Origin of the sequence: Thioalkalivibrio sp. ALJ4 (assembly GCF_000377225.1) — a bacterium.
Lineage (GTDB): Bacteria > Pseudomonadota > Gammaproteobacteria > Ectothiorhodospirales > Ectothiorhodospiraceae > Thioalkalivibrio.
This window is the reverse complement of sequence record NZ_KB897917.1, coordinates 448,391-506,061: the sequence shown is the minus strand read 5'-3', so window position 1 is coordinate 506,061 and position 57,671 is coordinate 448,391. Positions and strand designations below refer to the sequence as shown.

The following is a 57,671-nucleotide window of genomic DNA, read 5'->3' as shown; positions in this document are numbered from 1 at the left end:
GCGATCGCGGCGGCGGCGCTCTACCCCGAACGCCAGGTGATCGCGGTCACCGGAGACGCCGGCTTCCTGATGAATGTGCAGGAACTGGAAACGGCGGTGCGCCTGAACCAGAGCTTTGTCGTGCTGATCTGGAACGATAATGCGTACGGCCTGATCGAGTGGAAGCAGGTGCGCGAGTACGGGCGCAAGGCCTTCGTCGATTTCGGCAACCCGGATTTTGTCCAGCTGGCGCACTCGTTCGGCGCCAGCGGTGTGCGCATCGGCCCGGGCGACAGCCTGGAGGCCGCCCTGCGCGAGGCCCTCGCCACCCCCGGTGTCACCATCATCGACTGCCCGGTCGACTACAGCGAAAACCTGAAGCTGACGGAACGTTTGGGCGAGTTGGTCTGTCCATTCTAGGTAGTATCCGGGCGGACCTTCCGCCGTTCTCTGGGGAACAAAGCAGTATGACGGCCACGGCCAGCGGCAAGCATGCCGAACCCGTTCGCGCACAACCGGCCTCGCCGGAGGTACGCGGACTGACCTATCAGCACGACCAGGGCGCGCAGCGCCTGCGCCTGTTGAGTTTCAATGCCCAGGTGGGCATCCCCTCGTCGCGCCTGCACCACTATCTGACCAACTCCTGGAAGCACGTCCTTCCCTATAAGGGGCGGATCGGCAACCTGGATCGCGTGGCGCGTTTCATCTCCGACTTCGACATCGTCGGCGTCCAGGAGCTGGACGGTGGCAGCCTGCGCTCGAACTTCGTGGACCTGGCCTCCTATCTGTCGGAAAAGGCCCGCTTCCCGCATACCTACAATCGCATCAACCGCAATCTCGGCCAGTTCGCCAAACACTCGCTGGCCTTGTTTTCGCGGCTGGAGCCGGAACGGGTCGAGATGCACCGCCTGCCCGGGCCGCTGCCGGGGCGCGGGGCCATCGAGGCCCGTTACGCAATGGAAAATGGCGAGGAGCTGGTGCTGTTTCTGCTGCACCTGGCACTCGGCCGGCGCGCACGCCAGGCCCAGCTGGACTACGTCGCCGAACGGATCCAGTCGGAACGCCACGCCGTGGTGATGGGGGATCTCAACTGCCAGCAGGACAGCCTGGAGATCCGGCGTCTGGTCGCCCGTACCGGGCTGCTGGAGCCGATCAGCTGCCCGGCCACCTACCCCTCCTGGGATCCGCGCCTCGTGTTCGACCACATCCTGCTGACCCCGGACCTGCATGTCAGCGACATGCGCGTGTACAACGTGGCCCTGTCCGACCACCTCCCGGTCGGTATCGAGATCGAGCTGCCAGCCGCCCAGTCGCTGCACGGAACCCGCCACACCGCCTGAGTCCCATCGCTGGCGTCCGCGTCGCGGACGCGGTTAAATGATCCCGGCACGTCCAGACCCCACAGCCCTTTCGGGAGCCCCATGTCCGCCAGCGAGATGCGCAGGACCATCATCGACCTCGAGCGCCGCCTGGAGCGCGAGCAGGTCCAGCAGGATGCACTGAGGCGGGTGGCCCTGAGGGCACTGGCGGTGGTCAGCGCCCGCGTGCCGGCACTGGATGGCGCGGTTCAGGACCTGTCCCGCGCGGTGGAGTCCAGCCCGCCCGACTCTGCCTGGATGGATCGGCTGGGTGCACAGCTGGCCGACGCGGTCCGCAGCTCCGATCACCACGAGGACCTGGCCAGCGCTGTGCTCGAGGTCGTGCGCCGCGGACTGAACGGGTTCGATTTCCTGGACCCCGGCCTGGATGACCTGCATCGCGCGACCGAACGGCGCGACCGCTCGGAGATCGAACGAACGCTTTCTCAGCTCTTCCGGGTACTGCACGACAAGTGCGAGCGCGCCATGCACGAGCGCGACGAGCTGTCGGACGTCGTGGGCGAGATCTGGCATCGCCTGGAAGACGTCGACTCGGCCCTGTCGGAAGACGAGAAACGCAGCGAACGTACACGCGCCTCGGTTGCCACCCTGCACGATGGCATCTCGGACAATGTCCGGGCCATGAAGGGCCGCATGGACGACCTGGAGGACATCGCCACCCTGCGCCAGGAGATCAGCCGGGGTCTGGATCGCGTGGTCGAACATGTGGCGGCTTTTCGCAATCAGCAGGAGAACGATCTGCTCGAGGCCCTGGAGCGCAACCGCCTGCTGCGAGCGAAGGGCCGTACGCTGGAGTCGCAGGTCAGTGCCCTGCGCAAGCGGCTGGATCAGGCGCGGGCGGAGGCCTACCGCGACAGCCTGACCGGGCTGCCCAATCGCACGGCTTTCGAGCGCTACCTCGATGGCCTGCGGGAGGACCTGGGGGCGGAACAACCGGCCTGCCTGCTGGTCTGGGACATCGACCGCTTCAAGGCGATCAACGACGAATACGGCCACAGTGCCGGCGACAAGGTGCTGAAGGCCGTCGCAGAGATCCTGGCCGAGGGCGTGCGCAGCGAGGACTTCGTTGCGCGCTACGGGGGCGAGGAATTCGTGATGATCCTCACCTCCGACCCGGACACCTGCCAGCGCCGTGCCGATTCGATCCGCGAGGCCGTGGATCGCCTGATCGTACGGGCCGGCAAGACGCGGCTGCGCGTGACCATTTCGGCGGGCATGTGCCCGATCGCGGCCGGACAGTCCACCGCGGCCATCTTCGACGCCGCGGATCACGCCCTGCTACAGGCGAAGAAGCTCGGGCGCGATCGCGTGGAGCGGGCCGACCGCGAGCCACACCCTTCCTGATCCCCCGGGAGAATTTCCCTGATAGGAGGCCGTTGTGATTGCCGAGCCATCCCCCCAGCTGATCTTTGGCGAGGTCCTGTTCGATGTCTTTCCCGATGGACAGCGCGTCCTGGGCGGAGCGCCGTTCAATGTCGCCTGGAACCTGCATCAGCTCGGGGAGCCGGTCTGTTTCGTCGGCGGCATAGGCAACGACCCAGCGGGCGCCGCGGTGCAGGCCCGCATGGATGCGATCGGCATGGACGCCCGCGGGCTGTATCGGCACCCCGAAGCCCCGACCGGCGAAGTCCGGGTCGAACTCGCCCGCGGCGAGCCCAGCTACACCATCGTGCCGGACCAGGCCTACGACGACGTACCCGCAGCCTGGGCCGATGCGCTGCCCGCCTCCACGCCACTGCTCTACCACGGCACACTGGCCCTGCGCCGGGGGAATCACGACCTGCTGGCACGCCTGCGCGAACGCGCCGGGCACCGCTTCGTGGACGTGAACCTGCGCGACCCCTGGTATACGCGAGACACGACGCTGGACCTGATACGGGACGCCGACGTGGTGAAGCTGAACCAGGACGAGCTGGCCACCCTGGTCCCCGGGGCTGCGGACGACGAGGCGGAGACCGCCCTGCTCGAGCAGGCGGGCATCCGTCAGGCCCTGGTCGTCACCGCCGGGGCCGGCGGGGCGATCATTCGTACCGTCAACGGCGAGCGCTTTGCGGCCCCGGCCCCGCCGGTACCCGAGCTGCGCGATGCGGTCGGGGCCGGCGATGCCTTTGCCAGTGTCGTCCTGCTCGGCATGCGACAGGACTGGGGTTGGCCGACCACCCTCGAACGCGCGCTGGCGTTCGCGGCGGCGGTCTGCACCCTGCAGGGCGCCACCAGCGACGACCCCGGCTTTTACCAGGACGCCCGCAGCCGCTGGGATTGAGCGCGGACAAGGCCTGGCAACCTCTTTCGAGGTGGCCGTTGGCTGAACCGCCAGCCCATATCGACGGTTGCCGGGAATGCAAGTGACGGGGCTTGAGCCCTCCCACGCCTCGCGTAGCCGGGCACATATAAAATGGCCTTTCAGCCAGCAAAGAAAAGGGCCAGCACGATGGCTGGCCCGAAATAAAGACCCGTGTGAGGGGGTCTGGCTTCCCTGCGAGGAGGTTTGTTCAGTCGCGCGCGCTGGGTACGGCGACCTCGTAGCCGTTGCTGAGTGCGTTCAGGAAGACCTCGATGTCGTTGTAGGCGTCGGCCCCCAGCTCCAGGGGCTGCGTTCCCGAATTGCGATTGCACTCGGTGAAACGCACCTGAAGGGATTGCAGTTCATCCTTGGTGCGGTAGGTGGGCCAGTGGGAGGCATCACCGTAGTGGGTGGTCAGCGCCTGCCCGCGTAGACGCTCACCGGCTGTTGTCGTATGGCAGCTTGCACACGCCATGTTCATCCGTCCGGTGCGTAGATGAAAGCGCTCCTGACCTCGCTCGTAGGCCTCCTTGAGCTCGCCTTCGCTGACGTCGATACGAATGGGCATGTCGTTGCTGTAGGTCGAGACATAAACCGAGATCGCGGAATTGTCGTAGCTGCCATGCTTGAGCGTCTTGCCCTGCTCGGCGGCGCAGTGCTCGATCATCATCTCGAGGTTCATGATCCGGTCCAGTTCTTCGTTGAACTGCGGGTAATGGTTGGCCCGCAGGCCGGTGAGGTCGCCGTCCTCTGCTCCGAGACAGGCTGCGAAGTCGCCGTTGCCGTTGAGTTCCGCGAACAGGTCGGCACCACGGTCTTCGGCCAGATGCCCTCCGTGGAAGGACTGGTCAAACGGCGGATCCATGAATTTCCAGTTGGTCTTCCACTGCTCGCTTTCGGACGAGACCATGTCGGGATCAACTGCCCCGCGGTCCTTCCAGTACGTGTAGGTCCCGGTGTGATCGTCCGACACATGCGGCTCATCGCCATAGTCCAGCATGGGCTGGTATTCGCGGTATACGGTTTCGTCGGCGATAGCCTGAACGATCCATGCCCCGGAGAGGGCGAGGGTCAGCGCCGCTGCACTAACGACCGCAATCTGTTTTTGTTTCATTCTGAGTTCCTCCGATGCCGGATTACTTGAGGGTGGCCATAAACGCCATCACGTCATGGATTTCCTGTTCGGTGAGGTTCTTGAAGGCACCGAACGGCGGCATCAGCGTTCCCTCGAAGAAAACGCGCGCGTCGTAGAGCATCTGGTAGGTATACTCGTCAGGCAGGCCGCGGGCGGCGTAATCCGCCAATGACGGTCCGACCGACCCGGTCTGAGCGACGCCTTCAACGTGATGGCAGGCTACGCAGTTGCCCTCGGCGGTCGTCTTGAAGATCTCCTCGCCACGCTCCGAATCTCCGTCCACCGGGCCCTCGAACTCGACCTCGGTCGGCTCCGGCACACCGCGGTGATCGTCATAGCTGAGGGTCAGCCACTGGCGCAGATCACGCCCGTGCTCCCGCAGTTCATAGGTCCCGGCGTTTTCGGTCGGGTAGGGCCAGGCCGTTTTTACGTCAAAGCCCTCATCGATCAGTGCATTGCCCGGAAGTCCCGCAATCGAGTCTGGCGAATCGGCTACGGCGAATGGCACGGCCAGCATTGTCAGACTGCCGGCCAGAAACAGCGCGCTCCTCATCATGGTGGGTTTCTCCTGTTGTTTTTGGTTTCGTCTGGGCCCGCATGACGCACGGACGCGGCGCCCGGCCCAGCGTCCCCATTGCAGGGCGCGTGCCAATCAACGAAATCCAGTGAGAATGCGGTCGGAAGAGGAAAGCGCGGACGGCATTCGGGGCGTTTAGCCCGTGCCCATGGTGGGCGCCTGGGGCAAAATGCCCCATAGGCGGGGCGCCATCCGTACGGTGGCCCACCCATCACATACGCAAGAGATTCCAGACCCGAAAGCCCGGGTCCGCACAATCTCAGAGCGGTGGTTCGAACGGGTCCTTCGGGGAAACGCCACGCCGATCGTCCTTCCACGCGGCGAGCTTGCGCAGCAGGGTCTTGTAGTCGATGCCCAGCACCCGGGCGGCTTGGGCCTTGTTGTTGCCGGTCTCGCGGAGCACCGCCTCGATGTAGCGGCGCTCGACGGCGGCCAGCGTTGCACCCGTATCGCCGGGGTCGGGCAGACCGGGCTCCGCGCCGGCCCGCCAGCCCCCGCCGCCAATGGCATCGGGAAACACGCCCAGCGGCAGGCTGGTCAGCCCGTCGGGGCACAGGATCACGGCCTGTTCGATGAAGTTCTCCAGTTCCCGGACATTGCCCGGCCACTCATAGCCGAGCAGGGCGCTGATGGCCTCCGGGGCAAGGCGCCGCACTACCGGTCGTCCGTGGGTGCGGGCATAGCGCTGCACGAAGCTCTCGGCCAGCTCGGGGATGTCTTCCGTGCGATCCCGCAGTGGCGGCAGCTGCACGCCGAGGACATTGATCCGGTGGAACAGGTCGCGCCGGAAGGTGCCCTCCTCGACCGCCTGTTCCAGCGGCTGGTTGGTGGCGGTAACCAGCCGGAAATCCAGTGGGCGATCCTCGGTGCAGCCGAGCGCACGCACGCTGCGGTTCTGGAGGGTCCGTAACAGCTTGGCCTGAAGGCCCAGGGGCATGGCGTTGATTTCGTCGAGGAACAGTACGCCGCCGGAGGCCTCGACCAGCAACCCCGGATGATCGCGGTCGGCCCCGGTGAATGCGCCGCGTCGATAGCCAAACAACTCTGCCTCGGCCAGGTCCTGGGGAATCGCGGCCACATTAATCGCGACGAAGGGCCCGCGACCTGCATGTAACGCCTGCGCCACGAGTTCCTTGCCGGTCCCGCTCTCGCCTTCAATCACGACATTGGCCTGGGTGTCGCGGACTTTGAGGATCCATTCGCGCAAGCGCTGCATGATCGGGCTGGAACCGCGCAACGCACTCAGGCAGGGGTCGCAGGACTGGGCCGAGCGGGTGGCGCGGTCAGCACGCAGTCGCAAGTCATGGGTGCGCTGCACCTTTGCCAGCATCAGCTCGATGTTCTCGGGCCGAAACGGTTTCGGGAGAAAGTCGAAGGCACCCATGCGCACGGCTTCGACCGCGTTTTCCAGGCTGGCATAGGCACTGATAACGACCACCGGGAGGTCGGGGTCGCGCTCCTTGACGGTCTGGATCACGTCGAAGCCATCGCGACCCGGCATCATGAGATCGGTCAGGACCAGATCCGGCTCCACCTCCGCCAGCGAGTCCTCGAGATCAGACGCATCGCTGTTCAGCGTCACCTCGTAGCGCCCGCTGTCCTTGATCGCCCAGCTCAGCATGCGGGCTACATCGGGCTCGTCCTCGAGTACCAGCACCCGGATCGGCCTGTCCGTATCCCCATGATGGATGGGCGCTGCGGACGTTGATTCCTTGAAAAGATTGGGCGGGGATTCAGGCATCGGGGTTCCGGGTTGGGTTGGACGTGCGACTGGGAAACGGTGTAGAACAAAAGTCCAAGCTTGAAAAGAGTCTATGCATGAATCGTCGCGTGTTCATCCGCAATGCGGCTGCCGTAGCCGTACTCGGGCCGCTGCTGGGACATGGCATCGCGCGCGCGCTGAGTCCCGAAACCGCCGACTGGCAGGCCGGACTGGCTCAGGGCGGATGCAATTGCGCCGGCTCGCAGGGCGCGCCCCAGCCTGTCGATCATCGCACGGATCGCGAGCTGGTCTACCAGGGTACCCATCTCCTGACCTACGGCGCGTTCCGCGAACTGGCCGAGCACTATCGCGACGACACCGGTCGTCCGTTCGTGGTCTACGGCGGCGGATGCGATGATGGCATCGGGGCGGTTCAGCACCGTACGGCCCACCTGGGCGGGCTCTGCTGCCCGGTGGAAGAGACAAGGGCTCGCGATTTCTTCCACTTGCTGGTCGCCCGGGACCTGAAGGTCGTGGTAACGCACCCCAAAGTCGGGATCGACGGGCTATCGATGGATGACTTGAAGGCGATCATGGGGGGCCGCATTCGACGCTGGTCGGAAGTGGGCGGGCCGGACCGCCCAATCGCGGTTCTCTACCGCGATCACTGTCCGGACTACCGCGAGCCGGTTCGTGACGTTCTGTTCGATAACGCACAGCAGTGGTCCCCCCGTGGCATGAGTATCGACACCGACGAGCACCTGACCGACACCCTGGCGCGCTTCGAGTCCTCGATCGCGGTGGTGAGCTGGGTGTTCGCGGCCGATCGCGTCGAGCGCGGGGAACTCCGCAGCCTGAAAATCGATGGTGTGGACCCGTCCGCGGCCGCAGTTCAGGCTGGCGACTACCCCCTGTATGGGCCGCTGGCGGTAGTGTCGGATCGGTGGCAGGAAGCGGTGATGCGCCCGTTCTTCGACTACCTGTACAGCCCTGCCGGGCAGTCCGTCGTCGCCCGCAGGCTGATTCCGGTATCCGCACAAGAGGCTGGGTATCGCCTTCCGCAACCGATCTGACTCCATGAGTCAAGCTTGCGTCAGTGAGCGAGCCGCCTGGTGACGCAATACGAGATTCAGACAACGCAGGGCCTGCCCGGCAAGCACCCGGGCGGTGAGGACTGACTATGGCGGAAGGCGTCATTCGCGGCCGATGGTCGATGATCACTGGCGGCAAAGGCGGCCGGCCCACACGCCGGCGATCGCTGCTGATCCGCGTGATCCTGGGGGTCATTACGGTCACCGCGATCATCCACAGCGCCCTGTTCCTGGGCATTGATCAGGTCGTGAGCCGCCAGTTTGATGACCTGCACCAGGAACGGCTTGACCGACTGGCGGATCAAGTCGATGGACGCATCCAGGAAGAACTCCGGCGCCTATCCAGCCTGACCGGACTGTTGGCCCGAGACGCCGACCTGATCAACAGCACCTACTATCACCTCTATCTGGAAGGTGAACGGCATCACCCGGCGGCAGCAGTAAGCCGGCAGGCCGATGCATTCGAGCTCAAGCGCGTAGCCCTCTGGGCGGCGAGCGACAAGCGCGAGATCGCGTCCAGCCGCCCCTCCGACTCCACGGCCTTCGTTCCACATGCCGACGGCGCGGGTGCCTCCGTGGTGTTCGAGGAAGGCGCATTCTGGCTCGTCGCCCAGGCCCCGATCGAACACAATAACGTGGATATCGCCTGGCTGGTAACGGCCACCCCGCTTGAGGAACTGGTGACCTCCCTGCGCGAAACGCACTCGGCACGCATCGATCGTGCCGCTGGTACTTCGGTGGGGTCCGATACCCGGCGGATCGAACTGACCGGCGATCCGGATCCCTCGCAAGCAGCCCTGGACGTCCGGGCGCCGGATACGGTTGCGCGCGCGCTCGACGAGGTCAAGACCCTGCTCACGATCACCCTGGCGATAGCTGCCGTCCTGCTGGCCTTTGCGCTGGTGGTGGTACTGCGTATCCAGCTGCGCCCGGTCGGGGCACTTGTCGAGCATCTGGGGCGCATCGCCCGCGGGGAGTTTGGCTATCAGGCACCGTTGCCACGGCGCTCCGGCGAGTTCTCCCGCCTGGTGCAAGCCTTCAACGAGATGTCTCAGGACCTGGCTCGTCTGCGCGACGTTGAGCGCCGCATGCAGCATCAGGAGCAGCTTTCCGCGATCGGACGAGTGGCCGCCCGGGTGGCGCACGACATCAACAACCCACTGACCGTGATCAGCAGTGTAACGGCGACCCTGCAGCGCGACGGTACGCTGAGCGAGCAACAGCGCGAAATGGTCGACATGATTGACCATCACACCGAACGCTGCTCGCGCACGGTCCAGGAACTGCTGGAATACGGGCGGCCCGTCACCCCCCGGCTCCAGCAGGTCGACCTGCATGCCCTGGTCGCAGGGATCGTGACGCGCCAGGCCCGACGCTGGCAGATCCCCATTGACCTCGAGCCCGAGGCGGTTGGTGCCCAGACAACCGTGGAACTGGATCCGGTCTTGACCGAGCAAATGCTGGACAACCTCATTGACAACGCCGCCCAGGCGTCGCCGGAAGGCTCCATTCGCGTGCGGATCGCAGAAACGCCCGACGATTGCCGGATCGAGGTCCTAGACGACGGCCCCGGGTTCGCCAGTAACGAACGCGAGCAGGTGTTCGAGCCGTTCTTCACCACGAAGCAGGGTGGAACGGGCCTGGGGCTGGCCAGCGTGCTGCGGGTGGTCCGCGCGCACAATGGGGATATCGAGCTGGGTCCGGGGCCTGGGGGACAGGTGAGGATTCGGCTGCCTCTGCGCCAGGAACGGGGTACGCAACAGGGGCCACACCCGATGATCGACGCCTGAGCCACGTTCAGCGATTCCTCGGCGGCCGAAGACGCGGGAAAAGAAGGGGTGCCGGAAAGGCCTTTCCGGCACCCCATTCTTGCGCAGGCTGCGGGAGCCGGGCGCTACCGAGGCAGCTCCTCGAAGACGTTAGTCCAGACATTCAGGACCTGGCCGCCACCCGAGCGACCCCCCGTCTCGATCTCGCGGACCACTTCAAAGGTCTCCATATCGACCTTGTGAAGATTGCCGTCCCCCGCGTTGGAGACATAGCCGTAGCGACCGTCTTCGGTGAAGGCGACATGTCCCATGCGCCCTTCCCCAATGGTCAGGTCCGCCACCGTGCGCATCTCCTCGAGGTCAATGACGGTGATCACATTGTTGCCGTAGTTGGTCACAACAACGTGACGGCCATCGGGGCTATTGTAGGAATGTCCCACGCCATTGCTCGCGGTGGTCACCCGGTGGACGAGCTCCTTGCTTTCCGCGTCGAAGAACGCCACCTCGCGCCCCCTGGCGTCCCCGCCCGGGCCGCGGTTCAGGACCATGAACAGGCTGCCGTCCTGGGTGAAGTTGCCGTGGTGCGCCTCCTCGACTTCCTCGCCTGTCAGCGGCATTGACAGCCGGGTAAGCTCCGGATAACCGTCCTGGGTGAGATCGAAGATCACGACACCGGGCCCGTGCTCGTCATCGCCCTCGTGAACGAGCCAGAGTTCCTCCCCGTTCGGGCTCGGGACCGGATAATGCGGTGCGCTGGGCGAGTCCACCTTGTCGGTGCTCCAGTCCTGCGTGTCCACGATCACCATCCGGTTGTCGACACGGTCCACCGTGAAGAAGTAGCGGCTGCCTGCACTCCACGCGTTATGCATGGAGGTCACGCCATCGGGTTCACCCTGAACCTCGATGTCCAGCTTCTTCTTGATCTCGTCACTTTCCGTATCCAGGAAGGTGATGCGCAGCTTGCCATCGCTCAGCGCCCAGTGGTCGACGCCAACCATGCGGCCATCCGGACTGACCAGACCATGCTTGGGACGATTCCCGGTCGCGATGCGACCGCTGACCTCAAGCTCGTTCAGGTCGATGACCACTACATCGGTTTCGCCTTCACCGGCACAGCTGACATAGACCTTGCTGGCATCCGGCGTGGTGCTGCCCAGAGTGCCGCCGGGACAGGTCTCCAGCTTCGCCGCAACACGGTCGGTCTCGATGTCGACGATATTGGCCTCGCCGTCCCCGTGGAGGTGAATCATCACATCCGGCCAGACGGGGTCGGCCTGTGCAGTCGAAAAGGGCGCTATGGCCAGAGCGATGGCTCCGACCAGCATCCCGGGAAAGAGCGGTTTGCAGGATTGGTTGCTCATAGTATGCGTACCTCCATCGGTACTTGGACAATCGAAGCCTTTCGCTTCGTCCAGACCGATGCAGAATCCACACCAACCAGATGGACTTAATATAAATCAACAAGTTACTGATAGGAAAGGGGCGTTTTGCCACACCCCAATCAATCCCGATGGGGCATATTGCCCCATCGGGCTCGCCTGTGCTGCTGATGGGCAGGGTCGCTGATACACACCCAGAGCACGATGGCGGAACCCGGGGAACCGGGCCCGGCCTCATGATCTTCTGAGAAGAGGGAGCCCGGTCTGGTGCCTGACCATACGGGACTGGTTGCGCCCCGATCTCCGCTGGGCCCTCACAGGGAGAGGGCCTGCACACGGACGGCTGCGCGCTGGTGGTCGAACCGTCAGCTTACGGCCGCCAGCCGAACTCGTCGGCCTTCTGGCGAGCCAGCGCCGGGATGTCAGTGGCGACGAACTTCTCGTGCAGGACCTGCACCCCGATCATGTGGTTGATCACCGCGTCCAGCTGGACCTGGGTGGCCGCCGGGGTGGTCTCGTCCTCGTGGATCTCGAACACGCGGCGCACGCCTTCCGGGTCCAGCAGACCCGCCTCGGCCACCTTCTCCGGCGACAGGTAGCGGTCGGCCAGGGCCTTCATCGCTGCCCACTTGACCGGGTCGGTGTGCGCCGGCGGGGCCATGAACGCGAACTTCTCGCGCTCGTAGAGCACCTTCGGGAGCAGGCCCTTCATCGATTCGCGCAGCACGTACTTCTCGGTGCGGCCCTTGATGCGCAGGGTCGGCGGCAGGTGGGCGCAGAACTCGGCCAGGTGGTGGTCGAGAAACGGCGGGCGCGCCTCCATGGAGTTGGCCATGTCCATGCGGTCGCCACCCCAGGTCAGGATCTGGCCCTCCAGCATGGTCTTGATCCAGACGTACTGGGCCTTGTCCAGCGGATGCCGGCCATCCAGCATGTCGTCGTCCAGGGCGTTGGCGATCGCCTTGCCGGGCTGGTAGTCCTGCATGCGTTCGCGGCGCTCCGGCGCCAGCAGGCCGGGCACGTGCTCGGCTGCCGCCAGCCAGGGCTGCAGACAGGACGGCGTAAAGCCCATCATCTTCGTGAACTCGGGGTCGTCGACCTCGTCCTCGGCCAGCATCGCGCCGGAGAACAGCTCGTTGGACTCGTTCAGCATCTGCTGCCAGGCGGCGCGGTCAGCCTCCGGCAGGGTGTCCAGGCCGTGCAGGAACATGTCGCGGCGGAAGGCCGGGTAGCCACCGAACAGCTCGTCCGAGCCCTCGCCGGTCACCACCACCTTGTAGCCCGCCTCGTTCACGTGCCGGCTCATCAACAGCTTGGCCACCCCCAGCGTGTTGTAGATGGTGCGCTCGGCGTGCCACAGGGCCTCTTCGAAGTTGTCGTAGAGGTGGTCCGCATTCAGCTTCAGGATGTCCTGGTCGGCGCCGACGCTCTCGGCCATCTCGCGGGCAATCGCCGTTTCGTCGTAGTCGTCGTTGTCGAAGCCGATGGTGAAGGCCTTGACCGGCGACTGCTGGCTGGCCGAGGCCAGGCCCAGCGTGATGCAGGAGTCGATCCCGCCGGAGAGGTAGCAGGCGACCGGCACGTCGGCCTCCAGGCGCAGCTGGACGGCCTCCATCAACTGTTCCCGCACGCCCTCGATCCAGTAGTTCTCGTCGGCATCCTCCTCCGGCGGGCGCTCGGAGGCCAGCGGGAAGTCCATGTCCCAGTACTTCTCCTGGCGCACCTTCAGCTTGCCGTGGGCCCGTTCGACGATGACCATGTGGCCGGGCTTCACTTGGTGGATGCCCTCGAACGCAGTGGTGCCCGGGACCATGGTCTGCATCAGCTGGTGGTACAGGCCGTCATCGGCAAACTGGCGCGGGACGTCGGGATTGGCGAACAGCACCTTCAGCTCGGAGCCGAACACGAAGCTGCCATTGGCCTCGGTGAAATACAGCGGCTTGATGCCGAAGCGGTCGCGGATCAGCACCAGGCGATCATGCTCGCGGTCATACAGCGAGATCGCGAACTCGCCGCGGAAGTGCTTGATCGCATCCTCCAGCCCCTCGCGCCGGTACAGGTGCATGACCATCTCGGAGTCGCTCTTGGTGCGGAACTGCACGCCGCGCGAGGTCAGGTCGGTACGGATGCGCTTGTAGTCGTACAGCTCGCCGTTGACCGCGGTCATGATCGATCCGTCGGTCATACAGAACGGCTGGCGGCCGCGGTTTTCGTCCAGGTCGATGATCGACAGGCGGGCATGGGAGAAGCCCACGCCGCGGTCGTCCAGCGTCTTGTAGCCGAAGCCGTCGGGGCCGCGGTGATACTGGATCGCGGCCATGTTGACCAGGGTCTGCGGGTCCACCTTGCGGTTGGGGTCGGCGTGAAAGATTCCGGCGATGCCACACATGGCATGTCTCCTTGGTTCGATTCCGTGGGTGCGAGCGGGGCGCGGTTTACGGCGCGCCACGCCGCTCGCGGTTCAGGTTCGACTTTGGCTCAGTCTTCCGGGGTATCCATGACCGCGCTGATCCGGCGGACCACCGTGGTCAGCAGCGCCATGCGCACGAACACGGCCCCGCGGGCCTGGGCGAAGTACCAGTTGTGCGGGGTGTCGTCGAGGTCCGTGGACAGCTCGTCACCGCGTGCCAGCGGGTGCAGGATGACCGCGCCCTTCTTGAGCGGGGAGTTGCGATCCAGCTTCAGGCCCTCGCCCATGGACTCGAACGTATCCCCCACCCAGGCAATGGCGTTGATGTAGACGACGTCCAGCTCCGGCAGCAGCGGGTCCAGTTCGTGCACCACGCGCAGCTTCAGGCCGGCCTCTTCCAACTCCTCGCGCTGACCCGGGTCAAAGTTCTCGTCCTCGCGCGAGATGATCACGACCTCTTCGATTGCCTCCGGGAACAGGCTTAGCAGGCGCAGCAGCGAACGCACCGTGCGCATGCGCGAGGGCACCCCGATGATACCGACCTTGATGCGGTCCTCCGGCGCCACCGGGCCGGTGAACAGCTCCGGTCGCCACTTGGCCAGGGTGTAGACGTCCGCCAGCGCCTGGGTCGGATGCTCGTCGATCCCGTTGCCCGCGTTGACCAGCGGGATGCGCAGGTTCTCCAGCATGTTGTGCGCCGCCTCGCCATCCGAGGAGCGCAGCACCAGCACGTCGCCGTAGTTGTTGAACATCTCGGCGATGTCCGCCAGCGACTCGCCCTTGGCGATGCCGGTGCTCTTGGGGTCGGTGATCGACATCACCGCCCCGCCAAGCCGGTGCCAGGCGCTCTCGAAGGACAGCCGCGTGCGCGTGGACGGCTCGTAGAACGCACTGATCAGGATCTTGCCGGCCAGCGGCAGGTGCATCAGCGCCGGAGTGGTCTCGTACTGCGCCGCCAGACGGAACAGCTGCAGCAGTTCATCGCGCGAGAACTGCTGACTGGAAACCACATGCGCGGCCGCCAGCTTCAGGAGCGGGTCCGGGTCTTCCTCCACGGCCTCAAGGAGCGCCTTCGGGCGGTCGGTGCCGGCGGCGCCGTCTTTCGGGTGGAGCACGTGCAGGGGATCTTCGGTGTAGTTCACCAGAGGCATCCTTTTTTCCAGTCGCGAATGAACAGGGCCAGCAGCAGGATCGGGGTCAGGGTGGCGACCAGCGTGGCAACCACAACGATCACGGACAAGGCAGTCGACGAGATCATCATGCGGTCCGGACCTCCTCGGCCGCGGCGTCGCGGGACAGGCGACCCCAGTCGAACGGCCGCGGCGCCAGCCAGGTACTCAGCACCATCACGGCCAGGGAGACGGCCGCGCCCACCAGTGCCGCGACATAGAAGCCGATCAGGAAATAGCTGGCCAGCCCAATGCCCGACCCCAGTATCATCGACCAGGCCGCGCCCTGAGGGTTCGCCCGCCGCCAGTACAGCCCGGCGACGATCGGCCAGATCGCCGAGGCCACGAAGGCCCCCGTAAAGTACAGCAGTTCGGCCAGCGAGCCGATGATCGGCAGCGAGCCGCGATAGCTCGCGGCCAGCCAGGTCAGCAGACCGAGCAGCACCACGATCACCTTGGTCGCGCGGAACTGGCTCTGCTCGCTGGCCTGCGGGCGGATATGGCCGCGGTAGATATCGCGGGTGACCAGGTCCGAGGTGGCCGCCAGCAGCGAGTCGAGGCTCGAGGCCAGTGCGGCGAAGACGACGATGAAGACCACGATCGCGCCGGTCAGTCCGAGCACCTCGGCCGCGACCAGCGGCCCGACCATGTCGGCGGCGGGCACGTTGATCCCCAGTGCCGGCGTGGCCAGGGCGATGAAGCCGGCCACGATCGGGATCGGCAGCCACAGCAGCCCGCCCAGCAGGTAGGCGCGGAAGCCGACGTTGCGGCCGAACGCGAAGGCGCGCGACCACCAGACGTTGGAGTGGAAGATCTCGCCCACCCCGAACAGCAGGTTGTTGAACAGGAACATGATCGCGGCCGGGAACAACAGGCTCAGCAGTTCCGGGCGCTCTTCCATCAGGTTGAAGTGGATCGCCTCGAAACCGACCTTGTCGATGGTCAGCCAGGCGATGAACGCCGCGCCGGCGATGATGATGATGGTCTGGATGAAGTCCGTACCGATAACCGCGCGCAGACCGCCCAGCAGGGTGTAGATCACGCAGACCGTGAGGATCACGGTCATGCCCACGCGATAGTCGATGCCGGCCAGGGCATTGATCAGCACCCCGCCGGCCATCGCCATCGAGACCAGCCAGCCGAAGGCGTAGATCAGCGAGACCACCAGGAATACGCGCCAGGTGAAGGTGCCGAAGCGCAGGCGGATGAAGTCGCCGGACGTAAACCCGCGCGGCATCAGCTCGCGGATACGACGAGCCAGCGGCGCGAACAGGATCAGCCCCAGCGCCCCCAGCGAATACCCGAGCATGCCCCAGACGCCCAGCTGCAGCGCCAGCTGCGGGGCGGTCATCGTGGTGTTGGCCGTCACCCAGGTGGCCATCGCGGTCGCGGTGGCCAGCGCCAGCCCGACGTTGCGCCCGGCCAGCATGTGGTCTTCGGCGGTCTTGTTGTGACGACCCAGCCACCAGCCGAGCGCCACCCAGAGGATGCTGAATGCGATCAGCAGCCCCCAGGCGATCGAACTCGGGAGGATCGGGTCGTCGAGGCCGGTCACGAGGCCTCCTTCACCTTCTTGATCTCGCGGATCGCCTCGTCGGTGGTCATCACGCGGGCGTAGCGATCCTTGATGGTGGTGATCGTCGCCTTCTGCATCTCCGGGGTCACCGTGGCGGTGGCGTCGTCCATCAGCGTGACATAGAAACCCAGGTCACAGGCATCGCGCACGGCCGTGGATACGCACTCGTTCGAGTACACACCCACGATGAACAGTGCCGAGATGTTCAGGTTGCGCAGGATGTAGTGCAGGTTGGTCGAATTGAAGACGCCGCTGGCGGTCTTGTCCAGCACGATCTCGTCGCCCACCGGTGCGACCTGCTCGACGAACTCCGCATCCTTGGAGCCGGGCGCGGCATGCAGGTTCAGGCGCTTGTGGCCCGGGCTGCGGTCGCGCCCGTCGTGGGTCAGCGAACGGATACGCGTGTGGATGACCTCCAGCCCCTGCTCGCGGAATGCATCCTGCAGCCGGCGCACGTTCGGCAGCACCGTCTGCTCCAGGCGGTTGAAGTAGTACTCCTGCGCCTCGGGCGGCACGCCGGACTGCACCGAGTCGGCGAACACCCCATGACCGCGCGCGGCATCCAGGTACTGCAGGTCAATGCACAGCAGGGCGACGTGGTGCTCGCGCAGTTCCTGACGCAGCACCGGGGTCGTGATCAGGCTCTCCTGGTACTGCTCGCGCAGCGGGTCCAGGGAGTCGTAGTCAGTGAGCTGGGAGACGTTGTCGTTATTGGCCATGCCGGGCGGTCCTTGGGTCGCGGTGATCGGGGATGCTCACGAACGGGCGGCCAGGGCCAGGGCGCTTTGCAGCGTCAGGTTGGCGCCGGTCTCGATGTCCTCCCAGTTTGTCCATTCCGCCGCGGAATGGCTACGCCCCTGCAGGCTCGGTACGAAGATCATGCCGGTACGCGTGATTGCACTCATGCTCTGGGTGTCGTGCGCAGCGCCGCTGGGCATGGTCAGGTACTCCAGCCCCATGCGTTCGGCGGTCGCCTCGATGGTCTGCACGATGCCCGTGTCGCAGCGCACCGGATCGATCTCCGAGAGCACGTCGAACTCGAACATCAGGTCACGCCGGCGCGCGAGGCTGGACAGCGTGCGGCGGGCCGCGTGGGCCAGCGCGGTCAATACCTTCTCGTCGGTATCGCGCACCTCGAAGGAGAAGGTCGCCATGCCCGGCACGGTGTTCGCCGCGCCCGGCGAGAGCTCTACGCGGCCGATAGTCGCGCGCGAGTTCGGGCTGCCGTGCTCCTCCAGCAGACGATTGATCTCGCCGCCGAACTCCGCCAGCCCCTGGAAGGCGTCGATGCGCATGTCCATCGGCGTGGTGCCCGCATGGTTCGGCTGGCCCTTCAGGCGCACCTCCCACTTGAACAGGCCGGTAATGGCCTCGACCACACCCACACTCAGGCCGCGGCGATCCAGCACCGGACCCTGCTCGATATGGGTCTCGATGAAGGCGTGCAGGGTGTGCGGGTCGCGCCGCGCGCTCAGGGCGTCGTCGGCATTCAGGCCCCAGTTGGCCATCGCCTCGACCAGGGTGATGCCCTCGAGGTCACGGGCATGGCTGATGCTCTCCGGGGTCAGCTTTCCGGCCATCGCCTGGGAGCCGAACATGCCGCCGAAGCGGCCCTCCTCGTCAGTGAAGTCGATGACCTCCAGCGGGTACTGCAAGTCGACCTCGTGTTCCTTGGCCGTGCGCAGCACCTCCAGCCCGATCAGCACCCCCAGGGCACCATCGAGCGGGCCACCACCGGGGACGGTATCGAGATGCGAGCCCATGGCGACCACCGGGCGCTTGCCGTCGTAGTCCAGGCGACCGTGCAGGTTGGCGGCGCCATCCTGCCAGACGTCGAGGCCCGCGGCCTCCAGGCGGCCGCGAAACCACTCGCGCCCCGCGCGGTCGCCCTCGCTGAACGCCCGGCGGTGCAAGCCACGGTCGGCATCGCGTCCAATCTGCCCCAGCTCGGTAATGTCCTGCTGCAGGCGCTGCATGTTGATCTTGAGTTCGTGCATCGTGTTCTCCGATAGGGCCGCCGGCCCCGGTCGCGGTACACGCGGATCGACGGGGCGGGGCAGGTGAATTCAGTCGCGCGGGCGACCGCGCAGGATGGCCACGATCAGGACCAGAAAGACGACGCCTCCCAGCGCGAAGAAGCCGAACGCGCGGGCCAGGCTGTGGTGCGCCACATCGATCCGGGCCTCGTCGGCCCAGTCGTCCGCGCCATCGGCCCGCAGGCGAAAGCGATATTCGCCGTCCGGGAGGCCGCTGATTACGCTGCTGGTGTCGCCACCGCGATAGATCACGCGGGCGTCGTCGAAGTCCGGACCGCTCGCCTGTTCGAGTTCGACGGGCCCCTCGGCGTTCCATTCGAGGGTTAGACCGCCATCACGCGAGTCCGTGGGCGGGTCGTCGAATCGGGGCTCGGCCAGTACAACCAGCGGCAGCAGCAGAAGCAGCAGGCTGGCGGGCAGGAGGGAGCGCATGGCGCGTTACCTGGCGGCCACGCCGCTCAGGTTTTCACCTCGAACGGCTGCAGACCGGCACGAGGCTCGGTGGTGTTCATCGCCTCGACCAGGAGGGTAAGCCCTTCGTCCAGATCCGCCAGCCGCTCGGGCGGGAGAGCGTGCAACGCGCGGTTCAACTCGCCCTGGGGGGCTGCCGGGGCGTCGGACAGGAGCGCCTCCCCCTTGGGCGTGACATACAGCCGCACGATGCGCTGGTCCTTCTCCGGGCGGCGGCGCTCGACGAGCCCGCTGTATTCCAGCTTGTCCAGCAGGTTCGAGGTGGTCGAGGCATGCACCGACAGCCGGCGCGAAAGGTCGCTGACATTCAGCCCGGGCGTGCGCTGCAGCTCCCACAGGGCCCACAACTGCGAGGCACTGATCCCGCAGGCACGCTCCACTGCCCGCGAATGCCCCTGCAGGGCGCGGATGATCACGCGCAGCTGACGGATCACGGAACGCGACAGATCCGGTTCCCCTTCCGTCGCGGGGCGATGAGGTTCGTTCTGGGCAGAAACAGCTGACATCACAGTCGGACTCAGTATGGCAAATGCCATATAGTTTTGTACAAAAATAATGGAGTTGCAACTTGTCCTTTGCTGGCGAAAGCGGCGAGCGCGTTCTATTAATGGGGTTTCCGGCTAGCCGAGGTCACCAGGATCCGGTCTCTGGGCAACAAAACGGGCCTCTCGTTAGCCATACGCGACAGAAACGGTTGTGGCGGTTCCTCGGGAGCTCGCCATCGGTCCCCCGGGGGTACAGGGGCCTGTTTCTCTTTCGGATTCCAGGATCGAACTGCCAAAAGGAACGAATAATGAAAAACAACATTTCGTGGAATCTCACTCCACTGGCCGGGGCCGTTGCCACGGCGCTTCTTCTGGCGCCAGCGGTCAGCCCCGCAGAACAGGAGGGTGCAGGGGGCGTCGAGTTCGATTTCTACGGGTCACTGAGACTGCAGTACGAAACGGCGGACCCGGATGGCGAGGACAGCTATGACGGCTTCCGGGATGCCTATTCACGCATCGGCTTCAACGCCAACTATGAGATCAATGAAAGCCTGAACGCGTTTGCGCAGCTGGAAATCCCGCTCGACCTGGCCAACGGCCGAGTACAGGACCCCTTCAGTGGCGAAGACGAGGACGTCCGCATCGGCAAGGTCGGGCTCGACGGCGCATTCGGTACCGTGGCGTATGGCCGCGATTGGCTGCCGTATTACAACGCGATCGCCTTCCCGGTGGACATGTTCTACTCCTACCAGAGCGGCTTCGCGACCTATACGACCTTCCGTGAGAGCAACAGCCTCATGTACTACTCTCCGGACTTCAACGGCTTCTCGTTCGCGGCCTCCTACAGCGCGAACGGCGGCTACGACGATGCATCGGGCTCTCCAGATGATCGCTACCAGGTGACCGGTTCGTACGCCTTCGGCGACACGACTCTTTCCGTCGGGGTCGATGATGCCAATGGCGAGCAGAACACTCGGATCTGGGGGGTGTCCGCGATGCACAGCATGGGCCCATGGTCGATGGGTGCCAAGGTCGAATACATTGAAAGCGACCAGGACGCCGGGGCCTTCGGGGACGACGGCGACGTCGCCGCGAACATCTACGCCGCCTACGCCGTGGGGCAACATATATTCCACGGAACCTACGCCAACGTCGACAACTACGGCGGAGACGTCTTCCACCTGGGCTACGCGTTCAACTGGATGGACGGGCTGTCCCTGTTTGCCGAGTACTACTACGAAGAAGAAGCAACCGGTGCGGTACCGGCATCAAGGGCCCGAGACACCGGCCGGGCCGGGGCTGACTTTCCCGAGGATGGAAGCAACAACGTGTTCATGGTCGGCATGCACTACAGCTTCTAGAAGCCAATCCGCCGCGCACGTTTGTTGCTCACCCGCTAGCGGGTGAGCAATGGAAGTCAGCCATGAAGGTCCCGAATTTTTCGTTTCGGATTCCGACGGCCGGATGCCAGAACGAAACGACTCGTACCTCGGGAGACGCGGTCTCAATCGAAGACTACCGCCCTGGCGGTCAGACAGTTCCAGGCGATGGACCGGAGAACGTCTGGACCAGCGTCCCCCAATCACACCAAGGAGGTGAGCGTGAGCGACAACGCACAAGACCCGAAACGGGAGATCGAGGAGCTCGAGGCCCGTTACGAGACCGATCACGAGATCGGGGAACAGAACATCAACCCGCTGGGGCTGGATCTGCACAACCCGGTATTCGCCGTCAGCGCCCTGCTGATCCTCGCGTTCGTGATCCTGTCCCTGATGTTCCCGGAACAGGCCGACGAGGGCCTGGGCGCCACGCGTGCCTGGATCGGCGAGACCTTTGACTGGCTGTTCTTGTCGGCCGGCAACCTGTTCGTGCTGTTCTGTCTGGCCCTGATCCTGCTGCCGGTCGGGAGCATCCGGATTGGCGGCCAGGATGCGAAGCCGGACTTCAGCGTGCTGTCCTGGTTCTCGATGCTGTTCGCCGCCGGCATGGGCATCGGCCTGATGTTCTGGGCCGTGGCCGAACCGGTAGGCTACTTCACCGAGTGGTTCGGGACGCCTTTGGGCATCGAGGGCGGCACCGAGGAAGCGAAGCACGCGGCCCTGGGTGCGACGATGTATCACTGGGGCCTGCACCCATGGGCGATCTATGCCGTGGTAGGCCTGGCGCTGGCGTTCTTTGCCTTTAACAAGGGCCTGCCGCTGACCATTCGCTCCGCGTTCTACCCGATCTTCGGCGAGCGGATCTGGGGCCCGCTCGGGCATGTGATCGACACCCTGGCGGTACTGGCCACCCTGTTCGGCCTGGCCACCTCCCTGGGTCTTGGGGCGCAGCAGGCGGCATCGGGGCTGGAGTCGGTGTTCGGCATCGAAGCCGGCCTGAACACCCAGGTCGCGATCATCATCGGCGTCACGGTAATTGCCCTGTTGTCGATCATGCGCGGCATCCATGGCGGGGTGCGCGTGCTCAGCAACATCAACCTGACGCTGGCGGTGGTACTGCTACTGTTCGTGGCCCTGTTCGGCGGCTTTATCGCCTTCCTCTCCAATACCGGCATCACGCTGAGCGCCTACGCCCAGTACATGTGGCCGCTCAGCAACCCTGTGGGTCGTGACGACCAGACCTTCTATCACGAGTGGACGATCTTCTTCTGGGCCTGGTGGATCTCCTGGTCGCCGTTTGTCGGCATGTTCATCGCACGGGTCTCGCGCGGGCGCACGGTACGCCAGTTCGTGACCGCGGTGCTGCTGGTGCCAACGGCCGTGACCGTGATCTGGATGAGTGCCTTTGGCGGGACCGGCCTGGATCAGGCCCGCGACGGGGTCGGTGCACTGGCCGACGGCATCAGTGACTCCTCGCTGGCGCTGTTCCAGATGCTCGAGCACCTGCCGCTGACCACGATCACCTCACTGCTGGCAATCACCCTGGTCCTGGTTTTCTTCATCACCTCGTCAGACTCCGGCTCGCTGGTGATCGACTCGATCACCTCCGGCGGCAAGACCGACGCCCCGCAGTCCCAGCGCCTGTTCTGGGCCACGGTCGAGGGCGTGATCGCCGGTGTGCTGCTGGCGGTGGGTGGCGCGGCCGCGCTGCAGGCCCTGCAGGCCGGTGCCGTCAGCGCCGGCCTGCCCTTCGTGATCGTGCTGCTGTTCATGTGCGTCAGCCTGATGATGGGGCTGTTCCACGAGCTCAAGCTGATCCGTCTGAAGGAGGCAACCGGGTAAGCCGTCGGCAAAAGTTACCCCAGGCGACCCATACCCCGCCGGTCCCTCGACCGGCGGGGTTTTTTCTGCGCCGTGCTCACCCTTCTCATATCGACACAGTCCCTGACCGTCTAGATCACTCGACGACGGATTGCTGAGGAGATCTGTTCGAAACCAATGACGACGACCAGGATCACCAGGATGATCGTCAACGCCTGATCGAACTGGAACATGCGCATTGCGGTGGACAGTTCGACCCCGATGCCGCCGGCCCCGACCAGCCCCAGCACCACGGCCGAGCGGATCGCCTTTTCGACCCCGTACAGGCTGGTGGCGGTCATCGAGGCCGTCGACTCGGGGAGGATGGCCCCGAAGATCACCGAGAGCCGGCCCCCGCCGGTGGAGGCCAGGGCCTCGGATGGCCCCTTCGAGACCTCCTCGATACGTTCGGAGAAGAAGCGTGCGCAAAAACCGATGGTGTCCATGATGATGGCCAGGATTCCGGCCAGCGGCCCAAGCCCCACCGCAACCACGAAGATCAGCGCCCAGATCAGATCGGGGATGGTGCGCATGGTGGCCACGATGGTCCGGCTGAGGGTCCGCACCAGGCGATTGGGGGCGGTGTTCGAGGCGCACAGCAGGGCCATCGGCACGCTCAGGATTACGCCGACCGTCACGCCCACAATGGCCATGTTCAGGGTTTCCAGCATGGACCAGGCAATCGGCTCCAGCCGGCTGGTCTCGGGCGGCCAGGCCTGAGCGAAGAATCCCCCGAGATTGCCGAATCCCTGAACCAGACGGGCCAGGGTGACATCAACGGACAGAAAGCCCTGTATGAAGAAGGCAGCGAAACCTACAAGAATCACCCAGGTAAAGACCGAGGGCGAGGTGAATCGGGCGGGCGCAAGCGCCGCCACTCGTTGATCGACTGGATGCATTGGGTTGGTTCCGTGAAAGGTCTGGGCGCGTCAGGAGGCAGAGGCAGCGGTTGCGAGAGGCACTTCCTCCCGCGGGTCACCATCCACCCGGACCTCGCCGTGGTAAAGCGATTCGAGGCTGCCGGTATCGAAATCGGAGATACGCCCCTGGAGCTGGATCTTGCCGGCCTTCATGCCAAGCAGGCGGTCGCCGTACTCACGAGCAAGGTCCAGCTGATGCAGGGTGCATACCACGGTCATGCCCTCTTCCCGCACGATCTCCCAGAGCAGGTCCATCACCTCGCGCCCGGATCTCGGGTCGAGGCTGGCGACGGGTTCGTCCGCCAGGACCAATCGCGGGGCCTGCATCAGCATGCGTGCAATGGCTACTCGCTGCTGCTGGCCGCCGGAGAGCGTGTCGGCACGCTGGCCGGCCCGATCGGCGAGCCCTACTCGGTGCAGGCAGTGCATCGCGCGGTCGCGCTCTTCCTGCGGTGCCCAAGGGGAGGCCAGTGCCATCACGCCCAGTGGCTGGCGTCCCAGCGCACCGAACAGGACGTTCTGCAGGACCGACAGATTGGCGACCAGGTTGAACCGCTGGAAAACCATCCCGACGGAGCGGCGTACTTCCCGCAAACGGCGTCGGCCAGCGGTGGCGATGTCGATGCCAGCGACCTCGGCGGTGCCGGCATCCGGCCGCTCGAGGCCAATCAGGCAGCGCATCAGGGTCGACTTGCCGCAGCCGTTCGCCCCGAGAAGGACGGTACCTTCTCCGGGGGCGACCTCGAAATCGAGACCGCGCAATACATGGATCGAGCCAAAGTGCTTGTGCAGATCCTTGACTACAATGGGGTTCATCACATCACTCCACGGAGCGAGGACCCGATGCCCAAGGGCACCGGGTCTCCTGCTGCAAATGTTGCTGCCGGGGCTTAGTTCAGGCGAATGCCAACGAGATCATAGGCCTCGGTGATGAGGTCGAATTCCTCTTCGGTGAGGTCATTGACGAAGCGGGCATTGGTGTACTTGTCACGACGACCCGGCCCGAGTATGGCCTCCATCAGATTTTCGGCATCGGCCATGATCTGCTCGTTGACATGGGCCACACAGGCCTGGTCGAGGCCGCCGCGGGCGACAAAGGCATCGCGGGGCATGGTGTCGCTCTCGGCAATGACGCGGTAGTCGCCATTCGGGTCGCGCTCCTTCAGACGCGCAACATCACGCACACCGGATCCCATGGCATCCACGTCGCGGTTGATCAGGGCCTCGAAGCGCGCGCCATCCAGCAGGTGTGTGTTCACGTCACGATCAAGGTCCAGACCCGCATTCACCAGCATCCAGGACGGCACGATGTGGCCGGTGGTCGATCCCGCATCTTTCAGCGCGATGTCCTTGCCGCGCAGGTCTTCCAGCGAATGGATATCGCTGTCGGCATGGACCACGAAGGCAGTGCCGTACTCGGCGCGCTCGAGACCGACCATCAACTGCACATCCTGACGTGAGCGCATCACCGCGTACTCGGACGGGCCGGCCAGGATGATGTCGACCTGGTCGAACTGCAGTGCATTGACCGCGGCGGTGCGGTCACTAACCGGGAAGAACTCGATCCTGGATCCCACGGCATCGCCCAGGGCCTCGCCGAACGGGCCAAAGGTGCGAACCATCTCTTCCATACCCTCGATGCCGGTATCGGCAAAGCGCAGAGTGTCGGGACAGGGGTCAGCCTGAGCGGAGGCCGAGACACCGAGGGTCAGGCTCATCGTCAATGCAAGTGCAGTCTTTTTCATGGTCTCTCCATGCAGGTCACGAGGGGGCGGTGTGCCGACCATCAGGGTCCGGCGATTCGAGGCGCTACCCTGCCTGCCCCACGTTGCGCTCACGTGGCTTCCGCATGACAAGACCGTGACAAATGAGCCGCGCGCCCCCCCCCTGGCCGGATGTCACCAAATCGAAGCCCGCATGTAACCGCCCTGCCATACCCCACCACTAGGGTGGCATCCCTCCTGCCCGGCGCCGGTCTTCGGCTACCGGTCCGGAATATCCGAACAAGCTTTCGATTACAGGAGGGAGTACATGAAAGCCGTCAGATACACCGTAAATACTTCGCTGATCCTTGGGCTGGGGATCGCGATCAGCGCCCCGGCCTCGGCCGATCTGACATTCGATCCGCGCGGACGCCTGCACCTCGATGCCGCCTTCCACGACACCGACAACCTTGAAGACGAGGCCTTCCAGGACGGTTTTCTTGTGCGTCGGGCACGCCTGGGCGGCAGCGGTTCTCTCATCGGGAACTGGGGCTACCAGCTGGAGTTCGATTTCTCCGGTGGAAGCATCAGCTACAACGACCTGAAGGTCACCTACGACACTGATGCCGGCACCTGGCAGTTCGGTCAGTTCAAGGTGCCCCAGGGCATGGAGCAGCTGACCAGCTCCAATCGCATGACCTTCATCGAGCGCGCATCCTCGCAGGTCTTCACGGATTCCCGCCGCATCGGCCTGGGTTACGGCCAGTCCGGCGACAACTACCACTTCTCGGTGATGGGCTACTCCCACTCCATCGAGGGTGATCCCGATGGCGACGCCCCCCTGGGCATGGCCGGCCGTGTCACGTTCAACCCGATCCGGGGTGACCAGACGATCCATCTCGGCGCCTCGCTCTCTCACGAGGCCTTCTCCAGCAACGCGCGCGAAGGCAGCGTGCGCTTCCGGGATCGCCCGGAGTCGCGTCCGACCGAAGGCACCCGCCTGATCGATACGAGCTCGCTGGACGCGCGCTCCACCACCAAGGCCGGGCTGGAGTTCGGTTTCCTCAGCGGCCCGTTCCATGCCAGTGCCGAGTACCTGCAGGCCGAGGTGGATCGCGATTCGGGCTCCGACCTCACCTTCAACGGCTGGCATGTCCAGGCCGGCTACGTCCTGACCGGCGAGACCCGCGGCTACCGACCCACCGGCTTCCGGACCATTGACCCGCAGCGCCCCTCCGGTGCCTGGGAGATCGCCGCGCGCTACAGCTCGGTGGACCTCGGCGATGCCGACATCCTGGGCGGCGAGCAGAACAACTTCACGCTGGGCCTGAACTACTACGTCAGTTCCAACCTGCGCTTCATGGCCAACTACGTGATGGTAGACGTGAAGGACAGCGACGCGGTGGACAGTCTGTCGAACGGTGCCTTCCGTGATGACAGCCCGAACATCTTCCTCGCCCGCATGCAGTACAACTTCTGATCTCCCCGTAGCCTCCTCGGGGGCCTTCGGCCACCGGACATCCCGTCCGGTGGCCTTTTTTGTGCGCTTGTCGAAACCACTCCACTGGCGAGTGGAAGATTGGATGGCCCACGGGGCTGAACAATGGCGACACCTTGATAGTGGGACAGGCGAGCCTGTTCACGGCGCTTGCCAAACGCCGTCAAGGGATCCGGGAAAGCGGAATCAGGCCGCCGTTCGGGAATAGGCGCGCGCGCTATCCGCCGGAACCTCGATAGTCACCACCTTGCCTTCGTCAAAAGGGTTTTCTGTATGAACGGTCAAGGGTGCGGCCTCGCTCTGACAGCGCAGGCGCCAGCCAGTGCCCTCGAAGTGGCAGCTCTGGACGCGGGCCCGCAGCCGATTGGCCCCATCGCCAGTGGTCAGGGTTAGCGCCTGAGGCTGGGCCAGCAGGAGTGCCTCGTCACCGACTTTTAACGCCTCGCCGCTGCTGGCCTCGAGCAGATGGCTGCCGCTGCGCACGCGGACCCGCCCGCCGTTCACGTCTTCCACGACCACGGGAATCCGGTTGGAGAAACCGACCAGACCAGCAACCCAGGGGCTCCCCGGATTGCGGAAGATCTCGCCCGAAGTCCCGCTCTGCTCGATGCGGCCGTCGCGCATGACCACCAGCCGGTGGCCCAGGGTCATGGCCTCGTGGAGGTCATGGGTTACATACAGCGCGGTGGTGCCGATCCGGCGCAGCAGGGCCGCGAGCTCGTCGCGCATCTGCAGGCGCAGCTGTGAATCCAGGTTGGACAGCGGCTCGTCGAGCAATAGCAGCCGGGGCCGGGTGGCCAGGGCCCGCGCGATGGCGACGCGCTGCTGCTGCCCCCCGGAGAGTTGGCGCGGGAGGCGATCTTCCAACCCTCGAAGTTCCAGCAGGTCCAGCAACTCCCGCAGCCGTGCGCTCCATTCCGCGCGCGGGATATGCCGGTGACGCATCCCGAACTCGATGATCTTGCGCACGTTCATGTGCGGCCATAATGCGAAGTCCTGGAAGACCATGTTCACCGGGCGCCGCTCCGGCGGGATGTGGAAACCGGGCCCGTTCACTTGGTGGCCCCCAATCGCGATCGTACCCTCGCTGGGGGTATCGAGCCCCGCCAGCAGTCGCAGCAGGGTGGACTTGCCGCAGCCCGAGGCACCAAGCACGGCGATCACCTCGCCGGAGGCGATATCCAGGTCCACCGAGTCCAGCGCGATGCTGTCCTGGTAGCGGCGGGTCAGGCCGCGGATACTGACGTCTACGCTGTCTTGGTTCATTTCGCGTGGTCCTCGCTGACAAGGAAATAGGACGGGAAGGCGCGTCGCACGGCCCAGCGGGCGGCGACGATAATCAGGGCGGTCAGGCTGCAGACGATCACGGTGGCGGCGGTGGCCCAGCCGTACTCCACGGTGCGGAAGGCTTCGTCGATGATCACCGGAATGGTCGGGTAGCCTGGGGGCTGCAGCATGATGGTGATCGCCAGGTCGAAGACGCTGGTCGCGAACACCGCCAGCGTGGCCGAGAGGAGGCCGGCCAGGACCATGGGCATCAGGATGCTGCGCAGGCGCGTGAACAGCCCGGCGCCCTGCAAGGCGGCGCTGGCCATAAACGACCCCGGCGTCTGCGACATCGCACCGAGCACGATCCGTACGGCGATCGGGACCGAGGCCGCGGCCGAACACAGGATGATCGCCCAGGGACTGCCGTAGACCTGGATCCCGAGATCGGCCAGCCAGCGCTGATTCCACATGAAGATGTAGCCCACCGCCAGGACGATCCCCGGCACCGCCAGCGTAACCGTGGAGGCGACGTCGATGAACTGCTTCATGCGGTTGCTGCTGAAGGCCAGCAGGTAGGCGGCGAGAAAACCCACCACCATCGAGATGCCCGCGGCCGTTAAGGCGATGAAGAAGGAATTCCGCAGCGCCGGCAGCAGGGAGGATCCCTCGGACAGGACGTCGATGTAGTTGTTCAGCGTCAGATTGCCCAGGGTCAGGCCCTGGCTGTAGCGGTCCATGAACGAGACCGAGAGGCTGGTTCCCAGCGGGGCAAAGATGGCCAGCGTCAGGAACACCAGGTTGATTGCGGTCAGCAGCGGCCACAGCCGCGGCTTCGGGCGGTTGCGCGGCGCCGCTGCCGCGGTCAGAAAGTCGCGACCGCCGTTGCGGAGCACCCGGATCTGCAGGGCAATGGCCGCCCCGACCAGGCTCACCAGCACGAAGGACAGTACAGCAGCACCTTCGAAGGATACGGGAACCGTCGCGACCTCCGCCCGAATGTTGTAAGGGATCAGCGGAAAGCTGAATACCGAGAGAAAGGCCGCCGGCAACCCGAAGTCGCCGATGCTGTCGACGAATACCAGGATCGCGGCGGAGGCGAAGGCCGGAATCAGCAGTGGCAGACGCACCCGCCACAGGGTCTGGACAGCGTTCGCGCCGCACAGCCGCGCTGCCTGTTCATAGCGCGAGACATCCCATTGCAGGGCCGCGCTGGTCGCCAGATAGGCGAGCGGAAAGTTGGTCAGCGCCATCACCGTGATCAGCCCCGGCAGGGAGAACACGAAGTCGTTCACCCAGTGCATGCCGAGCTGGGCGGCCGTGCCACTGCTGCGCGAAAACAGCACCCAGCCCTGGGCGATGATGAACGACGGCATCACCAGCACGAACCAGGCGGCGAAATCGATCAGGCTGGCGGTGGGGAAGCGGTAGTTGTGGCGGATCCAGGCGAGACCGGCGCCGATGATGGTCCCGAGCACCATGGTCCCGGTCGCCAGCAACAGGGAGTTGGTCACCGAAGTACGCCAGAGCCGGCGTTCCCAGAGATCCCGGAAGAGCTGAAAATCCCCGAGGGTGAAATCGCCGAGATAGAGGCGCGGGAACGCCAGGTGCAACAGCATCGCGGTCAGCGGCAGGGCGACCAGAATCAGCAGCGCCCCGGTCACCAGCCAGACGACCAGGGAATCACTGGCCGGCAGGCGGCCCATCAGACGGGCAAGCGGCGACGGTGTCGGGGCGATCGAACGCACGGGGACTGAGGTCATCGGATTTCCTTGGGCGTATGGAGCCACGCCCGGGTCGCTACAAGAAGAAGGGGCCCTGCCGTGTCCCAGCAGAGCCCCATTACTGCATCCGGCAGTGGAGGGGCCGGGTTACATCACCTGGTCAGCGAACCAGCGCTTGATTTCGGCTTCTACCTCGCCCATCCAGACGTAGTCGCTGAAGACGTACGGAGTTTCCCCGTCCAGGAAATCGTTCGGCGGCAGCAGTTCGTTCGGCGAGGCGTTGCGATTCACCGGCTGGAAGAACTTGTTGCGATGCTCGATCTCGGTCAGGTAGTCCTGCGTCTCGGCGGAAAGCAGCCACTCGACGAAGGCACGGGCGTCGTCCCTAACGCTCGTGTCGGCGGAGATGCCAACGCCACGGGCCGCGCCCGGCACACCCTCTTCCGGGTATACGATGCCAATGTCCTCGCCCTTCTCCACCTCGCCGTAGGTGTTGGGCTCTTCCAGACCGGCCACGCAAAGCTCGCCGGTCATCAGGGCCTCGGCCACCGGGCTGTTGGAGCGGTACATCCGCACACCGTTGTCGAAGACGTCCTGCCAGAATTCGTAGCCGGCATCCATGTCATCCTCGAAGAACGAGGCCACGTAGGGATAGGCCGGGCCGGAGATGTTCGGGTTGGGCATCCCGATGCGGCCCTCGAACTGTGGATCGCGCAGGGCGTCCCAGCCGGTGATGTCCTCGGTCCCCTCGCAGCTCGGGTTGTACGCGAGAAGGGCCGGGGCACTGATGGTGACCGGCCACCACGAGGCATCGGGGTGACGCTCGTAGATCTTCTGGGCCTGCTCGGTATAGTCGCTGACGGCCTCGGGCTGCCAGTCGTCCTTCAGGAGGATGCCGTCCTCGTGGAGCCGATGGACACTGCCGTGACCCATCACGTAGACCACATCCCACTGAGGGTTCACGCGCTCGGCCTCGATGCGGGCGAGGATCTCGCCGCCACTCATGTCGACGATCTGCACGTCGATGCCGGTATCCTCGGTGAAACGAGCGGCGATCGAATCACCATGGTCATGCAGATAGACCGTCAGGACGTCGTCGGAGAGCGCGACTTCGCCGGCATCGACATCATCGGCATCGATCGCCTGCCCAGCCATGGCGGTACCACCGCTGAATGCAGCACTGATGGCCAGCACCAAGGGGGCCAGACGAGCGGAAGGCTTCAAATCTTGCATGTCGGGTTGCTCCTGTCTTGCACGAATGGCGCACCCACGCTAGGCGGAGCGGATGACGAACCCGTTGCACTCGTATGAAGTTTTGTTAACGCACGCGGGAGGCCCGAGACCCCCTCCGATTGAACCGCTACCCGTGTGCGGAGTCAGGAGTTTCAGTAGGGTTTGGTCCATACAGTTCGGGCCGGAACATTCGCGAGAAGGGGATACAAGACCATGAAGGCAGCCTTTGCACCGCTGACAGCGGCCATCGCTGTGACACTGGCCACGACAGCACAGGCCGCTCCTCTCGGAATTGCTCACGGGCTCGATGGCGAGGACCGCGTGCTGGTGCATGCCGACGGGATGACCGCCGATGATGCGTTCATGACGCTGGGGGCACTGACGGTCAAGGGCCGCCTGATGCGCGACAGTGAGTTGGGGCATGACGACTACCGTCCGGAACTCGCCGATGGCCCGATGCGGGAGATCGGCGAGACCTGGCTCGGCCTGCTGGATACGGTGCACGGCAAGCTGGTAGATGAAGGGCGCATCCGCGCACAGTCCGGCAGTGACGACGAGGCTGCTCCGGCGGCCTATGCTGATGCCGCGTATCTCTACCATATGCATCACAGCGGGGGTCGCTTCGAACACCTGGGCCTGTACGACGAGATCACCCACAACCCGGCACCGCTGATGTCGGCGCTGGCGGACCACCTGGTCAACGAACGCTACGCCGACGGCGAGGTGGCAGCGGCGAATGACTCGGGCACCGATGCCCTCGCCTTCGGCCTCGACGCCCTGCACGGCCCCGCATACGCCTGGGTGCGCCAGCACAAGCCGGGTGGCGAGGACGACATGGGGCAGCTGGAGCATGAGACCCTCGCGGGCTGGCTGGGCCACTCGCGCGACGACATGGTCGAGATCGCCCGGGCCATGGCGGACACCGCCGACGCGGCCTGGGATGATGATGCCGGGATGTTTGTCCGCGACCAGGGCGCGGAGTGGTCGGTGGATCAGGTCGGGGCGCTGCTGCGTGGCCTCAAGGGGGTCTACGAGACGCTCTACCTGTTCGGGGATGCGGACGATCAGGGGCGCGCCGAGACGCTGGCGGACCGCACTGCGTCCATCACCCGCGCCATCGTGTCCGAAGACGGGCCGATCCGCGACTGGGGCCTGCCCGAACGCATCGCGTTCGAGGACGGCGAGGCCCGTGCGGCCTCCGACCACGTCGACGTCGCCGCGCAATGGCGGTTCGTCCACCAGGTCACCGGCGGCTTTTCCCTGCTGCGCGAACGCGAGGGGACCGCAAAGCTGCTGAGCGAGCGGGCGCCGGAGCTGGAAGGCGAACTGGGTGCGGCGATTGACCGCCTGCTCGAGGGCGCGCTCGAATACCAGCTCGGGTCTGCCATCTTCCCCACACGCCTGGCCTACGAGGATGGATCGGTGACCGACCCGACCGTGACCACCCGATCCGTCGCGGCCTTCATGATGGCCGTGGCCAATGGCTACCGTACGGGCGAGGCCTTCGACCGCCCAGGGTCCTGGGGCGACGACGAGGCGCTGGCGGAACGCAGCCGGGCGCTGTACGACGCCTTCCTCGATCATGGCGAGCTCCTGACCGAGCAGCTGACCCTCCGGGACTAACGCGCGATGCCCAGGCGACCGGCAGACGGGCAGACCCGGAGCCTCAGGGGACCGGTCGCTCTGCTGCCGCTGTCCCTGCCGGTGCTGGGCCTGGCCGCTCCGACGGCCATCGCCGAGGACGACGTACCCGTGCTCGACCCGGTCGAGATCACGGTGACCGCGCCCAGGCTGGCCACGCCGCTGGCGGACCTGCCGGCGGCGGTATCGCGCGTGGACGAGCGCCAGGCCACCGAGGGGCGCCAGGGCCTGCAGCTGGACGAGTCGCTGAATCGCGTTCCGGGGCTGTTCGCCCAGAACCGCTACAACTTCGCGCAGGACGCGCGCATCTCCATCCGCGGCTTCGGCTCGCGCGCGCCGTTCGGGGTGCGCGGGCTGCGCATCCTGCAGGATGGCATCCCCGAGACCACCCCGGACGGCCAATCGCAGGTGGACGCCATCGACCTGCTGAACCTGCGCGACATCGAGGTCCTGCGCGGGCCCAGCGCCGCGCTGTACGGCAATGCCTCCGGAGGCGTGATCTCGGCGCGCACCCGCGACGGGCGCGACGCGCGTGGCTTTGGCGGCGGAGTCATGCTGGGCAGCTACGGCTATCGCCGCGCCGAGGCCATCGCCGAGCAGGATCACGGGACCCATCGCTACTCCCTGACGGCACACGACTTCGCCATCGACGGCTACCGCGACCAGTCCACCGCCGAGAAGCGCTACCTGCGCCTGCACACCGCCTCGGAGCTGGAGGCGGGGACGCTGAATTTTCACCTGCGTTACCTCGATGCCCCGCGCACCGACGACCCCGGCGGGCTCACGCGCGAGGAGATGCGCCAGAACCGGCGCGCGGCCGCCCCGCTGGCCACGGCCCTCGACAGCACCCAGGAAGCCGAGCAGCTCACAACGGGGCTGCAGTGGGAGCAGTCGCTCGGCCCCGGCGAGCTGCGCCTGGGTGGTTTCTGGACCCAGCGCGACTACGCGCAGCAACTGCCATTTCCCGGCGACTCGCGGGTAGCCTACGAGCGCGACTTCTACGGGCTCAACGCCCAGTACGAACAGGACATCGGCCCGACCCGGGTGCTGACCGGGATCGACCTGGAGGAACAGCGTGACGATCGCACCCGGCGCTGTACGTCTGGTACTTTCGCACCAGGGCAGCTGGACTGTGACGAAGACGAAGTCGTTGGGGATCTGGCGCTGGACCAGCGCGAGCGCGCCCGCTCGCGCGGGGTTTTCGTGCAGACCGACACCGCGCTGGGGTCGGACTGGAACATGGTGCTCGGCGCGCGCCACGACCGCATCCGCATGTCCATCGATGACCACTTCTCCGACCGGGTGGGCGAACCGGATCGCTCGGATGCGCGGACCTTCCGCGAGACCAGCGCGATGGCGGGGCTGATCTGGCACTTCCAGCCGGACTACCGGGCCTACGTGAACGTAGCCACCAACTTCGAGACCCCGACCTTCACCGAGTTCGCGAATCCCGAGGGCGGGGGCGGATTCAACGCCGATCTCGACCCTCAGCGGGCACGCAGCATCGAGGTCGGGATCCGCCGCGAGACCGGTCGCCTGGCCTGGGATGCCTCGGTCTACGCGACCCGCGTGCGCGACGAGATCGCCCCGTTCGAAGAGCCCAACGTGGACGGTCGCACGTTCTACACCAACGCTGGCCGAACCGCGCGCAGCGGCTTCGAACTGGCGGTCGACTGGTCCGCGACGGAGCAGTGGACGCTGTCCAGCGCGCTCAGCCTGAACGATTTCCGCTATCGGGATTTCGTGGACCAGCAGGGCGAACGGCGCGACGGCAACCGCCTGCCCGGGCTGCCGCGCGAGCAGCTGTTCGTGGAGGCCGACTGGCGCCAGGGGCCATACTTTTTCACCATCGATGCGCTGTACACAGGCGGGCGCTACGTGAACGACGCCAACGACGAACGGGTGGGCGGACAGACCACGCTGAACCTGCGCGCGGGCCGCCACTGGCAGGATGGCAACGCCCATGTCGAGGCCTTCGTGGCCGCGAACAACCTGCTGGACGCGGACAACGTCGACAACATCCGCATCAACGACGGCAACCGCCGCTATTACGAGCCGGCCCCCGGCCTGACCCTGATGGCCGGCATGCGCATGACCTTCGGGCGCTAGAGCGCCACCACGCCGGACCCTGAGCCGTCATTGCGAGGAGGCGAAGCCGACGTGGCAATCTCCGAACGCTGGCAATGCGGTGCTTCCTGAGGGAGATTGCTTCGTCGGCTTCGCCTCCTCGCAATGACGGTGCGACGAAGCGCCGTCGCCGCTACGTCGCGGGATGCACCGAGCGCGACGAACGGCATCCAGAAAGGGTGCCCGGCTAATCGCGCCGCCCAGGCCCCTCCGGCGGTTCCTTCGGCTCGATCTCGTCGAGCCGCCCCTGTTCGATCTTGCGCAGGGTCTCGGGGTCGGTGGGGTCGTCGTCCTCCCAGTCGTGCCGCCGATACACCGGGAACGGATCTCGACGATAGAGGAACCAGCCACAGACCGCACCCACGACCGCGCCGAACAGGTGCGCTTCGAACGAGACCTTGGGGCCGCTGGGGAAGACACCCCAGAGCATGCTGCCGTAGAGGAACAGGATGATGATGGCCACCGCGATGGACAGCGCATCGCGCCGGCGGATCCCGATCACCACGGCAAAGAACATCAGCCCGTGGGTCAGGCCCGAGGCGCCAATGTGCAGCCCCTCGCGGGCGAACAGCCAGACACCCAGGCCCCCCATCAGCCAGATCAGCGGGACTGCAACGCGCGTGGCACGCGGAAAGCCGTAGAGCGTGAGCATGCCGAGCACCCACAAGGTCGGCACATTGGCGAGCAGGTGACCCCAGGAGCCGTGGATCAACGGCGAGGTGATGATGCCCAGCGCCCCGACCGCGTCGCGCGGCAGAATGCCCAGGCGCGACCAGTCCCCGCCCAGCAGGTCGTGCAGGGCGTGGATCACGATCAGGACGGCGGCCCCCAGCATCGGCCAGAGCAGCGCACGCCGAATCCGCTCCTGCTCGGCCCGGGGGTCGGCCGGAGGCGCCGGCCGGCGAAGATTCATCATCCGCCTAGCCTGCCATGCCTGGACAAGAGGTCCAATCTCTCCCATCCCCCGGCGCCGCCACGGGCACCGTCATTGCGAGGTCCCGCAGGGGCCGCGGCAACCTCCCGAAGCTTGCGCAGTGTCGGGGTCCGAGGGTTTCGGAGGGAGGTTGCTTCGTCGCTGCACTCCTCGCAATGACGGTGGCGGCATTAGTGCCCGCCCGGCCCCAGGTCGGCGCCCTTGTCGTGTTGCGCGAGCTTGTCGTGGAGTTCGCCGCTCTCGCCACGCGGCGTCCTGACTTCGACCTCCATGCCGTTGCGGCGGAACTTGCCGACGACCTTGTCGATGGCAGCCACCGCCGAGCTGTCCCATAGCGAGGCGCGCGTCAGGTCGATCTCGATGTGGTGGATGCCCTCGCGGTAGTCGAAGCTGTCGATGAACTTGTCCACGGCGACGAAGAACAGCTGGCCGCGCACGGTGTAGATGCGAGTCCGGCCGTCCTCCGACAGCGCACTGGTGACTTCGACGGCCTTGACCATCTTGCGCGCGAAGAAGATCGCCGAGAGCAGCACGCCGGCGAATACGCCCAGCGACAGGTCGTGGGTGATCACGGTGGTGCCGACGGTCACGATCAGCACGGTGGCGTCGGTGCGCGGCAGCTTGTGCAGGGTGGTCAGCGAGCCCCAGTCGAAGGTGGCGATGGAGACCATGATCATCACCGCGACCAGCGCGGCCATCGGGATGATCGAGACCAGGTCACCGAGGAACACGATGAAGATCAGCAGGAAGATGCCCGCCGACAGCGTGGACAGGCGCCCCAGGCCGCCGGATTTGATGTTGATTACCGACTGGCCAATCATCGCGCAGCCCGCCATGCCACCGAAGCAGCCGGTGACGATGTTGGCGATGCCCTGGCCCTGGGCCTCGCGGTTCTTGCCGGAGGGCGTGTCGGTCAGGTCGTCGAGGATGGAGGCGGTCAGCAGCGACTCCAGCAGGCCGACGATCGCCAGCGCGAAGGCGGTCGGGAAAATGATCTGCAGGGTCTCCCAGTTCAGCGGGATGTCCGGGAACAGGAACACCGGCAGGCCGTCCGGCAGCTCGCCCATGTCGCCGACCTCGAGCGTCGGCAGGCCCATGAAGTAGACCAGGACGCTGAGCACCACGATCGCGACCAGCGGCGGCGGCAGCAGCTTCGGGTAGCCCGGGATCATCGGCAGGCCGTAGAGGATGAGCAGCCCGGCGGTGACCAGCGCCCACATGGTGGTGTCGCCGTCCACCAGGTAGGGCACCTGGGACAGGAAGATCAGGATCGCCAGCGCGTTGACGAAGCCGACCAGCACCGTGCGCGGGATGAACATCATGTAGCGCGCGAGCTTTGCCCAGGCGAACAGGATCTGGATGATCCCGGTCAGGATGGTCGCGGCCAGCAGGTACTGCAGCCCGTGTTCCGCTACCAGCGTGACCATCAGCAGCGCCATCGCCCCGGTCGCGGCCGAGATCATGCCGGGGCGCCCGCCGGCGAAGGCGATCACCACCGCCATGGTGAACGAGGCATACAGGCCCACGCTCGGGTCGACCCCGGCGATGATGGAGAACGCGATCGCCTCCGGGATCAGGGCCAGCGCGACCACGACCCCGGCGATCAGGTCGGCGCGCACATTGAACAACCAGATCTTGCGCTGGCGTTGCAGGAAGTCGTTCAGGGTCTGCTGCACGTGGGAATCCCCAATACGGATGCGCGCCGCTGTATCGACCGGGGCCGGGACTGGCGGGCGGACAGGTGCGAGGGGAGGCTCACCGGTGTTCCACCCCTGGCGGGCGCGGTTGCAAGCGGTCTGGTGCCAGTACAGACTGAAACCGCCGAAAGGGGGCGAAGTCTAGCACCTCGCACCAAGACGCTGAACCGCGCGCCCCCTGTGGGGTCTCGCCGAGGCCCTTCCCACGACCAGCCCGAGGATCCCCATGCTGCAGCGCGTCATCATCGCCGTCGACTTCTCGCCTGCCTCCGCCGCGGCCCTGGCCGTCGCGCGGCAGCACTGCCCGGGGGCGAAGAAGCGCCTGCTCTACGTGATGAAGCCCTCTGATGTGGCCGGGCCCAGCGCGGCCGGCGCCTTCAGTGGCGCCGGCACCTCGCCGCTGAACGCGAAGGACATGCGTCACTCCGCGGAAGACAAGGTCCGCGCACAGCTCGAGGCGTGGGCCGAGGCGGACGACGAGGTCGCCGTGGCCATTGGCAGTGCGCCGGAGGAGATCTCCCGCCATGCCGAGGAATGGGGTGCGGACATGATCGTGATGGGCACGCGCGGTCGCAGCCAGATCGCCAGCATGCTCTCCGGGTCCGCGACCGAATGGCTGGTGCGCAACGCCCGCCTGCCGGTGCTGGTCGTGCACGACGTGCCACTGTCCGACTCGATGAAGGAGAAGCTGCCACCCGAGGGCGCGGTCAACTAAGCCCTCCCAGGGGCCGTAGCGCAAAGGCCGATCAGGGCACCGTCAGGAGGAGCAGCTCAGCTGGATGCCGGCGGCCCAGGCGGGCGGCAGGTCCGCGTAGGCCTCGTGCTCGGGCTGCTCGTCGAACGGACGCTCAAGAATGGCCTGCAGCCGCAGCAGCTCGGAGGTATCGCCCGCCTCGGCCTGCTCGATCGCGGCCTGCGCCAGGTGGTTGCGCAGGATGTACTTCGGATTGACCGCGTTCATCGCCGCCCGGCGTGCCTCGAACGGGCGGGCCTCCGTCTCCAGGCGCGCCTGATAGCGCGACCACCATCCGCGCCAGGCGGTCGCGTCCTCCAGCTCGGCCTCGAGCTGTTCGCGGATCTCGGGCTGCTCCAGATCCGGCAGCTGGCGGAAGAAGCGCGTGTAGTCGACACCCTCCGCGGCCATGCGTGCCAGCAGGTCGTGGATCAGCTCCAGATCCCCTTCGCGTTCCTCCACCAGCCCCAGCTTCCCGCGCATGCGCGTCAGCCAGGCCTGCTCGAACCGGGGCATGAAGTCCACCAGAAGTGCCTTGGCCCGCTCGATCGCGGCTTCGCGGGTGGCGTCCTGGAAATGGATTACCAGGGTCTCGGCCAGACGGATCAGGTTCCACTGCGCGATCGCCGGCTGCTGGTCGAAGGCGTAGCGGCCGCCCTGGTCGGTGTGGTTGCAGATGTAGCCCGGGTCGTAGGCATCCAGGAACGCGAACGGGCCATAGTCGATGGTCAGCCCCAGCAGGCTCATGTTGTCGGTATTCATCACCCCGTGGCAAAACCCGACGGCCTGCCAGTCGGCGATCATCTCGGCGGTGTTCGCGATCACCTGTTCGAGCATCGCGGCCACCGGGTCGTCGGCGTCCGCCAGCTCGGGATAGTCGTGCGCCAGCGCATAGTCGATCAGTTCGCGCAGGCGTTCGCTGTAGCCGCTGTAGTGGAAATACTCGAAGTGCCCGAAGCGCAGGAAGCTGGGTGCCGCGCGCAGCACGATCGCCCCCGGTTCCACGCGCTCGCGCAGGACCTGCAGGCTGGAGCCGAACAGGGCCACCGCGCGGGTGGTCGGCACGCCCAGTGCGGCCATCGCCTCGGAGATCAGGTACTCGCGGATCGAGGAACGCAGTACCGCGCGGCCGTCGGCGCCGCGCGAATAGCGCGTGCGGCCAGCCCCTTTCACCTGCAGTTCCCAGTGCTCACCGGAGGTGGTTCGAACCTCGCCCAGCAGCTTTGCGCGTCCGTCCCCCAACTGCGGGACAAAGACGCCGAACTGATGCCCGGCATAGACACTGGCGAGCGGGTCGGGGCCCTCCATCGGGTGTCCTTCGGTGCAGGCCCCCAGCCAGGGCTGGCGGGCCAGGTCGGTCGCGGCCAGCCCCAGGCGCCGGCACATCTCGGCGCTGGTCGCCAGGCACGTGGCATCCGGGAACGGGGCCGGCGCCGGACGGTCATAAAAGGCCTCCGGCAGGCTCGCAAAGCGGTTCACCCATTGCAGTTCGGGTGTGCTGGGCGCTGGGGCTTCGGCGCGGGACATCGATACCTCGGCAGATCGCGGCTTCAGGCGTTATGATGCGCGACGATTCGATTTTGCACCTTTGGGCCCACAGTGCCCGGGTGTTCCGTCACGCGGGCACGGCGACCATGTCGTACGCCCCATTTCCGGGAGGAGACTCGTGACCGAAGAGCAGGACAACAAGAATCAGAGTGGCCTGAAGAACAGCGAGCGCCTGGCCTGGCTGGGCTTCATGCTGTTTTTCGTCATCATCCTCGCCATCTACATCGCCCGTGCCACCGGGCTGGAGCAGGATGTGACCGAGGCCCAGCGCGAGCTGTACCAGACGCAGGTGCAGCTACAGGAATACACCCGGCACGAGATTCCGCGCCCGGTCGAACTGGGCCTGACGAACGCGCACATCCAGGACCTGCAACGCCGCGGCATGGCACGCGCCGAGGAGCGCCTGCGTGCAGATCTGATGGAACATCCGGAGCTGATCCCGCACGAGGCGGAGGGTGACGAGGGCTTTGCGTTCCGGCCCGACGGCATCCACCTGCTGAACCACCGCTGGGTACTGGCGAACTTCGAGGGCGACGATGCCCATGGCCAGGTCCTGCTCGGCTACGAGGTGGTGCACGGTAACGTGATGTGGGAAGTGATCGACTCGACGCTGGCCTACTGACGATCCTGGTAAATCAGGTGGTGCGCCTTCGCACCACCTCGATCGTGTCTCAGCCCATCGTGCCCGCAAGGTGCTGGCGGGCGACCGCGACCTGGCGCCGGACCTGCTCCGGGGCCGTGCCGCCGGTCAGGTTGCGAGCAGCGGCCGATCCCTCCGGCGTCAGCACCGTGTAAACATCGTCGCCCACCGCGTCGCTGATAGCCTGCAGGTCGGCCAGCGGCAGTTCCGCCAGATCGACCCCACGATCCTGCGCCACCCGTACCGCACGACCCACGACCTCGTGGGCATCACGGAAGGCCACACCCCGCCCGACCAGGTAGTCGGCAAGATCCGTTGCCGTGGCAAAGCCCTTGCGCGTGGCGGCCAGGGTGTTCTCCGCACGCACCTCCAGGTTGGGCACCATGTCGGCAAACGCGCGCAGCGAGCCGAGCAAGGTATCCACGGTGTCGAACAGCGGTTCCTTGTCCTCCTGATTGTCCTTGTTGTAGGCGAGCGGCTGGCCCTTCATCAGGGTCAGCAAGGACATCAGGTGGCCATAGACCCGGCCGGTCTTGCCACGCACCAGCTCGGGCACGTCCGGGTTCTTCTTCTGCGGCATGATCGACGAGCCGGTGCAGTAGCGGTCCGGCAGGTCGATGAACGCGAACTGCGCACTGGTCCAGAGGATCAGTTCCTCGGCCTGGCGCGACAGGTGCATCATCAGCGTCGCCGCGGCGGCGGTGAATTCGATCGCGAAGTCGCGATCCGAGACCGCGTCCAGCGAGTTGCGCGTCACCCCGTCAAAGCCCAGCAGCTCGGCGGTGTACTCGCGATCCAGCGGATACGGTGTCCCGGCCAGCGCGGCCGCTCCCAGCGGAAGGACATTGACCCGCGCGCGGCAGTCGACCAGGCGCTGGGCATCGCGCTCCAGCATCTCGTACCAGGCCAGCATGTGGTGCCCGAAGGTGACCGGCTGCGCGGTCTGCAGATGGGTAAAGCCGGGCATCACCGTCTCGGCCTCGCGCTCGGCCAGATCCACCAGCCCGCGCTGGTAGGCCCGGACAAGGCTCAGGATGTCGTCGATGGCGGCGCGCAGCCACAGGCGGATGTCGGTCGCCACCTGGTCGTTGCGCGAACGGCCGGTGTGCAGCTTCTTGCCGACGTCACCGATCCGCTCGATCAGCCGCGCCTCGATGTTCATGTGCACGTCTTCGCGGCCGATCTGCCAGTCGAACGCGCCGGCGGCGATCTCGTCGCGGATGGCGTCCAGCCCCTGCACGATCTGTTCGGCCTCGGCGTCGGTCAGGACGCCGACCTTGGCCAGCATGCGCGCATGCGCCTGCGATCCCTGGATATCCTCCCGGTACAGGCGCTGGTCGAACTCGACCGAGGCGGTAAAGCGTTCGACAAAGGCATCGGTGGGTTCGGAGAAACGGCCGCCCCAGAGCTTGGCCTCGCCCTCGGGGGCCGGGGCCTGTGGCTTGTCGCGTGCGGAATCCTGCGTCATGGTGCACCCTGAACCGGGTTGGAAAGACACGGAAGTATAAGGGAGACGCGGCACAGTGTCCCCCGACCAAATACAAGGATGGACGGCACCCGGAGGGGAGACGGGTCGTGAAGGCACCTGCGCCGGACGACGAGACCACCGAACTGGCGAAACAATCGCCGCTGCCGGATTTCTGCAGCGCCGAGACGCTGTTGCGCGTGCTGATGGTCGCGGTACTGCTGGCCCTGGCGGTGACCCTGCTGCGCGGGGGCGGGCAGGACTGGGTGCCGGGGCTCGCCCTGCATGCGCTGTTCATCTTCTGGGTCGCGCTGACCAGCCTGCTGATCCTGTGCGCCGGCAAGCGGCTGCTGGTGCGCCTGCCCCTGTGGGGCCAGATCGTCCTGCCCCCGCTGGTGCCAATCGCCAACACGGCGGCGGTCTTTCTGGGGGCCGAGGGCCTGCAGCTGGCCGATCCGGCCTGGCGCTGGCCGGCGATCGCGGTGGCCACGATCCTGAGCCTGGTGGCGATGCATTACCTCTACCTGCAGGCGGCCTGGCAGCGCGAGACCCAGGCCGTCTCCCGCGCCCGCGAGCAGGCGATGCGCGCGCGGCTGCGGCCGCACTTTCTCTACAACAGCATGAACACCATTGCCGGGCTGTGCCGCAGCGAACCCGCGCGCGCGGAACAGATCACGCTGGATCTGGCCGATCTCTTTCGCGCCACCTTCGCGACCGCGGATCGCCAGTCCCTGCGCGCGGAGCTGGAGCTGGTGCGAGCCTTCCTGAATATCGAGCAGACGCGGTTTGGCGAACGCCTGGAGGTGGAATGGGACTGCCCGGACCAGGCCGGTCTGGACGTCAGCGTGCCCACCCTGATCCTGCAGCCGCTGGCGGAAAACGCGATCCAGCACGGGATCGGGCCGGCCCGGGGTCCCGGCTTCGTGCGCGTTCGCTGTCGGCTCGACTCCGGCACAGTGATGCTGTCGCTGACCAACAGCGTCGACCCGGAGGCACACAGCGAGGGGACCGGCACCGCCAGCGAGGCCGTGCGCCTGCGCCTGCACCATGCGTTTGGTGATCGGTGTCGCTTCGAAACCGTGGCCCGGAAGCGCGAGTTCGAAGTCCGCATTCGCCTGCCACTGGAACGGGGGAATCAACATGTCGAGTGAAGCCTTGCGCGTCCTGATCGTGGACGACGAACCGATTGCGCGTCAGCGCCTGGCCGGGATGGTCAACGACGCCGGACATCAGGTGATTGGCCAGGCGGCCGAGGCGATCAGCGCACGCGACGCCATCACCCGCGAGGCACCCGATCTGGTGCTGCTGGATGTCGAGATGCCCGGTGAGTCGGGCATGGAGCTGGCCGCCGAGATCGGCGCCCGGCGACCCGACCTGATGGTGATCCTGGTCACCGCACACGAGCAGTTCAGCCTGGACGCCTTCGAGGCCGGCGTGCGCGACTACGTGCTCAAGCCCGTGCGCGGCGAGCGCCTGACCCAGGCCCTGGAGCGCGCGGCCCGGCACAAGGCCGGCTCTTCGGCACCCGCTCCACGGACGGTTCGCCTGACCATCGGGCGGCGCGAGGAACGCGTGGCCCTGGACCGTATCGCCTACTTCACGGCCGAAGACGGCTATGTGATTGCGCGCGGTGAACAGCTCGAGGGGTTTGTAGATACACGACTGCACGAACTGGAATCCCGGTTCGGCGATGCCCTCCTGTGCGTGCGCCGGGGCTGCCTGGTGGTGCGCACGGCGATCCGGGGGCTGGAGACACGCGGCCCGGCCGATCACCGCCTGCTGTTTCACGGCCACGTCGATCCGGTGGCCGTCAGTCGCCGTCAGCTGCCACAGGTGAGGGCCTTCCTGCGCGGCAATCTGGCATAGCAAGAAGCGACAGCCCCTGGATCCGGGAGGGTTCGGGCCACTGCGCCGAAACCGTTATACTACGGCGCTTTATTCTCCAGCCGCCGGACCCCGCATGAAACCCCTGCGTATCGCCACTCGAAAAAGCCCGCTCGCCATGTGGCAGGCGGAACATGTCGCCGCGCGCCTGCGGGGCCTGCACCCGGATCTTCCGGTGGAACTGGTCGGCATGACGACCCAGGGCGATCGCGTGCTCGACTCCCCGCTGGCCCGTATCGGCGGCAAGGGGCTGTTCGTGAAGGAGCTGGAGGTCGCAATGCTGGAGGATCGTGCGGACATCGCGGTCCATTCGGTCAAGGACGTGCCCATGGAGCTGCCGGCGGACCTGGTGCTACCGGTGATCCTCGATCGGGAAGATCCGCTGGATGCGTTCGTCTCCAACACCTATACCCATGTCGACGAGCTGCCCCAGGGCGCGCGCGTGGGTTCGTCCAGCCTGCGCCGGCAGTGCCAGCTGCGGGCACGGCGGCCGGACCTGAAGATCACCGATCTGCGCGGCAACGTGAACACCCGGCTGGGCAAGCTGGATGCCGGCGAGTACGACGCGATCCTGCTGGCGGCGGCCGGACTGAAGCGCCTTGGGTTCGACGAGCGCATCCGCGCCCGGCTGGAACCGGCTGTCAGCCTGCCGGCGGTGGGCCAGGGGGCAATCGCCATCGAGTGCCGCGAGAACGACCCGGAGATCGCGGCGCTGATCGCACCCCTGAACGACCGCGACACCTCCGACCGCGTGCGTGCAGAACGCGCGTTCAATCGCCGCCTGGAGGGCGGCTGCCAGGTCCCTCTGGCCGCCCACGCAACCCTGGACGGCGACCGGCTCCACCTGGACGGTCTGGTCGGCGCCGTCGATGGCAGCCAGCTCCTGCGACGGCAGGTGGAAGGGCCGCGCGGCGACGCGGAGGCCCTCGGGGTACAGCTGGCCGAACAACTGCTGGAACTGGGGGCTGGCGAGCTGCTGGCCGCCGCCCACGCCGAGAACGCAGCCTCCACGAAAGGATCCTGAAAATGGCCGAGCTGGATATCATGAAGCCCACCGCGGACGGCCCCCTGAACGGCTGCGGGATCCTGGTCACGCGGCCGGCGGCGCAGGCAGAGGAGTTCTGCACCTTGCTGGCTGGCGATGGCGCCGAGGTGATCCGCTTTCCGGTGCTGGAGATCCTGGCGCCCAGCGACCCGACCGACCTGCGCGCGGTACTGAATCAGCTGGATAATTTCGATATTGCGGTCTTTATCAGCCCGAACGCGGTGCAGCGGGTGCTGAACCTGGCGCTGGCCGACCGCACCTGGCCCGAAGGGACGCGAATCGCAGCCATCGGCAACCGCACCGCGAAGGAGCTGAAGGGCTTCGGGCTGAACGTGGATATCGCCCCGCCGCGGCGCTTCGACAGCGAGGCGTTGCTGGAACAGCCGGCGATGCAGGACGTGGCCGGCCAGCGCGTGGTGATCTTTCGCGGCGACGGCGGGCGCGAATACCTCGGCGATACGCTGAAGTCGCGCGGCGCGGAGGTCACCTTTGCCGAGGCCTATCGGCGCGGGCGCCCGGAGGGCGATACCGGCGCGCTGATGTATGCGTTCTCGCGCGACCAGATCGACATCATCACGATCACCAGTGGCGAGGGGCTGCGCAATCTCTACGAGATGGTCGGCAAGCTCGGGCGCATGTGGCTGCGCAAGACACCGCTGGTGGTGGGTTCCGAACGGATCGGCGAGATCGCCCACGAGCTGGGGTTCAAGGCCGCCGTAGAGGTCGCAGAGGACCCGACTGACGCCGCGATGCAGCAGGCGGTGCACCGCCTGGCCGCGCAACTCGCGACCAGCTGATCAGCGGGGTCGCGCGCCCCTATTCGTGGGGCGCGGCCGGCTCGAAGCTGTCGTAGTAGAGCTGTTCGGTCGGCAGGCCCGCGGCGAGGAAGGCATTGGTCGCCGCCTCGATCATCGCCGGCGGACCGGCCATGTAGACATCGAAGCCGGACAGGTCGGGGTATTCGGCCAGTACCGCATCGTGTGGCCAGCCCGCGACAGCCGGGAACCCGCCCGCCGTGTCCGCCGGCACATCGGAGAGCACCGGCGTAAAGCGAAAATGCTCACCGTGTTCGGCGCTCATGCGGCCGAGCCAATCGGGGGCGTAAATCCCTTCTGCACTGCGCGCGCCCCAGAACAGGTGGTGCGGGCGGTCGAAGCCCTCGACCGCCAGATGGTCCAGCATCCCCTTGAGCGGGCCGAAGCCCGTGCCACCACAAACGAACAGGCGCGGCCGCTCCGATTCCTCGTCGACAAAGAACGTGCCGAGCGGCCCCTCGATCCGTAACAGCGCCTTGGGCTGCATCTCCTCGAACACCATCTTCGAGAAGCGCCCACCCTCCAGGTTGCGCACATGCAGGACCAGCTGTTCGTCGTCATGCGGGGCATTGGCCAGCGAGTAGCTACGGCGCCCGCCGCCCTTGAGCAGGACATCCAGGTACTGTCCGGCGAGGAACTGCATGCGCTCGGTTGCGGGGAGCTGAAGACGCAGCTCCATGACATCGTCGGCCAGGCGGTTCAGCTGCGCGACACGACAGGGCAGCGTCTTCACGACGATATCCTTGGCCGCGCCGATCTCGCGCACCTCGATCTCCAGGTCATCCACCGGGACCGCCTGGCAGAACAGGGCCCAGCCATCGGCCAGTTCGGCCTCGGTAATGCCCGGCGGCTTTTTCGGCCCGTGGTCCACTTCGCCCGCGAGGACGCGCCCCTTGCAGGATCCGCAGGCGCCGTTACGGCAGCCATAGGGAAACGCAAACCCCTGGCGCAACGCGGCCTCGAGTACGGTCTCGTCGTCTTCGACCTCGAGTTGCTGCCCGCTGGGCTGGATGATCACGTCAAAGGCCATGCGCTGCTCCCGCTGCTGGTCCAACAAGGGGGCCTATTGTCTCCACGGTCCGGGCGAACGCAAGCAACCCCGGAAGCCGCATGTAGCGGTCCCGGGGTGCATTCCATGGACGGGATAGGGCAGACTCGGGGGCGCCAATCACAGGCAGGGAGAAAGGAATGCAAGGAGAAAAATGGACAGCCGCACTGGCCGCCGTCGGGGTGATGGTTCTGGGCGGATGTGCAGCCAACGAAACCCGTGACACGGCGACCGATGCAGGGGCCGAAGCCGCTGCCGAGGTCACCGATCCGGAGGTGATCGTCGCGGTCCCGGAGCGGTTCGCCTACAGCGACGATGCAACGGTGTCCGAAGCCATTCGCCGCGAATGCGAGCTGGAGGAGCGCTTCCCCGGCTTCGTGCAGGAGTTCGGGGCTCGCCATGATGTCCGCGTGGAATCCGGCGCGGACGTGAGCCCCGGGGATGCTGGAAAGGTACTGGTGGTGGAGATCACCCAGGCCCGCAATGACGGCAGCGCCTGGTCCGGACACCGGTCCCTGGCGGAGGCCGAGGGCACGCTGTACGAGAACGGCGAGGCGGTGGCTGACTTCACCTCACGCCGGGTGTCTGGCGGCGGGGCATTCGGCGGGTTCAAGGGCAGCTGCGCGGTGATGGGTCGCACGGTACGGGCCATGGGCGCCGACATCGCGGCCTGGGTGCGGCTACCCGAGGACGGCGCACACCTGGGCAACTAGGGGCCGGGCGGGGCTGTGGCGACGGCTACAGCCCCAGCTCGTCCCAGAGGGCATCCACCCGCTCACGTACGGCCGGATCCATGGTGATCGGTCGGCCCCACTCGCGATCGGTCTCGCCCGGCCACTTGGAGGTCGCGTCCATACCCATCTTGGAGCCCAGCCCAGAGACTGGCGAGGCGAAATCCAGGTAGTCGATCGGCGTGTTCTCCACCAGCGTCGTGTCACGCGCAGGGTCCATGCGCGTGGTAATCGCCCAGATTACATCGTTCCACTCGCGCGTGTTCACGTCATCATCGACGACGATCACGAATTTTGTATACATGAACTGGCGCAGGAACGACCACACCCCCATCATCACGCGCTTCGCGTGGCCGGGGTACTGCTTGCGCATGGAGACCACCGCCATGCGGTAGGAACAGCCCTCCGGCGGCAGGTAGAAGTCCACAATCTCCGGAAACTGCTTCTGCAGGATCGGGATGAAGACCTCGTTCAGGGCAACCCCCAGGACCGCCGGTTCATCGGGCGGACGCCCGGTATAGGTGGAGTGATAGATCGGCTGTTCACGGTGGGTGATACGGTCGATGGTGAACACCGGGAACTCGTCCACCTCGTTGTAGTACCCCGTGTGATCGCCGAACGGGCCCTCGGGCGCGGTTTCGCCGGGGTGGATATGGCCCTCCAGCACGAACTCGGCGGATGCCGGGACCTCGAGATCGGAGCCGATGCAGCGGGTGACCTCCGTGCGGCTGCCGCGCAGCAGCCCGGCAAAGGCGTATTCCGACAGCGTATCCGGCACGGGTGTGACCGCGCCGAGGATGGTCGCAGGATCGGCCCCCAGGGCCACCGCAATGGGGAACGGCTCACCTGGATGGGCCTGGCACCATTCCCGGTAGTCCAGCGCGCCCCCGCGATGCGACAGCCAGCGCATGATCACACGGTTGCGGCCGATCACCTGCTGACGGTAGATGCCGAGGTTCTGCCGCGACTTCTCCGGCCCGCGGGTCACGACCAGGCCCCAGGTGATCAGCGGCCCGGCATCCCCCGGCCAGCAGGTCTGCACCGGCAGGGTGGACAGGTCCACGTCGTCGCCTTCGATCACATGGCGCTGGCAGGCGGCCCCGCGCGTCTTCTTGGGCGCCATGTCGAGCACCTTGCGAAACACAGGCAGCTGTTCCCAGGCCGCCTTCAGGCCCTTGGGCGGGTCCGGCTGCTTGAGAAAGGCCAGCAGCCGGCCGACCTCGCGCAGGGCCTCGACCGAGTCCTCGCCCATGCCCATGGCCACCCGTTCCGGCGTGCCGAACAGGTTAGCCAGGACCGGGATATCGGAACCCTTGGGGTTCTCGAACAGCAACGCGGGTCCGCCGGCGCGCAGGACACGATCGGCGATCTCGGTCATCTCGAGGTTCGGGTCGATCTCGGTGGTGATGCGCTTGAGCTCGCCGCGGGCCTCTAGCCCGTCGATGAAGTCACGCAGGTCCCTGTATTTCAAAGGTGTCTCCCAGGGCGCGGCCGTCGGCCGGGCCTAGTCGCTGAATTCGGCCCAGACGGGGGCGTGGTCGGAGGGCCGTTCCCAGCCGCGGGGCTCGCGGTCGATCCCGGCAGCGGTCAGGCGTTTTTGCAGTGCGGGGCTGGCGAGGACCAGGTCAATCCGAAGGCCGCGGTTGCGCCGGAAGGAAGCGGCGCGGTAATCGAACCAGGAGAATTCCTCTTCCGGCTGCTCGAACGCTCGGAAGGTGTCCGCGAGACCAAGGTCCGTGAGGGCCGCCAGGGCCTCCCGTTCCGGGGTCGAGCACAGGATACGCTCGTGCCAGGCCTCGGGGTCGTGCACGTCGCGGTCTTCCGGGGCGATGTTGAAATCGCCCAGCACCACGAGGTTCGGGTAGGTCTCGATCTCGGCGGCCAGCCAGGCGCGCATGCGTGCCAGCCAGTCGAGCTTGTAGGCGTACTTTTCGGTCCCGACATTTTCGCCGTTCACCACATAGAGGTTCACGATACGGATATCGCCGATCGTGGCCGCCAGGATGCGGCGCTGGGCGTCCTCCAGCCCCGGCGGATCAGTGACGACGTCCGTTGCCTGTGTACGCGAGAGGATGGCCACGCCGTTGTAGGTCTTCTGGCCGGAGTAGACCACCTCGTAACCGGCATCCTGGATCGCACTGACCGGGAAGTTCTCGTCGGTTAGCTTGGTTTCCTGCAAGGCGAGGATGTCCGTGCGCGAGCTACCCAGCCAGTCGAGGACCTGGGGCAGGCGGACCTTCAGGGAGTTGACGTTCCAGCTGGCGATCTTCACGCGGCGTTCTCCAGTCCGCTGTGCCGCAGCAGGGCGTCGATCTCGGGGTCACGACCGCGGAAGGCCCGGAAGGAGTCGGCGGCTGGACGAGAGGCTCCGACCTCCAGGATCTCGCGCAGATAGGCTGCACCGACCTCGGGCGAGAACAGACCCTCTTCCTCGAATCGTGCAAAGGCATCGGCGGACAGGACCTCCGCCCACTTGTAGCTGTAGTAACCCGCCGCATAGCCTCCGGCAAAGATATGGGCAAAGCCATGGGGGAAGCGGTTGAACGCCGGCGGACGGACCACCGCGACCTCGTCACGCACCGTCTCCAGGAGGTCGAGGATGGCCTGGGCGCTGTCGGGTGCCGGCCCCGCGTGCAGGCGCATATCGAACAGGGAGAACTCGACCTGTCGCAGGAGCTGCAGCGCGGCATGGAAGTGGCGGGTATCGACGAGGCGCTGATAGAGGTCATCCGGCATGGGCTCGCCGGTCTCGTAATGAAGGGCGAACAGATCCAGGGCCTCGCGCTCCCAGCACCAGTTCTCCATGAACTGGCTTGGCAGTTCGACGGCGTCCCACTCGACGCCATTGATCCCGGCGATCTCGGGCTCGTTCACGCGTGTGAGCATGTGGTGGAGGCCATGGCCGAACTCGTGGAACAGGGTGATCACCTCGTCGTGGGTAAACAGCGCAGGCTTGCCATCCACGGGCGGGGTGGAGTTGCAGGTCATGAAGGCGACCGGGACCTGCTGGGCCTCTGCCGAGACAAAACGCTGGCGGCAGACATCCATCCAGGCACCGCCTCGCTTGTTCTTGCGGGCGTAGAGATCAAAGTAGAAACCCGCACGTTCGACGCCGTTCGCGTCAACGACGCGATAGTAGCGAACGTCGTCATGCCAGCTTTCGACGGTCGGGTCGGCCTCGAAATGCACGCCGAACAGGCGCTCGACCAGGCGAAACAGGCCTTCCACCGCCTGGCTGGCGGGGAAATAGGGCTTGAGCATTTCCTGGCTCAGTCCAAGACGCCGCTCACGCATCTTCTCGGCGGCATAGGCCATATCCCAGGCTTCCAGGGAGTCGAGCCCGAGCTCATCGCGGGCGAAGGCACGCAGCCCGTCCAGATCCTGTTCGGCCCGGGGACGTGCCCGCTGGGCGAGGTCCTGCAGAAAGGTATCGACCTGACCGGCGTTCTCGGCCATCTTGGTCGCCAGTGAGCGCTCCGCGTAGTGCGCAAACCCCGTGATGCGCGCCTTCTCCTCCCGCAGCTGGAGGATTTCGACCATGACCTCGCTGTTGTCGAAGCGACCTTCATCGGGGCCCTGGTCAGATGCGCGGGTCGCGAAGGCCTCGTAGACGCGGCGGCGAAGCTGGCGGTTGTCAGCATGGCTCATCACCGCGAAATAGCTTGGGAAATCCAGTGTGACGACGTAACCGGTCTGCTCGTGGGCGCGGGCGTTCTGGGCCAACATGGCCTGTTCTGCTGCGGGTATGCCGACAAGTTCGTCCTGATTGTCGGTCTGCCAGGTCCAGGACTGGGTCGCATCGAGGACGTTCTCCTCGAATCGCGCCGTGAGTGCGGACAGACGGGCATCGATTTCCCGCAAGCGGGCGCGCGCATCCTCGGGGAGATCGACACCACTGAGGTGGAAATCACGCAGGGCGTCATCAATCACCTTGCGTCGCTCGGGCGCGAGCTGGGGGTATTCCGGGCCATCGGCCAGGCGGCGAAAGGCGGCATACAGCCCCTGATGCTGCGACACCCAGCTCCCAAACTCGGACAACTTGGGCAGGCAGGCATTGTATGCCTGGCGCAGCTCCGGACTGTTCATCACCGCATTCAAGTGCCCGACCGGTGCCCATACCTGAGAGAGACGGGCATCCAGGTGCTGCAAAGGCGCCACAAGTCCGTCCCAGGTCGGGGCGTCGCCAGCCTGGGCGACGAGCTGTTCGATCCCGTCGCGATTCTCCTGAAGGACGGTGTCGATAGCGGGGAGAACGTGTGCCGGGACGATGGATCGAAACGCGGGCAGGCGATCCGTTTGCAGCAGAGGGTTGGTCACGGGGACTCCAGATTCGAGTAGGACGGGAATTATGCCATTCGGACCACAGGCCCGGGAGGGTGTTCCGCCGTTGCGAGACTCCATCGAACCGGTCGCTGGAGGGTGCTGGAAAGGCTAGGCAGGGTTGTCCGGATCGGAGGATGGGGGCTGCAAGGGTGTGTAACGGCCCATTCCGGCGAGCCAGGCGAGCGGTGCGTAGAAGGGCGAGCGGCAGGTGTGCCGATACGTCTGCAGGGCGGCGTTATAGCGAATCAGGGTGTCGCGAATGGCCTGATCCAGAGCGACGACCCGTCGCGTCGACTCGTCCAAACTTTCTCTATTAATATCAATAGGTTGTTGGTCTATCGAGTCCCACAGGGCGCGGATTTCGCGCTCCGCTTCGGCGACGGTGGTCAGGTCGCCCCGGCGACGAGCCGTCTCCTGACGCTGCAAGGATCGGTGCAGATCCTGGACGGCCGGTGGTCCGCTGTCAGCTTGGATGCAGACCTTCTGCAAGTGGCCGTTGCGCTGCACAAGAAGGCGCTCCAGTTGATCCCAGGTGCCGACCACTTGGCGTTCCTGGACGGCCAGATGGGAGTACAAGCGCGCAATGCCCAGAGTCAGACCCACGAGCCCGGCGATCGTGACGATGACGAAGATCGCCATCCGGGATCAGACGTCAACGTTCTCCGCGCTCAGAGCTCGGCTTTCGATGAAGTCCCGGCGCGGTTCGACCTGATCCCCCATCAGGGTGGTGAAGATTTCGTCCGCGCGGATCGCATCCTCTACCCGGACTTGGAGCAGGCGACGGGTTTCGGGATTCATCGTCGTTTCCCAGAGCTGATCCGGATTCATCTCGCCCAGGCCCTTGTAACGCTGGGTGGCCAGGCCCCGGCGGCCCTCCTGGAGCAGCCATTCCATGGCCTCGGAAAAGCCCTGGATGCGGTGAACGCGTTCGCCTCGCTTGATGTAGGCACCAGACTCAAGCAGGGCATTGAGGCGGGCAGAGAGGTCCAGGATCGTCTGAAAATCGCGCGAGGCGAGCGTATCGTCGGTGATGTACTGCGACAACGCGGCGCCGTGCTCGAGACGATCCAGGCTCAGCTGGGCGTGACCGTCGACATTGTTAACCGGACCTAGGCTGTAGCGGGTAGCACCGGCGCGATCACTGGAGATAGACTCCAGGATGCGCGAGAACCAGGCTTGAACTTCTGGGTTGGTGACGCTGCGCGGCTCGGGAATCGCGTCGGCCTCGAGCATGGCCCAGAGGGTGCGCGAGTCGTACAGACGTCCGAGCCGCTCGACCGCGCGGGCGGCCTTCTGGTAGCCCTTCACCAGTTCTTCGAAGGCCTCGCCCGTGACGGGCGGGGCGTCCGGACCCGGATGCAGCGCGGCGCCGTCCAGGGCAAGCGAGACCACGATTTCGCCCATCTCGGCTTCGTCGCGGACGTATTGCTCGCGCTTGCCGCGCTTGATCTTGTATAGCGGCGGCTGCGCGATATAGACGTGGCCACGCTCGATCAGCTCGGGCATCTGACGGAAGAAGAAAGTCAGCAGCAGGGTGCGGATGTGCGATCCGTCCACGTCCGCGTCGGTCATGATGATGATGCGGTGGTAGCGCAGCTTGTCCGGATCGTATTCGTCCTTCCCGATCCCGCAACCCAGCGCCGTAATCAGGGTCCCGACCTCGGCGGATCCGAGCATGCGATCAAAGCGTGCTCGCTCGACATTGAGGATCTTCCCCTTCAACGGCAGGATCGCCTGGAAATGCCGATCCCGTCCCTGTTTGGCAGAACCGCCCGCTGAGTCGCCCTCCACCAGGTAGAGTTCCGAATGCGCCGGATCCTTTTCCTGGCAATCGGCCAGCTTGCCGGGCAAGCCGGCGATGTCCAGCGCACCCTTGCGGCGCGTCACCTCGCGCGCCTTGCGCGCCGCCTCGCGCGCACGCGCCGCCTCGAGAACCTTGTCGGTGATCGCCTTGGCCTCGGGAGGGTTCTCCAGCAGGAAGTTGGTCAGTGCATCGGACAAGACGCTCTCGACAATCGGCTTGACCTCTGAGGAGACCAGCTTGTCCTTGGTCTGGGATGAAAACTTCGGGTCCGGGACCTTGACCGAGAGTACAGCGGTCAAGCCCTCACGCATATCATCCCCGGCGGTGGCGACCTTGGCCTTCTTGATCAGCCCCTCTTTCTCCAGGTACTGATTGACCGTACGCGTGAGCGCCGCGCGGAAACCGGCCATATGGGTGCCGCCATCGCGCTGCGGAATGTTATTGGTGTAGCAGAAGATGTTCTCCTGATAGGAGTCGTTCCACTGCAGCGCGACCTCGACGACGTAGTCATCCTCGCGTGTCTGGTTCGCGTAGATCACGGTGGGATGCAACGCCGTCTTCTTCTGATTCAGGTGCTCGACAAACGCACGAATACCGCCCTCGAACAGAAAGGTCTCTTCGCGGTTGTCGCGTTGGTCGCGCAGGGTAATCCGGACACCGGAATTCAGGAATGAGAGCTCGCGAAGGCGTTTGGCGAGGATCTCGTAGTGGAATTCGATGTCGGTGAAGATTTCGTCACTGGGGCGGAACCAGATCCTGGTGCCAGTCCGATCGGTGGGGCCTGCGACCGCCAATGGGGCATCAGGTACACCGAGATGATAGATCTGCTCGTGACGCTGGCCGGCACGATGGATCTCCAATCGGAGCTCTTCCGACAGGGCATTCACGACCGATACCCCGACGCCGTGCAGGCCCCCGGACACCTTGTAGGAGTTGTTATCGAACTTACCGCCGGCGTGGAGGACCGTCAGGATCACTTCTGCGGCGGACGTGCCCTCTTCCTCATGGATATCCACCGGGATACCGCGCCCGTTATCCGAGACCGACACCGCGTTGTCTTCGTGGATCGTGACCTCGATGGTGTCGCAATGGCCGGCAAGGGCCTCGTCAATCGAGTTATCGACGACCTCGAACACCATGTGGTGGAGACCGGTCCCGTCATCGGTATCCCCGATGTACATGCCAGGGCGCTTGCGCACGGCATCCAGGCCCTTGAGCACACGGATCTGGGAAGAATCGTAGGTTTCGGGGTCGAGCGGTTCAGATTCGGACATGGATTACGGCATCCGGCGGGTAACAGACACTGCAGTATAACGCAAAGGCGGGGGCCGGGGCGCGGCTCAGTCCGGGGTCACCACACCATGTTCCACGTGAAACAATCGCGTGGATCGCCCACCCTCCAGCCCGGGGATACGCGACTCGACTGCGGTGACCAGTACCTGCCACCCGAAGTTCTGGAGGCCGCACATCAACCCTTCCACCGCATCCACATCCAGTTCCGAAACCACATCATCCAGTAGCACGACCGGTGCCCTACCGGCCTCACGTTCGAGCATCCTGGCCTGCCCGCCGGTCAACGCCGTGATCAGCCTTTTTTGTTCACCCCGCGACGCCTCCGCCGCCACCCGACCATCAAAGCGGAGGTCGATGTCTGCGCGTTGCGGCCCGACCTGTCCGAAGCCCCTCTCTTCGTCCGAGGCCCGGCTGCGTGCAATTGCGTCCGAGAGCGGACGATCCCGTTCCCAGCCAACACGAAGGTGCACCTGGAAGCCTTCCAGGCGCTGCGAAAATCCGAAGGCCCGCGCCGCCTCCGCAGTGCTGCTCTCCCAGCGATCGATATAGGCCTGTCGCGCCTGCGTGATGATCTCACCGGCGGCGACTAGCGGGCGTTCAAATTCTCGCGCCGCACGACGATCGCCCTTGCGCAAAGCGGCGTTGCGTTGCTCGTGCGCCCGCCTCCATTGCTGCCAGTGCCACCGATACCCCTGCACGGAATGAAAGCAACCCCAATCGAGCAAACGGCGCCGTTCCTCCGGCGATCCCGTGAGCAGCTCAAAGGATCCCGCATGCAGCACCCGGACCGGCAGCCACTCCGCAACGCTGGCATGCCCTTCCATCCATCGCCCGTCGACCCGCGACCGCCGTGTGCCTTCCCAGCTCACGCCCAGGCGATGCTCACCTCCACGCAGGTCACGCACCCGCCCCCCGATCCACAGGCCCTTCTCGCCTGACCGAACGACCCGACGAAGCTGCGGCGTCCGGAACGATCGTCCCGCGGCAAGCACATGACAGGCCTCCAGCACCGACGTCTTGCCTGCGCCATTTGGACCCACGAGCCGGTTGATACCTTTGCCCGGCTCGAACGTCTGCTCCGAGAGATTTCGCACCCCCCTCCACCACAGGGCTTCCAGCACGGCGTCTGTTCGCCCGGTCGCGACTACAGGCGCATCGGCATCACGACGTAACGCGCGCCACCCGGAGGATCGGCCTGCACCAGGATCGAGGAGTTCCCGTCCCGCAGCCCGATCCGGACCTGATCGGTTTCAATGGCATTGAGGACATCGACCAGGTATCCGAGGTTGAATCCGATCTCCATCGGCGGGCCCTGATACTCGGCTTCGACTGACTCCTGGGCCTCTTCACGATCCGCGTTGTGGGTCATGACCTGACAGCCCTGATCGCCAAGCGTCATCCGCACCCCGCGGTACTTGTCCGACGCGACGATGGATACGCGTGCCAGTGCCTGCTTGAGACGCTCGCGTTCCACCGTCAGGGTCGCCGGAAGGTCCGCTGGAATCACGCGCTCGTAATCCGGGAACCGCCCTTCGATCACCTTGCTGCGCAGCACCGCATTCCCAAGATCGAACAGCACCTGATCCTCACTGAACCCGACGCGAACTGGTACATCGTCGTCCGACAGGTTGCGGCGCAGCTCCGCGATCGTCTTGCGCGGCACGATCTTCTCGATCCGTCCATCGATCGCCTGGTCAAGCTCGGCCTCGGCCAGTGCCAGTCGATGCCCGTCGGTTGCCACCGCGCGCAGGCTGTGACCACTGGCTACCAACAGCAATCCCTGAAGGTAATAGCGAACGTCCTGCTGCGCCATCGAGAACATCGTGGCCTCAAGCAACCGACGCAGCCGGTTCTGCGGGATGTCCAGGGTCCACTCCGAGCTCTTGCTCTCCCAGTCAGGGAAATCCGCACCCGGCAACGTGGCCAGACTGAAACGCGAGCCAGCGAACCCCACGGACATCCGTTCTCCATCGATCGTCGCCCGGATCTCGCTCTCTTCCGGTGCCGCCTTTACCACATCCAGCAGCTTGCGTACCGACACTGTCACGTCGCACTCGCCGGGGATGGTTCCCGTCGCCTCACCTTGCCAGGCCAGTTCCAGGTCGGTGGTATCCATGCGAATGCCGCCCCGTTCATCCGGTCGCAAGCGCACGTTGCCGAGGATCGGCATCGTCAAACGTTTCTCGGCCGCCCCGACAATCCGTTGCAGGGCGTCAGTCATCGCTTCGCGCTGGAAAGAGAGTTCCATGGCGGTGTCCTGTAATTGGGTTTAAGTAATTTAAAACTGATGATAATAAGGTCCGCTTCTCCCTGTGCGGAAAACCTTTAACTTCTTGATTGTTCGACGTTTATTATTCAAAAAACGGCTTTCAAACCTCTGTATCGCCTGTGTCTATCCTGTGGATGAAATCAGGCACCAAAAATTTACGCTGACTGCGCACGACTTCCCCCCATCTTATCCACAGCTTGTTCGGTCAACCTGCAGGGATGTGCGTCAGCGTCAGCTGCTCAGGGTCCGCAGCAGATTTGCATAGTCTTCATCCAGGCTCGCATCCGCCTCGCGCAACTCGACGATCTTGCGACAGGCATGAATGACCGTCGTATGGTCCCGTCCGCCGAAGGCCTGGCCGATCTCCGGCAGGCTGTGCTGCGTGAGTTCCTTCGCGAGTGCCATCGCCATCTGGCGCGGTCGAGCCACCGAGCGGCTGCGGCGAGTGGAGAGCAGATCCGCCACCTTGATGCGGTAGTAATCGGCCACGGTCTTCTGGATGTTCTCCAAGGTGATCAGCTTGTTCTGGACGGCGAGCAGGTCGCGCAGCGCCTCTTTGGCGAAGTCCAGGGTGATCGGTTTGCCGGTGAAATGCGCGTTCGCGATGACCCGGCGAAGCGACCCCTCCAGCTCCCGGATGTTGGACCGG

At 65.6% G+C, this 57,671-nt stretch carries 49 protein-coding genes (2 of these 49 running past the window's edge); 18 read left to right on the top strand and 31 right to left on the bottom strand.

Annotation, left to right across the window (positions count from 1 at the left end; translation table 11 throughout):
- The 4 genes from C936_RS0102400 to C936_RS0102385 form a co-directional block, all read left to right on the top strand.
- Positions 1-399: the 3' portion of an acetolactate synthase large subunit gene (locus tag C936_RS0102400; RefSeq protein ID WP_012981452.1), read on the top strand. Its footprint begins 1,245 nt before the window's first position; the window shows 399 of its 1,644 coding nt (coding positions 1,246-1,644); the start codon falls outside the window, past its left edge; it ends in the stop codon at positions 397-399.
- 47 nt (positions 400-446) lie between these two features.
- The gene (locus tag C936_RS0102395; protein ID WP_012981451.1) at positions 447-1,319 is read left to right on the top strand and encodes an endonuclease/exonuclease/phosphatase family protein; all 873 of its coding nucleotides are present in this window, start codon (positions 447-449) and stop codon (positions 1,317-1,319) included.
- Between the two features lie 81 nt (positions 1,320-1,400).
- Entirely contained in the window at positions 1,401-2,702 is a 1,302-nt protein-coding gene (locus C936_RS0102390; RefSeq protein ID WP_018139780.1) for a GGDEF domain-containing protein, read from the top strand.
- Positions 2,703-2,736: 34 nt separating this feature from the next.
- Positions 2,737-3,621, top strand: coding sequence for a PfkB family carbohydrate kinase (locus tag C936_RS0102385; protein WP_018649146.1), 885 nt, complete (start codon positions 2,737-2,739; stop codon positions 3,619-3,621).
- A gap of 229 nt (positions 3,622-3,850) precedes the next feature.
- Here C936_RS0102385 and soxA read toward each other — a convergent pair whose 3' ends face one another.
- The 3 genes from soxA to C936_RS0102370 form a co-directional block, all read right to left on the bottom strand.
- Entirely contained in the window at positions 3,851-4,756 is a 906-nt protein-coding gene (gene soxA, locus C936_RS0102380) for a sulfur oxidation c-type cytochrome SoxA (protein ID WP_018649145.1), read from the bottom strand.
- A 22-nt stretch (positions 4,757-4,778) separates the two neighbouring features.
- Positions 4,779-5,333 carry a sulfur oxidation c-type cytochrome SoxX gene (gene soxX, locus C936_RS0102375; RefSeq protein WP_018649144.1) on the bottom strand — a complete coding sequence of 185 codons (555 nt, stop codon included), beginning with the start codon at positions 5,331-5,333 and terminating at the stop codon, positions 4,779-4,781.
- A gap of 280 nt (positions 5,334-5,613) precedes the next feature.
- The gene (locus tag C936_RS0102370; RefSeq protein WP_018649143.1) at positions 5,614-7,011 is read right to left on the bottom strand and encodes a sigma-54 dependent transcriptional regulator; all 1,398 of its coding nucleotides are present in this window, start codon (positions 7,009-7,011) and stop codon (positions 5,614-5,616) included.
- 161 nt (positions 7,012-7,172) lie between these two features.
- On the opposite strand from C936_RS0102370, the gene C936_RS0102365 reads away from it, so the two are divergent.
- Together C936_RS0102365 and C936_RS0102360 are read left to right on the top strand one after the other, a co-directional pair.
- Positions 7,173-8,129, top strand: coding sequence for a substrate-binding domain-containing protein (locus C936_RS0102365; RefSeq protein WP_018649142.1), 957 nt, complete (start codon positions 7,173-7,175; stop codon positions 8,127-8,129).
- A 107-nt stretch (positions 8,130-8,236) separates the two neighbouring features.
- Entirely contained in the window at positions 8,237-9,937 is a 1,701-nt protein-coding gene (locus C936_RS0102360; protein WP_018649141.1) for an ATP-binding protein, read from the top strand.
- Between the two features lie 104 nt (positions 9,938-10,041).
- Here C936_RS0102360 and C936_RS0102355 read toward each other — a convergent pair whose 3' ends face one another.
- The 9 genes from C936_RS0102355 to C936_RS0102315 all read right to left on the bottom strand — a co-directional run bounded on the left by C936_RS0102355 (position 10,042) and on the right by C936_RS0102315 (position 19,463).
- Entirely contained in the window at positions 10,042-11,277 is a 1,236-nt protein-coding gene (locus C936_RS0102355; protein WP_018649140.1) for a YncE family protein, read from the bottom strand.
- A 388-nt stretch (positions 11,278-11,665) separates the two neighbouring features.
- Positions 11,666-13,684 (bottom strand): asparagine synthase (glutamine-hydrolyzing), encoded by a 2,019-nt coding sequence (asnB, locus tag C936_RS0102350; protein WP_018139778.1) that lies wholly within the window; start codon positions 13,682-13,684, stop codon positions 11,666-11,668.
- An 89-nt stretch (positions 13,685-13,773) separates the two neighbouring features.
- The gene (locus C936_RS0102345; RefSeq protein ID WP_012981447.1) at positions 13,774-14,856 is read right to left on the bottom strand and encodes an aspartate carbamoyltransferase; all 1,083 of its coding nucleotides are present in this window, start codon (positions 14,854-14,856) and stop codon (positions 13,774-13,776) included.
- A complete protein-coding gene (locus C936_RS15165; RefSeq protein ID WP_012981446.1) occupies positions 14,844-14,966 on the bottom strand; it encodes a hypothetical protein in 123 nt (40 codons plus the stop codon). Before C936_RS15165 ends, C936_RS0102345 begins: the two co-directional genes overlap by 13 nt.
- Positions 14,963-16,429, bottom strand: a complete 1,467-nt coding sequence (locus C936_RS0102335) for a sodium:solute symporter family protein (protein ID WP_018139777.1) — start codon at positions 16,427-16,429, stop codon at positions 14,963-14,965. Before C936_RS0102335 ends, C936_RS15165 begins: the two co-directional genes overlap by 4 nt.
- A complete protein-coding gene (locus tag C936_RS0102330) occupies positions 16,426-17,169 on the bottom strand; it encodes a cysteine hydrolase family protein (RefSeq protein WP_012981444.1) in 744 nt (247 codons plus the stop codon). Before C936_RS0102330 ends, C936_RS0102335 begins: the two co-directional genes overlap by 4 nt.
- Positions 17,170-17,205: 36 nt before the next feature.
- Positions 17,206-18,447: a Zn-dependent hydrolase gene (locus C936_RS0102325; protein ID WP_012981443.1), complete on the bottom strand. Its 1,242-nt coding sequence runs from the start codon at positions 18,445-18,447 to the stop codon at positions 17,206-17,208.
- A gap of 69 nt (positions 18,448-18,516) precedes the next feature.
- Positions 18,517-18,918, bottom strand: coding sequence for a hypothetical protein (locus C936_RS0102320; RefSeq protein WP_018175089.1), 402 nt, complete (start codon positions 18,916-18,918; stop codon positions 18,517-18,519).
- A 26-nt stretch (positions 18,919-18,944) separates the two neighbouring features.
- Positions 18,945-19,463, bottom strand: coding sequence for a MarR family winged helix-turn-helix transcriptional regulator (locus C936_RS0102315; protein WP_012981441.1), 519 nt, complete (start codon positions 19,461-19,463; stop codon positions 18,945-18,947).
- Between the two features lie 287 nt (positions 19,464-19,750).
- Between C936_RS0102315 and C936_RS0102310 the strand changes: the two genes are divergently transcribed.
- Entirely contained in the window at positions 19,751-20,803 is a 1,053-nt protein-coding gene (locus tag C936_RS0102310) for a porin (protein ID WP_018139775.1), read from the top strand.
- 240 nt (positions 20,804-21,043) lie between these two features.
- Complete coding sequence (locus tag C936_RS0102305; protein ID WP_012981439.1) at positions 21,044-22,663, top strand: BCCT family transporter; 1,620 nt, start codon at positions 21,044-21,046, stop codon at positions 22,661-22,663.
- A gap of 110 nt (positions 22,664-22,773) precedes the next feature.
- Here C936_RS0102305 and phnE read toward each other — a convergent pair whose 3' ends face one another.
- From phnE to C936_RS0102290, 3 genes are all read right to left on the bottom strand, one after another.
- A complete protein-coding gene (phnE, locus tag C936_RS0102300; protein WP_018175088.1) occupies positions 22,774-23,580 on the bottom strand; it encodes a phosphonate ABC transporter, permease protein PhnE in 807 nt (268 codons plus the stop codon).
- A gap of 30 nt (positions 23,581-23,610) precedes the next feature.
- On the bottom strand, positions 23,611-24,417 hold the full coding sequence (gene phnC, locus C936_RS0102295) for a phosphonate ABC transporter ATP-binding protein (RefSeq protein WP_018139773.1): 807 nt from the start codon (positions 24,415-24,417) through the stop codon (positions 23,611-23,613).
- A 74-nt stretch (positions 24,418-24,491) separates the two neighbouring features.
- A complete protein-coding gene (locus C936_RS0102290) occupies positions 24,492-25,346 on the bottom strand; it encodes a phosphate/phosphite/phosphonate ABC transporter substrate-binding protein (RefSeq protein WP_231362268.1) in 855 nt (284 codons plus the stop codon).
- 286 nt (positions 25,347-25,632) lie between these two features.
- Here C936_RS0102290 and C936_RS0102285 point away from each other — a divergent pair, with 286 nt between their 5' ends.
- Positions 25,633-26,784: an OprO/OprP family phosphate-selective porin gene (locus C936_RS0102285; protein ID WP_018139771.1), complete on the top strand. Its 1,152-nt coding sequence runs from the start codon at positions 25,633-25,635 to the stop codon at positions 26,782-26,784.
- A 204-nt stretch (positions 26,785-26,988) separates the two neighbouring features.
- On the opposite strand, the gene C936_RS0102280 is transcribed toward C936_RS0102285, so the two are convergent.
- The 3 genes from C936_RS0102280 to C936_RS0102270 form a co-directional block, all read right to left on the bottom strand.
- Positions 26,989-28,068 carry an ABC transporter ATP-binding protein gene (locus tag C936_RS0102280; protein ID WP_018649139.1) on the bottom strand — a complete coding sequence of 360 codons (1,080 nt, stop codon included), beginning with the start codon at positions 28,066-28,068 and terminating at the stop codon, positions 26,989-26,991.
- Entirely contained in the window at positions 28,065-29,831 is a 1,767-nt protein-coding gene (locus tag C936_RS0102275; protein ID WP_018649138.1) for an iron ABC transporter permease, read from the bottom strand. The genes C936_RS0102280 and C936_RS0102275 overlap by 4 nt, the downstream gene beginning before the upstream one ends.
- A 108-nt stretch (positions 29,832-29,939) precedes the next feature.
- Entirely contained in the window at positions 29,940-31,025 is a 1,086-nt protein-coding gene (locus C936_RS0102270; RefSeq protein WP_018139768.1) for an ABC transporter substrate-binding protein, read from the bottom strand.
- Between the two features lie 213 nt (positions 31,026-31,238).
- Here C936_RS0102270 and C936_RS0102265 point away from each other — a divergent pair, with 213 nt between their 5' ends.
- Entirely contained in the window at positions 31,239-32,648 is a 1,410-nt protein-coding gene (locus C936_RS0102265) for a hypothetical protein (RefSeq protein WP_018649137.1), read from the top strand.
- 6 nt (positions 32,649-32,654) lie between these two features.
- Positions 32,655-34,775: a TonB-dependent receptor family protein gene (locus C936_RS0102260; RefSeq protein WP_369699444.1), complete on the top strand. Its 2,121-nt coding sequence runs from the start codon at positions 32,655-32,657 to the stop codon at positions 34,773-34,775.
- A 205-nt stretch (positions 34,776-34,980) separates the two neighbouring features.
- Here the strand turns inward: C936_RS0102260 and C936_RS0102255 are convergent, their stop codons facing one another.
- On the bottom strand, positions 34,981-35,709 hold the full coding sequence (locus tag C936_RS0102255; RefSeq protein ID WP_018649136.1) for a rhomboid family intramembrane serine protease: 729 nt from the start codon (positions 35,707-35,709) through the stop codon (positions 34,981-34,983).
- A gap of 188 nt (positions 35,710-35,897) precedes the next feature.
- Positions 35,898-37,403 (bottom strand): SulP family inorganic anion transporter, encoded by a 1,506-nt coding sequence (locus tag C936_RS0102250; protein WP_018175080.1) that lies wholly within the window; start codon positions 37,401-37,403, stop codon positions 35,898-35,900.
- Between the two features lie 247 nt (positions 37,404-37,650).
- On the opposite strand from C936_RS0102250, the gene C936_RS0102245 reads away from it, so the two are divergent.
- Positions 37,651-38,139: a universal stress protein gene (locus C936_RS0102245; RefSeq protein ID WP_018175079.1), complete on the top strand. Its 489-nt coding sequence runs from the start codon at positions 37,651-37,653 to the stop codon at positions 38,137-38,139.
- Between the two features lie 42 nt (positions 38,140-38,181).
- Here C936_RS0102245 and C936_RS0102240 read toward each other — a convergent pair whose 3' ends face one another.
- Positions 38,182-39,684, bottom strand: a complete 1,503-nt coding sequence (locus C936_RS0102240) for a YdiU family protein (RefSeq protein ID WP_018175078.1) — start codon at positions 39,682-39,684, stop codon at positions 38,182-38,184.
- Positions 39,685-39,823: 139 nt separating this feature from the next.
- Between C936_RS0102240 and C936_RS0102235 the strand changes: the two genes are divergently transcribed.
- A complete protein-coding gene (locus C936_RS0102235) occupies positions 39,824-40,327 on the top strand; it encodes a hypothetical protein (RefSeq protein WP_018175077.1) in 504 nt (167 codons plus the stop codon).
- Positions 40,328-40,376: 49 nt separating this feature from the next.
- Here C936_RS0102235 and argH read toward each other — a convergent pair whose 3' ends face one another.
- Positions 40,377-41,813, bottom strand: coding sequence for an argininosuccinate lyase (gene argH, locus C936_RS0102230; RefSeq protein WP_018175076.1), 1,437 nt, complete (start codon positions 41,811-41,813; stop codon positions 40,377-40,379).
- Between the two features lie 107 nt (positions 41,814-41,920).
- On the opposite strand from argH, the gene C936_RS0102225 reads away from it, so the two are divergent.
- The 4 genes from C936_RS0102225 (at position 41,921) to C936_RS0102210 (ending at position 45,536) form a co-directional block, all read left to right on the top strand.
- Entirely contained in the window at positions 41,921-42,961 is a 1,041-nt protein-coding gene (locus C936_RS0102225) for a sensor histidine kinase (protein WP_018175075.1), read from the top strand.
- Complete coding sequence (locus tag C936_RS0102220) at positions 42,951-43,676, top strand: LytTR family DNA-binding domain-containing protein (RefSeq protein WP_018175074.1); 726 nt, start codon at positions 42,951-42,953, stop codon at positions 43,674-43,676. The genes C936_RS0102225 and C936_RS0102220 overlap by 11 nt, the downstream gene beginning before the upstream one ends.
- A gap of 94 nt (positions 43,677-43,770) precedes the next feature.
- Complete coding sequence (gene hemC / locus C936_RS0102215) at positions 43,771-44,718, top strand: hydroxymethylbilane synthase (protein WP_081616836.1); 948 nt, start codon at positions 43,771-43,773, stop codon at positions 44,716-44,718.
- A 2-nt stretch (positions 44,719-44,720) separates the two neighbouring features.
- On the top strand, positions 44,721-45,536 hold the full coding sequence (locus C936_RS0102210; protein WP_012981427.1) for a uroporphyrinogen-III synthase: 816 nt from the start codon (positions 44,721-44,723) through the stop codon (positions 45,534-45,536).
- Between the two features lie 19 nt (positions 45,537-45,555).
- On the opposite strand, the gene C936_RS0102205 is transcribed toward C936_RS0102210, so the two are convergent.
- Positions 45,556-46,584 (bottom strand): CDP-6-deoxy-delta-3,4-glucoseen reductase, encoded by a 1,029-nt coding sequence (locus C936_RS0102205; protein ID WP_018175072.1) that lies wholly within the window; start codon positions 46,582-46,584, stop codon positions 45,556-45,558.
- A 158-nt stretch (positions 46,585-46,742) separates the two neighbouring features.
- Between C936_RS0102205 and C936_RS0102200 the strand changes: the two genes are divergently transcribed.
- Complete coding sequence (locus tag C936_RS0102200) at positions 46,743-47,315, top strand: hypothetical protein (protein WP_018175071.1); 573 nt, start codon at positions 46,743-46,745, stop codon at positions 47,313-47,315.
- Positions 47,316-47,340: 25 nt separating this feature from the next.
- Here the strand turns inward: C936_RS0102200 and ubiD are convergent, their stop codons facing one another.
- The 8 genes from ubiD to dnaA all read right to left on the bottom strand — a co-directional run.
- On the bottom strand, positions 47,341-48,804 hold the full coding sequence (gene ubiD, locus C936_RS0102195) for a 4-hydroxy-3-polyprenylbenzoate decarboxylase (protein ID WP_018139754.1): 1,464 nt from the start codon (positions 48,802-48,804) through the stop codon (positions 47,341-47,343).
- Positions 48,805-48,837: 33 nt separating this feature from the next.
- A complete protein-coding gene (gene xth / locus C936_RS0102190; protein WP_018139753.1) occupies positions 48,838-49,605 on the bottom strand; it encodes an exodeoxyribonuclease III in 768 nt (255 codons plus the stop codon).
- Complete coding sequence (locus C936_RS0102185; protein WP_018175070.1) at positions 49,602-51,650, bottom strand: M3 family metallopeptidase; 2,049 nt, start codon at positions 51,648-51,650, stop codon at positions 49,602-49,604. The genes xth and C936_RS0102185 overlap by 4 nt, the downstream gene beginning before the upstream one ends.
- A gap of 114 nt (positions 51,651-51,764) precedes the next feature.
- Positions 51,765-52,295 (bottom strand): hypothetical protein, encoded by a 531-nt coding sequence (locus C936_RS0102180; RefSeq protein WP_018175069.1) that lies wholly within the window; start codon positions 52,293-52,295, stop codon positions 51,765-51,767.
- Positions 52,296-52,301: 6 nt separating this feature from the next.
- Positions 52,302-54,734: a DNA topoisomerase (ATP-hydrolyzing) subunit B gene (gene gyrB / locus C936_RS0102175; protein WP_018649134.1), complete on the bottom strand. Its 2,433-nt coding sequence runs from the start codon at positions 54,732-54,734 to the stop codon at positions 52,302-52,304.
- Positions 54,735-54,800: 66 nt separating this feature from the next.
- Entirely contained in the window at positions 54,801-55,874 is a 1,074-nt protein-coding gene (locus C936_RS0102170) for a DNA replication/repair protein RecF (RefSeq protein ID WP_081601234.1), read from the bottom strand.
- 23 nt (positions 55,875-55,897) lie between these two features.
- Positions 55,898-57,001, bottom strand: a complete 1,104-nt coding sequence (gene dnaN, locus C936_RS0102165) for a DNA polymerase III subunit beta (RefSeq protein ID WP_018175068.1) — start codon at positions 56,999-57,001, stop codon at positions 55,898-55,900.
- A 252-nt stretch (positions 57,002-57,253) separates the two neighbouring features.
- Positions 57,254-57,671, bottom strand: partial view of a chromosomal replication initiator protein DnaA gene (gene dnaA / locus C936_RS0102160; protein WP_012981417.1) — the 3' portion only. 950 nt of this gene lie beyond the right edge of the window; the window shows 418 of its 1,368 coding nt (coding positions 951-1,368); its start codon lies beyond the right edge, outside the window; the stop codon is at positions 57,254-57,256.

Coding starts and splice junctions, on each gene's coding strand:
- C936_RS0102395 (WP_012981451.1), top strand. CDS start 447: ATGACGGCCACGGCCAGCGGCAAGCATGCCGAACCCGTTCGCGCACAA.
- C936_RS0102390 (WP_018139780.1), top strand. CDS start 1,401: ATGTCCGCCAGCGAGATGCGCAGGACCATCATCGACCTCGAGCGCCGC.
- soxA (WP_018649145.1), bottom strand. CDS start 4,756: ATGAAACAAAAACAGATTGCGGTCGTTAGTGCAGCGGCGCTGACCCTC.
- soxX (WP_018649144.1), bottom strand. CDS start 5,333: ATGATGAGGAGCGCGCTGTTTCTGGCCGGCAGTCTGACAATGCTGGCC.
- C936_RS0102365 (WP_018649142.1), top strand. CDS start 7,173: ATGAATCGTCGCGTGTTCATCCGCAATGCGGCTGCCGTAGCCGTACTC.
- C936_RS0102360 (WP_018649141.1), top strand. CDS start 8,237: ATGGCGGAAGGCGTCATTCGCGGCCGATGGTCGATGATCACTGGCGGC.
- C936_RS0102355 (WP_018649140.1), bottom strand. CDS start 11,277: ATGAGCAACCAATCCTGCAAACCGCTCTTTCCCGGGATGCTGGTCGGA.
- asnB (WP_018139778.1), bottom strand. CDS start 13,684: ATGTGTGGCATCGCCGGAATCTTTCACGCCGACCCCAACCGCAAGGTG.
- C936_RS0102345 (WP_012981447.1), bottom strand. CDS start 14,856: ATGCCTCTGGTGAACTACACCGAAGATCCCCTGCACGTGCTCCACCCG.
- C936_RS15165 (WP_012981446.1), bottom strand. CDS start 14,966: ATGATGATCTCGTCGACTGCCTTGTCCGTGATCGTTGTGGTTGCCACG.
- C936_RS0102330 (WP_012981444.1), bottom strand. CDS start 17,169: ATGGCCAATAACGACAACGTCTCCCAGCTCACTGACTACGACTCCCTG.
- C936_RS0102325 (WP_012981443.1), bottom strand. CDS start 18,447: ATGCACGAACTCAAGATCAACATGCAGCGCCTGCAGCAGGACATTACC.
- C936_RS0102320 (WP_018175089.1), bottom strand. CDS start 18,918: ATGCGCTCCCTCCTGCCCGCCAGCCTGCTGCTTCTGCTGCTGCCGCTG.
- C936_RS0102315 (WP_012981441.1), bottom strand. CDS start 19,463: ATGTCAGCTGTTTCTGCCCAGAACGAACCTCATCGCCCCGCGACGGAA.
- C936_RS0102310 (WP_018139775.1), top strand. CDS start 19,751: ATGAAAAACAACATTTCGTGGAATCTCACTCCACTGGCCGGGGCCGTT.
- phnE (WP_018175088.1), bottom strand. CDS start 23,580: ATGCATCCAGTCGATCAACGAGTGGCGGCGCTTGCGCCCGCCCGATTC.
- phnC (WP_018139773.1), bottom strand. CDS start 24,417: ATGAACCCCATTGTAGTCAAGGATCTGCACAAGCACTTTGGCTCGATC.
- C936_RS0102290 (WP_231362268.1), bottom strand. CDS start 25,346: ATGAAAAAGACTGCACTTGCATTGACGATGAGCCTGACCCTCGGTGTC.
- C936_RS0102285 (WP_018139771.1), top strand. CDS start 25,633: ATGAAAGCCGTCAGATACACCGTAAATACTTCGCTGATCCTTGGGCTG.
- C936_RS0102280 (WP_018649139.1), bottom strand. CDS start 28,068: ATGAACCAAGACAGCGTAGACGTCAGTATCCGCGGCCTGACCCGCCGC.
- C936_RS0102275 (WP_018649138.1), bottom strand. CDS start 29,831: ATGACCTCAGTCCCCGTGCGTTCGATCGCCCCGACACCGTCGCCGCTT.
- C936_RS0102270 (WP_018139768.1), bottom strand. CDS start 31,025: ATGCAAGATTTGAAGCCTTCCGCTCGTCTGGCCCCCTTGGTGCTGGCC.
- C936_RS0102265 (WP_018649137.1), top strand. CDS start 31,239: ATGAAGGCAGCCTTTGCACCGCTGACAGCGGCCATCGCTGTGACACTG.
- C936_RS0102260 (WP_369699444.1), top strand. CDS start 32,655: ATGCCCAGGCGACCGGCAGACGGGCAGACCCGGAGCCTCAGGGGACCG.
- C936_RS0102255 (WP_018649136.1), bottom strand. CDS start 35,709: ATGATGAATCTTCGCCGGCCGGCGCCTCCGGCCGACCCCCGGGCCGAG.
- C936_RS0102245 (WP_018175079.1), top strand. CDS start 37,651: ATGCTGCAGCGCGTCATCATCGCCGTCGACTTCTCGCCTGCCTCCGCC.
- C936_RS0102240 (WP_018175078.1), bottom strand. CDS start 39,684: ATGTCCCGCGCCGAAGCCCCAGCGCCCAGCACACCCGAACTGCAATGG.
- argH (WP_018175076.1), bottom strand. CDS start 41,813: ATGACGCAGGATTCCGCACGCGACAAGCCACAGGCCCCGGCCCCCGAG.
- C936_RS0102220 (WP_018175074.1), top strand. CDS start 42,951: ATGTCGAGTGAAGCCTTGCGCGTCCTGATCGTGGACGACGAACCGATT.
- hemC (WP_081616836.1), top strand. CDS start 43,771: ATGAAACCCCTGCGTATCGCCACTCGAAAAAGCCCGCTCGCCATGTGG.
- C936_RS0102210 (WP_012981427.1), top strand. CDS start 44,721: ATGGCCGAGCTGGATATCATGAAGCCCACCGCGGACGGCCCCCTGAAC.
- C936_RS0102205 (WP_018175072.1), bottom strand. CDS start 46,584: ATGGCCTTTGACGTGATCATCCAGCCCAGCGGGCAGCAACTCGAGGTC.
- C936_RS0102200 (WP_018175071.1), top strand. CDS start 46,743: ATGCAAGGAGAAAAATGGACAGCCGCACTGGCCGCCGTCGGGGTGATG.
- C936_RS0102180 (WP_018175069.1), bottom strand. CDS start 52,295: ATGGCGATCTTCGTCATCGTCACGATCGCCGGGCTCGTGGGTCTGACT.
- gyrB (WP_018649134.1), bottom strand. CDS start 54,734: ATGTCCGAATCTGAACCGCTCGACCCCGAAACCTACGATTCTTCCCAG.
- dnaN (WP_018175068.1), bottom strand. CDS start 57,001: ATGGAACTCTCTTTCCAGCGCGAAGCGATGACTGACGCCCTGCAACGG.